Origin of the sequence: Massilia cellulosiltytica (assembly GCF_047325105.1) — a bacterium.
Classification (GTDB): domain Bacteria; phylum Pseudomonadota; class Gammaproteobacteria; order Burkholderiales; family Burkholderiaceae_D; genus Telluria; species Telluria orientalis.
The window spans coordinates 5,377,180-5,434,850 of record NZ_CP168562.1 but is presented as its reverse complement, the minus strand read 5'-3'; the positions used below and the strand labels follow the sequence as shown (position 1 = coordinate 5,434,850).

The following is a 57,671-nucleotide window of genomic DNA, read 5'->3' as shown; positions in this document are numbered from 1 at the left end:
CTGTGCCTTCCAGAACCTTTCGAAAAGAGCCTCCATATGTTGTCAAGAAAACTGATCCAGGCCCTGGTCGGCATCGCGCTGATCGCCCCGACCGTGCATGCCGCCGACATCACTCTCCTGAACGTGTCGTACGATCCGACGCGGGAGCTGTACCAGGACGTCGGCAAAGCCTTCGCCGCCAGGTACAAGGCCCAGACCGGCGACAACGTCACCTTCAAGGCGTCGCACGGCGGTTCGGGCAAGCAGGCCCGCTCCGTGATCGACGGCCTGCAGGCGGACGTCGTCACGCTGGCCCTTGCCTGGGACATCGACGAGATCGCCGAGCGCGGCCTGATCGCCAGGGATTGGCAGAAGCGCCTGCAGCACAACAGCTCGCCGTACAACTCGACCATCGTGTTCCTGGTCCGCAAGGGCAACCCGAAAGGCATCCACGACTGGAACGACCTGATCAAGCCCGGCGTGCAAGTCATCACCCCGAACCCGAAGACGTCCGGCGGCGCGCGCTGGAATTACCTGGCGGCCTGGGGCAACGCCCTGAAACAGCCGGGCGGCAATGAAGCGAAGGCGCGCGACTACGTGGCCAAGCTGTTCAAGAACGTGCCGGTGCTGGATTCCGGCGCCCGCGGCGCGACGACGACCTTCGTCGAACGCGGCATCGGCGACGTATTGATCGCCTGGGAAAACGAGGCGATCCTGGCCATCAAGGAACTGGGTCCGGATAAATTCGAGATCGTCGCGCCGAAGGCGAGCATCCTGGCCGAGCCGCCGGTGGCCGTCGTCGACAAGGTCGTCGACAAGCGCGGCACCCGCAAGGTGGCGGACGCCTACCTGCAATTCCTGTACACGGATGAAGGCCAGGACATCATCGCGAAGAACTACTACCGCCCGATCAATGCCAAGGTCGCCGAGAGGTACGCGGCGCAGTTCCCGAAAGTGAACCTGTTCACCATCAACGACGTGTTCGGCGGCTGGACCAAGGCGCAGAAGACCCACTTCGCGGATGGCGGCACGTTCGACCAGCTGTATCAGCCGGGCAAGTAAGCATCGGCGTAAGATAGCCTGACGTCGACGCCGGCGCTTCCCGCGCCGGCATTCTCTTTTTACGGACCCATCATGGACTGGCTCGATCGGGTGACATGGTTCCTGGTCATCGTGCTCGTGATCGCCGCGCTGTGCTTCCCCTTCAACCGCGGCGACTAGCGGGAGCCGCTGCAGCGCCGTCCGTGAACTGGATGGCGTACTCGTAGCGGTGGACGGGGCGCGTGGCCTGCCGCCACCACCGTCAGGCTACATACGGGCAAGCTGAGGCGGATGCGCGTGATACCGATCTTTTCGTCGAGTTCGAATCCCATGTCGCCTGCTCTCTTCACGATGTGGAAAAGTGCAGGCGCCGGGGGCGGCCCGGGTAGGCATGCGGGAAGCCGCACCGTGGTGCATGCGGCGCTCCAGTGCCGGTCGAACCCCTCAAAAAGCGTGACGGATGCCGAGCGCGTTCGTTGCCGCATAGCCCGCGCCGGTTTTCTTGTCGCCCGTGTGGATGAGATACACGTCCGTTCGTTTGGACAGCCGGTAGTCATAGCCGAGCGACGTCGTGCGGCGTTGCGTGTTCGCGCCGCGCGCCGGCGTCAATCTCGTGCGGGCGCTCTCCAGCAGGATCGCGCCCCGCGCGCCCACCGGGACCGACAACCCGGCATCGAGCAGCCGCGACGTGTTCCCGCCGTCGATGCCGGCGTGGCCGGCATTGCCGTAGACCTTGACCGGACCGAAGTCGTAGGCGACGCCCGCCATCCACGCCTTCTGTTCCACCGGCAGCGGCGTGAGGATGTTGACGCGCAGCCGCTGTGCGCTGACGGCCGCGCTCCACGGACCGTCGTTGTAGTCGGCGTGCACGCCCAGGTTCGCCACGCCCGCCCGGCCGGCCTGTTCGCCCGGGCCGTAGTCGATGCTGGCGCGCACGCCGCCGACGCGCGGCGTCGTGTACCGGATCACGTTGTTCCACACCGTGTCCCCGAGCACGTTGCTGCCGTACGCCGCGACGAAGCTCTGTGTCGCGAGCGGCGAGAACACCACCGAGGTGCCGAACGGGCTCAGTTGCAGCATCTGCTGGTACATCGGATTCGTCTGCCGGCCCAGTGTCAGCCTGCCGAAGCTGCCTTCCACGCCGACCCAGGCATTGCGGGACCAGAACGGGTCTGTCGCGTTGCGGCCCTGCTCACCAGTATCCGGGCGGTAGAAGCTTTCCAGCGACCAGACGATGCGGTTGCCCGATCCGAGATCCTCGCTGCCGCGCAAGCCAAGGAAGGACGTCGTCAGGCCACCGCCGTTCAGCTGCGTGACCGCCTGCGGCTCGCCGCTGCGCTTCACGCTGCCCAGGTAGGTGCCGATCAAACCATAGAGTTCGATGGACGATTGTGCGGCCGCATTTGCGCACAGCAGGCATGCGAGGGCCCCTGCCGCGGCCAGCGCGGCTTTGTTGTTTTCGATTGTCATGGTGTCTTCGGGTGCGGGCTATCGCCTCAGGGCGAGATTTCTTCGAGCGAGCGGTTGGTGGTTTCGATCATGCCGAGGGCCGCGACGAGGCCGACGACGGTCATCCCCGCGAACATGAGGAACACGGTGTTGATGCCGTCCTTCGCCAGCACGACGCCGACCAGTGCAGGCGCCGTCGCCGATGCGGCGCGCAGCCACGACGTGGCGAGGCCGGTGCCGATCGCGCGGATCCGCGTCGGATAGATCTCCGGCGTGTACAGGTACAGCATCACCGTCGTCGTGCCCATCACGGCGTAGGCGGCCGAACCGAGGATCATCACGTGGGTGGCGCTGTCGGTACCGAGCGTGACCAGGCCGACGAGCAGCAGTCCGGCCAGGATGAAGCTGCCGATGGCCCAGCGGCGGCGCCCCGTACGGTCGATCAGCAGCGCGCAGCAGACGACGGCGCAGGTACTCAGCACGTTCGACAGCGATGCCATGTGCAGCGCTTCCTGCAGCGGCAGGTGGTACACGGTCTTGTAGAGACTGGGCAGCCAGTTGTTGATGCCGTTGGCGACGAAGTATGCGCTCGCCCACAGCGCCCATACGACGAACGTGCGGCGCTTGTAGACGGGCGAGAACAGTTCCTTCCACGACCCCTTGCGCTTGTTCTGCAGCGTGCGTGCCAGTTCCGCGGTGCGTGCCGCGCAGGCGTCCGGCTGCGTGGCCGGATCGAGGTGGCGTCCACGGCTGGAAGCCTCGACGGACGCGATGATGCGCTCCGCTTCCGCGTAGCGTCCGCGGCCGATCAGCCAGCGCGGCGATTCCGGCAGGCGGAATACGAGGAGGCAGATCAGCAGGCCGGGAAGGCCGCCGATCAGGAACATGTACTCCCAGCCGAAGCGGGGCACGACGAACGCGCCCGCTTGTGCCGCGCCCAGCAGTCCGATCGGAAAGATCAGTTCGTACAGCAGGAAGAAGCGCCCGCGGCCCTTCGCCTGCGACAGTTCGTTGATGTAGGTGGCGGCCACCGGCACCTCGCCGCCGACGCCGATCCCCTGGATGAACCGGGCCAGGAACAGCATGTTGAAGTTGCCGGCCAGCGCGCAGCCGATGCTCATGATGGACATGAGGCCGATCGTGATGCCGGCGCTGCGCACGCGCCCGATGCGCTCGGCGAGCCAGCCGAAGAACAGGGCACCGACGACCTGGCCCAGGTAGCCGGACGCGATCAGCAGGCCGACCTGCCCGGGCGTGATCTTCCACAGCCCGATCAGGACCGGGAGGACGAAAGCGAGCGACAGGGCGTCGAACGCGTCGAAGAACGTGGCGCTGCCCATGATGACCCTGGCCTTCGTGTGCCAGCGCGACATGTGGACGTTCTCGAGCCGGAAGAGCAGCGGGGCGGCCTGCGCGACGTTCTGTTCGCGCTTGGGCGATGGCTCGAACTGGTGTTCGGGTGTGACTGTCTGGTTTGCGATGCTCATGTTGTCTCCGTGATTATTGATTGTGGTGCCGTCTGGGCGGCCTACGGGAGCTTCTGCGTATGTGACCGGTTCATGTCTCCTTGTGGGCAAACACGGCCAGCGTCGCTTCGATGTCGTCCTGGTCGATGCCGCGCGTGATGAACACGAGACGCGTGCGGCGGTCCGTGCCTGGCCAGGCGTCCAGCTTGCGGGGCGGATGGAAGATGTGCTGGACGCCGTGGATGACGATGGGCGCTTCCGGATGCTCGCGCACGTGCACGATGCCTTTTACCCGCAACAGGTCCGGACCGCGCATGGCCGTCATCATGTCGAGCCAGGCCTGGAAGCCGCGCCACGACACCGGCTCGTCGAGCACGACGGCATGCGAGCGGATGTCCCCGGCGTGGTCGTGGTGGTGATGATGATCGTGATCGTGATGGTCATGCCCGGTCGCACGGGCGATCCACGCGTCGCTGTCGGCCGCGGCGTGCGCGACCGCGCCGCCGAACAGGATCTCCGGTTCGATCCTGCCCTGGGTCGCGGGGCACACGGGCGCACCCGGGTTGAGTGCTGCCAGCCGGCGTTCGAGTGCCGCGCGTCCCTGCGGCGTGGACAGGTCGGTCTTCGTCAGCACGAGGCGGTCGGCCAGTGCGACCTGGTGCCGTGCCGCGTCGTGACGTGCCAGCGTGTCCGCGCCGTTCACCGCATCCACCGTGGTGATCAGCCGGTCGAAGCGGAAGTGCTCGCGCAGCGACGGTTCGGCCATCAGGGTGTGCAGGATCGGCGCCGGGTCGGCCAGGCCCGTCGTCTCGAGCACGACGCGGTCGATGCCGAGCGCCGCACCGTCGCGCGCCAGCCGGGCCAGCGTGGCCTGCAGGTCGCCGCGCACGGTGCAGCACACGCAGCCGTTCGCCAGCAGGACGAGTTCCTCACGCGTCTGTTCGAGCAGGTCGTGATCGAGGCCGACTTCGCCGAACTCGTTGATGATGACCGCGGTGCGGGCGAAGGCCGGATCGCGCAGGATGTGCGACAGCAGCGTGGTCTTGCCGCTGCCCAGGAAGCCGGTCAATACGGTGACGGGCAGCGGCAGCGTGGGTTTGTCGTTGGGGCTCATGTGTGTTCCTCAACCATGGAGTTTAGCGAAAGAACGCAGGGTCTTGCCGAGCCGGGCGACGAGGAAGGCACAGGTGTCGTCCCCTGGCGCCCCGGCCAGCGCCCCGAGCAGGGCGCCGATGCTCCAGGTGCCGTCATCCGCGCGGCCCCGTTCGCGCAGCAGTGCCGCGACGTCCGCGCGGCCGTTGCGCTCCGCCTGGCCCAGCAGGTAGTCGGCGATGTCCTGCTCGAAGTCCTGCAGCTGCAGCGTGACGCCACCCGCGCTGCAGGCGCAGCTTCCCGCCAGCGCCACGTGCTGGCGTGCCAGGCGGTCCCAGATGTCGAGCAGTTCGCGTGCTTCGACCGATACGGCGTGGGCGGCGGCTTCCATCGTGGCCTCAGGCGGTGACGGACGCGGTGCCGCGCAGCCGTGCCGTGGCCGCGGCATCCAGCTTGCCGTCGGCGCCGACGATCACCTTGTAGGCGCTCGCGGCCTGCTCGCGGCTGACGTAGCCCTCGCGCACGTCGTCCGCCACCAGCGCGGGATCGCGCTCGGCCGGATCGCCGAATCCGCCGCCGCCGCCCGACAGCATCTTGTACGCATCGCCGCGCGCCAGGCGGACGTTGAACACCTTGGCGTTCGCATGGCTTTCGTCCCAGACGCCGTCCTTGCGGATGCCGATGCCGTTGCCCGCCGCTTCATGGCCGCCATCGAGGCCCCACGGCTTGCAGTGGACGCGGTCGATACGCGTCGTGACCGAGAACGGCGACAGCGCCTGCACCACCATTTCGGCGCCCAGGCCGCCGCGCTGGCGTCCCGCGCCTGCACTGTCCTGGCGCAGCCGGTAGCTTTCCACCAGCACGGGGTATTTCGCCTCCAGCTGCTCGGTGGGGCTGTTGTGGGTGTCGCCGTCGTTGATGCAGACCGTGGCCGACACGCCGTCCTCGCGCGACTTGGCGCCCCAGCCGCCGCCCAGCGGGCCGATGCCGACGATGAACAGGCGCCCGTCTTCCGGCGAGATGCCGTGGATGTTCGGGAACACGAGGTCGGCGTGGTGGCCCGCGATCGCGCGGTCGGGAATCGCGGGGGCGAGCGCCTTGAAGATCGTGTCGATCACCGTCATCGGGAACGTCATCCACACGCGCATCGGGAACGGCCGCTCCGCGCTGATCACGGTCCCCATCGGCATGATGACTTTCAAGGGACGGAAGCTGCCGTCGTTGACGGGGTAGTCCGTCGGCGTCGTCAGGCACTTGTACGCGACCTGGGCGCAGGCGATACCCGTCGTGAAACCGGAGTTGTAGAAGCCGCGCACCTGCTTGGCGACGTCGGTGAAGTCGACCGTCATCTCGTCGCCCTGCACGACCACCTTGACGCGGATCGGGATGCGCTTGCCGACTTCGAGGCCGTCGTCGTCCATGTACGATTCGGCTTCGTACACGCCGTCCGGGATGCTCAGGGTGTTGGCGCGGGCCAGCGCTTCCGAATGGTCCATGATCTGCACGACAGACGCGCGCACGGCCTGCCAGCCGTAGCGGCGCACGAGTTCCAGGTAGCGCCGTTCGCCCGTCGTGATTGCCGTGATCTGCGCGCGCAGGTCGCCCATCGCGCGCTCCGACAGGCGCACGTTCATCGCGATGATGTCGACCAGATCCTGGTTGACGACGCCTTCCTTGCGATACTTGACGATCGGGATCTGGATGCCTTCCGAATAGATGTCGGTCGTGATCTGGCCCAGCGTGCCGCCCACGTCCAGCCAGTGCGCCATGCAGCAGGTGAAGCCGATCAGCTCATCCTCGTGGAACACCGGCATCGTGAACGTGAAGTGGTTCAGGTGGCTGCCCGTCGTGTACGCGTCGTTGGTGACGAGGATGTCGCCCGGCTTGATGTTCTCGAGCCCGAAGTGGCGGATCTTCGCTTTCACGGTTTCGCTCATGCCGCGGATGAACATCGGCAGGCCGAGGCCGATGGAGATCGAGTCGCCTTCCACGGTGAACAGACCCACGGTGAAATCCAGCGCCTCGTAGATGATCAGGTTGTAGGCCGTTCGCGTGAGGTTGGATTTCATTTCTTCCGTCACCGCGATCAGGCCGTTGCGGATGATCTCGACGGTGACGGCATCGACCGCTTCTGCGGCGTGTGCTTGCGTGTTCATTACAGTTCGCTCCCGATGGAAATTTGCAGGTTGCCGAAGGCGTCGACGAGCACCTCGTCGCCCGGTTGCACGACGGTGGTCGATGCATGTTCCTCGACGAGCGCCGGTCCGGTGATGCGGTTCCCGCTGCGCAGCAGGTGCCGCTTGTAGACGGGCGTGGCGACGAAGCCGGCGGCCGAGCGGAAGTACACGTCCTTGCGGGCACGCAGCGCTTCGTCCGGCGGCACGGCGCTGCCTTCCTCGACGGCGTGGCGGGGCGGCTTGCGCATCACGCCCAGCACCGTGACGCGCAGGCTCACGAGGTCGGCCGGCTCGCCCGGTGCCGACGTACCGTAGCGGACGTTGTGCACGGCGTCGAAACGCTGCTTGATCGCGCCGCGGTCCTGGCGCGCGAAGAATTCGGTCGGCAGGTCCACGGCGACGGCGTGCTCCTGGCCGACGTAGCGCATGTCGGCCGCGCGCTCGATCACGATGGATTCCGGCGCCACCGCGGACTGCGCCAGCGCGGCGCGGCCCTCGGCCTCCATGCCGGCGTAGATCGCCTCGATCTCTTCGAACGACACGTCGTCCAGCTTGCGGAACACCGAACGCACGTAGTCGTAGCGCAGGTCCGAGAACAGCATGCCGTAGGCGGAGAAGTAGCCGGGCGCGAACGGAATCAGCACCTTGCGGATGCCGAGTTCGCGGGCGATGGCGGAGGCGTGCAGCGGCCCCGCGCCGCCGTAGACGACCATCGTGAAGCTGCCGGCGTCCAGGCCGCGCTCCGTCGTCACGGCCTTCACCGCGTGGGACATCGACGTCACGGCGATGCGCAGGATGCCGTCGGCGGCGCGCACCGGATCGATATCGAGCGGATCGCCGATCTTCGTCTGCATCGCGCGGTAGGCACGGTCCTTGTCGAGCAGCATTTCGCCGCCGAGGAAGTTGTGTTCGTCCAGGCGGCCCAGCAGCAGGTTCGCGTCCGTCACGGTCGGCTCGGTGCCGCCGCGCTGGTAGCACACGGGTCCCGGGATCGAGCCGGCGCTTTGCGGGCCGACGCGCAGCGCGTTGCCCACTTCCAGGCGCGCGATGCTGCCGCCGCCGGTGCCGACCTCGAAGATGTCGATCATCGGGATCTGGATCGGCAGCGCCTTCTCGTAGCCGCCGATCAGGGCGCTGCTGCTCGTCAGCGGCTTGCCGTCGTTGATGACGCCGGCCTTCGCCGTCGTGCCGCCCATGTCGAACGCGATCGCATCGCCGAGGCCCAGCTGGGCGCAGATCGCCTGCGCGCCGATCACGCCCGCGGCCGGGCCGGATTCCAGCATGCGCACGCATTCGCGCCGTGCGTGGTCGAGGGGGAACAGTCCGCCGGTCGATTGCACGGCATAGAAATCGCCCGGGAAGCCCTGCTGGTCCAGGTGCTCTTCCAGTTCGCCCAGATAGGCGGACACGCGCGGGCCGACGTAGGCATTGGCCGCCACCGTCGAGACACGCTCGAACTCGCGGTATTCCTGCGACAGTTCGTGCGACGCGGTGACGAACACGCCGGGGATCTCCTCGCGGACGATGTCGCGCACCCGGATCTCGTGCGCGGGATTGCGGTACGAGTGCAGCAGCAGGACCGCGACCGCGTCCACGCCTTCGTCCTTGAGCTGGCGTGCCAGCGCGCGCACCGCATCCTCGTCGAGCGGCCGGTAGACCGTGCCGTCGGCCAGCAGGCGCTCCGGCACTTCGAAGCGCAGCGAACGGCGGATCAGGGGCTCGTGCTTGGAAAAGAACAGGTTGTATGCGTCCGGACGGTTGACGCGGCCGATCTCGTAGATGTCGCGGAAGCCCTGGGTGATGAGCAGGGCCGTCTTCGCGCCGTTCCGCTCCAGCAGCGTGTTGATCGCGATCGTCGAGCCGTGCAGGAACAGGCCGCCGTCCTCGACGTGCGCGCCGGCGCTGTCGAGCGTGTTCTGGATGCCGTTCACGAGCTGGCCGTGCGTGGACAACGCCTTGCCGAACGACAGCTCGCCCGTCTTTTCGTTGAGGATCGCCAGGTCCGTGAACGTGCCGCCGATGTCGACGGCGATGCGCAGGTGGCCCGCGGTGTTTTCCGTGGTCATGCTGTTGTCTCCTTGTTTGCTTCGATGGGCTCAGAGAGCCTTGACGGTGTTCTTCAGCAGTCCGATGCCGCTGATCTCGACCTCGACCGTGTCGCCCGGCTTCATGTACAGCGGCGGCTCGCGGCGGTCGCCGACGCCGCCCGGGGTGCCCGTCGCGATCACGTCGCCGGGGGAGAGTCGGGTGAACGTCGACAGATACGAAATGATGACGGGCAGCGTGAAGATCAGGTCCGACAGCGGCGCCTGTTGCATGACGGTGCCGTTCAGCCGGGTCGTCAGCACGGATTGCGTGATGTCGGCGATCTCGTCCGCCGTGACCAGCGCCGGGCCGAAGGCGCCTGTGCCGGGAAAGTTTTTACCGGGGGTCCACTGGTGCGTGTGGCGCTGCCAGTCGCGCACGGTGGCGTCGTTGAAGCAGGCATAGCCGGCGACATGGGCCATTGCATCCGCCTCGGCGATGTCGCTGCCGCCCTTGCCGATGACGACGGCGAGTTCGCCCTCGAAGTCGAATTTTTCCGATTTGCCGCTCGGGTAGCGCAGCGGCGCGCCGTCGGCGATGAGCGAGTCCGCGAAGCGCACGAAGATCGCCGGGTGTTCGGCATCCGGACGCTTCGTCTCGGCGACGTGCGATTTGTAGTTCAGGCCGACGCAGAAGATCTTGCGCGGATTGGCGAGCGGCGGCAGCAGTTCAACGTCCGCCAGGGCGAGCGTGGCCGGTGCACTGGTCACGACTTCCTGCAGTTCGGGCAGCGCGCCGCCGTCCAGGACGGAACGGATGTCCGGATAGCGTTCCAGGAAATCCTTGCCCGGGGCGGCGATCCGGTCGCCGGACAGCACGCCGTAGCCGGCCTTGCCTTCGTATTGGTAAGCCACGAGTTTCATCCCGTATCTCCTCCGTTGTGTTGTTAGTCGATTCAGATTGGCAAATCGAGTCTAGGCCGTGCTAGGCTATGCCGGAAGCCATCGGTCAGACATTTCAGACATGCCTAAAAACGCATACCAAGAAGACGCCATCCATTACGGGGCCTGGAAGCTGTTCATCGTCGTGAGCGAGCTGGGAAGCCTGACGAAGGCGGCGACGGCCTACGGGACGACGCAGCCGCACATCAGCCGGCAGATCACCGAGTTGGAGCGCGAGTGCGGGGGGCGGTTGTTCGTTCGTACGGGACGTGGCGTCGTGCTGACGGAGCTCGGGCGCCGGATCGCACCGCGCATCCGCAGGTGGATTGCCGACACCGACCAGCTGACCAACGATATCCGCGCGACGGCGGACACGCCCGTCGGCGCGGTCCGGCTCGGGATCCTGCCGTCGACGGCCCACCCGTTCGTCACGACGCTGTATTACCGGCTGAAGGAGCGGTTTCCGCTGATCCAGTTGACGATCCGGGAAGGGCAGGGGGCGCAGCTGGAAACCTGGCTCGAGAATGGCGACGTCGACCTGGCACTGCTGTACCGGCACAGCGCGACACCCAACCATGGCGACGTCTACCTGTCCGAAGTGGAGACGTACCTCGTCGGACCGCCCGGCGACGCGTTGACGGGTGCACCGACCGTCTCTTTCCGGTCGTTGAACCGGCTGCCTCTCGTGATGTTCTGCCGGCCGAACTCATGGAGGGACCGGCTCGACCATGTCGCGGCCGAGCATGGGATCGCGCTGAATGTCGTGGCCGAGGTCGACTCGCTCGCGTTACAGACGCGGATCGTGAGCAATGGCGGCATGTATGCACTGCTGGGGCCGTATGCTATTTCCGGGGCAACCCGGTCCCTCCAGCTCCAGTCCAGCGCGATCGTCGAGCCGCAGCTGCTGCGTCATATCGCGTTGGCGGTGTCCCAGCAGGGACCGTTGACGCTCGCGGGCAAGACGGTCATGCAGCTCGTCAGGGAAATCGCGAACGAGGCACAGGTTGGCGGCGTGCCGGTCAGTGTCGGGTGAAGACAGGTTCGAGGGGCGTCGTATATACTGACCGGTTTCGGTGCCGAGCCTGGATAGTATGAAATACCGCAAGAGAACGTTAAGTGTCGCCCCTATGATGGACTGGACCGACCGCCATTGCCGCGTCTTCCACCGCCAGATCACGCAGCACACCTGGATGTATACAGAGATGGTGACGACGGGCGCCCTGATCCATGGCGATGTCGAACGCCACCTGCGCTACGACGACGTCGAGCATCCCATCGCGCTGCAGCTGGGCGGCAGCGATCCCGCCGACCTCGCCAAGAGCGCGAAGCTGGGGGAGCAGTGGGGCTATGACGAGATCAACCTGAATTGCGGCTGCCCGTCCGAGCGCGTGCAGAAGGGGGCGTTCGGCGCCTGCCTGATGCAGGAACCGCAACTCGTCGCCGATTGCGTGAAGGCGATGCGCGACGCCGTCAGCATCGACGTCACCGTCAAGCACCGTATCGGCATCGATTACAACGAGGAATACGGCTTCGTGCGCGATTTCATCGGCACCATCGCCGACGCCGGCTGCCGCACCTTTATCGTGCACGCGCGTAATGCCGTGCTGAAAGGGCTGTCGCCCAAGGAAAACCGCGAGATCCCGCCGCTGCGCTATGAAGTGGCGTACCAGCTGAAGCGCGAATTCCCCGACCTCGAGATCATCATCAACGGCGGCATCAAGACCGACGACGAGATCGCCACGCACCTGCAGCACGTGGACGGCGTCATGATCGGCCGCGAGGCGTACCACAATCCCTACGTGATGGCCGGCTGGGACGCCCGCTTCTATGGCGACGCGACCCTGCCGAAAACGCGCGAACAGGTGCTGGAAGCCATGATTCCATACATCCGCGCCGAGCTGGAGCGCTACGGTCCGCTGGGCCTGCGCCTGAACAGCATCACGCGCCACATGCTGGGCCTGATGGCCGGCCTGCCGGGCGCGCGCGGCTATCGCCAGTTGCTGTCCGATTCCCGCCGCCTCGCCGCAGGCAACCCCGACCTCCTCCTTGAAGCCGCCGGCAAACTGCGCCTCGCCGCGTAAGCGCCGCGTAAGGTTGACTTTTAGTTATTTTGCTACCCAGGCTGCATGAAAATGGCCGGGATGTTCAAAATCCGCTACAAAAAATGTTGCAAACTTTTAATCGTTTGCAACGTTATCCTTGCCCTATAGCAAGAATAGACCCATAATCTGGGCTCTTCTCCTTGCATGACATCTAATCCTGTTGTTGTTGTGAAACATAATTACAGCGGTGCATGTTTTCTGTCTGCAAATCGTCGTTTTGATTTATCCTGACGGAAATACGTAAGTCCACCGGGAAGATGGACTTTCCGTAACAAAAGACAAAGACTCCGGAGCGGGTCTGATCACTTGAAACAGGGAAGATAAGGAATGAACTTAGCAAACATGAAGGTCGGCGTGCGTCTGGGCCTGGGTTTTGCCCTCGTGCTCGTGCTGCTGGTTATCGTTACCGTTGTCGGCATCCTGCGCATGGCGCAGATCCAGAACCGGCTGGACCACGTCGTGAATGTCAACAATGTCGTGACACGCCTGGTCGTCGACATGCGTAACAACGTGAGCGAACGCGTCACCTCGCTGCGTACCCTCACCCTGATGACGGACCCGGCCGACATGGAGCCGGAACTGAACCGTTTCAAGGAACAGACCGCCAAATACGATGCTCTGCAACAAAAACTGGCAGCCAAGTTCTCTGAAGAAGCGTTGCCTGAAGAAAAATCCCTGCTGAACCAAGTGAAAGAAGCCGAAAGCGCCGCCATGCCGGCCATCGCCAAGGCATCGGCACTCTACCTGGCCAATAACGCGATGGACGCCACCCGCGTGATGGTCAAGGAAATCCGTCCGGCCCAGAAGAAATGGCTGGAAGGGCTGGATCAACTGGGCAAGCTGGAAGACAAGCTGAACGCGCAGACCCAGGTCGACGCGGAAGCCGCCTTCGCCAGCGCCCGTAATTTCATGCTGGTGCTGCTGGCCCTGGCCGTCACACTCGGCATCCTGGCTGCCACCGTCATCACCCGCGGCCTGCTGAAGCAGCTGGGCGGCGAGCCGGGCTACACCGCCAAGATCGCCGGCAGCATCGCCGAAGGCGACCTGTCGATCGCCATCGACACCAAGTCGTCGGATCGCGGCAGCCTGCTGATCGAAATGAAACAGATGCGCAACAGCCTGGTCGATATCGTCAGCCAGGTCCGTCGCGGCACGCATACCATCACCACCGCATCGCGTGAAATTGCAGCCGGCAATACCGACCTGTCGTCGCGTACCGAACTGCAAGCCAGCTCGCTGGAGAAGACTGCGTCGGCGATGGAAGAACTGACGTCGACCGTGAAACAGAACGCGGACAATGCCCGCGAAGCGAATCACCTGGCCGCCACCGCATCGGACGTGGCACGCAAGGGCGGTGAAGTGGTGTCGCAGGTTGTCGGCACGATGGGTGAGATCAATAGCTCGGCAAGCAAGATCGCCGACATCATCGGCGTCATCGACGGCATCGCCTTCCAGACGAACATCCTGGCACTGAACGCCGCCGTCGAGGCAGCCCGTGCCGGTGAACAAGGCCGCGGCTTCGCCGTCGTCGCCTCGGAAGTGCGTAACCTGGCCCAGCGTTCCGCAGCGGCCGCGAAAGAAATCAAGCAGCTGATCGGCGACTCCGTCGAGAAGATCGGCCGCGGCAGCAAGCTCGTCGGCCAGGCCGGCGTGACGATGGAAGAAGTCGTCGACAGCGTCAAGCGCGTGACCGACATCATGAGCGACATCGCCGCCGCCAGCGCCGAGCAGAGCGCCGGCATTGAACAGGTCAACCTGTCGATCATCGAGATGGACGGCATGACGCAGCAGAACGCCGCACTGGTCGAAGAAGCCGCCGCCGCCTTCCAGAGCCTGCAGGACCAGGCTGCGGAACTGCAGCGCGTCGTCAGCATCTTCAAGCTGGCCGAAGGCGAAGAGCAGGCCATCGTGGACGCACCGGCGCCGGCCGCCGCCACCGCCAGCCGCGCCGTCGTCGTCCGCCCGGCCGCCAAGCCGCAGCTGAAGAAACCGGCCGCCGCGAAGGCCAAGAAGCCGGCCCAGCAGGAACGTCCGACGGATGCGCCGGCATCGACCGCGAAAAAAGTCGCAGCGGCAGCCGCCAGCGACGATTGGGAAGAATTCTGAGCCAGGACGGCTCGTCCAGCGCCGGTGGAGAGCACCGGCATCAAAAAAAACTTTGTTTTTCGGGGGTAATAAAAATGTCCAATAAGAAATTTTCTGTGTGCCTCGTCGCTCTGCTGGTCTCGGGTATCGCTGGTTCGGCTTTTGCAGGCGAAACGCCGGCGACGTTCGATCCGTCCAAATGCAAGGTCGAATATCCGAAAGCGTCGCTGATGAACGAAGAGCAGGGCATCACGTCGATGTCCTTCCTCGTCGCCGCCGACGGTTCGGTGGCCGATTCGAAGCTGGAGAAATCGAGCGGCTTCAAAGGCCTGGACAAGGCTGCAATGAAGGGCCTGTCGGCTTGCAAGTTCAAGCCGGGTACCAAGGACGGCGCACCGGCCCAGACCTGGACCAAGGTCGACTACGCCTGGAAGCTGGACTGATCGTCTGGCGGGTGCCGGCCGGCCTGGCTCGGCGCCCCAGGTGAGGCTCTGCGTCCCCGGCATCTTGGCCGGGTGCGCGCGAGACCTGGGCCTGGCGGCATCCAACAGTTCGAAAAGGGCGTCCCCGTGGGGCGCCCTTTTTGCATCCTGCCTCGTGAAACTCCGAAAATCTGAAAATCTGTTACCGGCCTGTTGCGGCATGTATCGGTTGTAAGCGCCCGCTTCAATCCGGCAAATGCGGGCGGCGAATCGCTATAGTGGTCTCACAGCGCAACTTTACCGCGCAACCAAAGGAGAACCACCATGAAACGCATTCTCGCTGCTGCCGCCCTTGCCATCGTCAGTTCTGCCGCCGTCTTGCCGGCGCAGGCGTTCGCCCGGGATGTCGTCGTCGTGCGCACCGCACCGCCGCCGCCGCGTCACGAAGTCGTGCCGGCCGCGCGCCACGGTTACGAATGGGCGCCGGGCTACTGGAACTGGAACGGCCACCGCTACACCTGGGTGCGCGGCCATTGGGAACGGGTGCGTCCGGGCTATGTCTGGCATCGGCCGGAATGGCGCCAGGGCGACCGCGGCTGGCAACTGGAGCGCGGCGGCTGGCGCCACGGCGATCGTGACGGCGACGGCGTGCCGAACCGCGTCGACAACCGTCCCAACAATCCGCACCGCTCATGACGAGCAATTAGTCCAGCGGCGCGCCGTCCTCGAACATCTCGCTCGCCATCCGCGCGAGATCGTTCATGCCGCCGCCGGACGCGAGATGGGCGCGCAGCCAGCGCGCCTGTCCGCCGTCGTTCATCAGATGTTCGATCACCTTGCACGCCTTGCCGAAACCGGGGTCGGTCGAGCGTTTTGCTAGTCGTTCGAGGTCGGCGCGGATCGCTTCCCCGATGGGCATCGATGCACCCGATTCCGGATCGATCCACGTCGCCTCGACGCCGTCGCGCGCCGCATTGAAGCGGTTCCAGATGTACAGTTCGCGGCTGCTGCTGGTCGGCCAGCGTCCCGGCTGGTCCGCCCATTCCAGGCACAGCTCGCGCGCATAGCACGCGAGCGCCGCCGCGTACACGGGTTTCAACGGCGTATCCAGCACGCGCAGTTCGATCGTCCCGTATTCCGGCTTCGGGCGCACGTCCCAATAAAAATCCTTGATGCTGTTGACGATGCCGTGGCCGGCCAACTGGTCGAAGTGGGCGCGGAAATCGTCCCACGTGCGGATGTCGTACGGCAGGATGCCGCTCATCGGGAACGCGCCCACGACGTTGCTGCGCGAGCTGCAGAAGCCCGACACTTCGCCCTGCCAGCACGGCGAATTGGCCGACAGTGCGATGAACAGGGGCGCGCGCTGCGTGAGCCAGGAGCACAGGCGCATCGCCTCGTCCGGCGTCCCCGCGCCGATGTGCACGTGCATGCCAAACACGGTAAACAGTTTAGCCAGATAGCCGAACTTGCGCTCCGATGCGAAATAGCGTTCCTTCGGGTAGATGCGCTGTTCGTTCCACTTCTGGAAGGGATGCGCGCCGCCGCCCGAGATCGACGCGCCGACATCGAACGCGGCCCGTTGCACCGTCGTGCGGATGTGTTCCAGCTGCTCGGCCGCCTCGTCGAACGAGGTGAGGATGGCAGTCGCCACTTCCAGCATCGACGTCGTGATTTCCGGCGTGTGCACCCACGGCTTGTCGTGCTTGTCCAGCAGGCGCAGGATGTCCGGTGCGGCGGGGAACAGGTCGAACGTCAGGCGGTCGAGCACCATCAGTTCCAGTTCGATGCCCATCGTGCCGATCGTGGACGCCTTGAAATCGGGCAGGTAGGCCGGGCCATTGCCCGATACCGCTTGTGCCTGGGCGTCGGCTTTCAGCTTGCCCAGCGCTTCGTCATTCAGTAGTTCGCTCATTGCGCGCCTCCTCGATAGGTTTCGCCGGCCAGGTGCAAGCCGAGCCACGTGAGGCCGGGCGCCAGCAGGACGTTCAGGGCCAGCAGCGCGCCCATGACGGCGGTGGACGTCGCATCGAGCCCGGTGTAGGCATTCAGGGTGTTGTCCACGACGAGGCCGCCGTAGCTCACCAGGGAACACATCGACAGGGCCATCGCATGCTGCTTGCGCATGTCCCACGCCGTGCCCGGCCACAGGGCCAGGCGCGTGGCCGCGATGCGGACCGCGAACACCGTCAGCGCGGCCACGATGGTCCAGCCGTGCAGCAGCGCCTGCAGGTCGACGAGCGCCGCCGACATCAGGAACAGCAGCACGTAGCCGATGTCCTGCGCCGTCTTCAACTGCGCCTGGAACACGTTGTCGCGCTTCTCCGCATTGCGCAGCAGGACGCCCATCAGCAGCAGCGAGAGCAGGGCGCTCGCGGACATCACGGAACACAGGCCCAGGTCGATCAACAGCGCGGCCAGCAGCATGCCGGGACGCAGCGTCGCCGGCACCTTGCACAGTCGCGTGGCCAGCGCATACACGCCGTACGACAGCACGGCGATCAGGGCGCCGATCACGAGCTTGCCGCCCTGGCGCATCAACTCCGTCCAGAAACCGCTGTCGGCGTCCTGGCCGTGGCTGCGCGTCCATGCGAGCGTGATGCCGAGCGCCAGCAGCGCGACGAAGTTGGAGAGGCCGACCATGTTCGACGTCGCGAACGTGCTCGTGCCGCTCGCGTTTTCGTCCGCCACCATCGAACTGTGGATGACGGGATTGACGGCGATGAGGATCGATCCGATGAAGATCGCGGCGCCCCACGGCAGGCCGAAGAGGCCCAGCGTGACGGCCGCCGCGACGCCGCGCGCCACGGTCGCGAGCAGCAGACTGGCGCCCTGGCGGCCGCTGCGCAGCAGCCACGCGAGGTCCATCTTGCGGCCGACCTCGAACAGCACGAGCGCGGCGGCGCCGTTGAGCAGCTCCTGGAACTGCGTCAGCAGCGCGCGGTCGATGAAGCCGGCACCGTTCGCGCCGAGCAGCAGGCCCGCGATCACGGCGCCATACAGTTTCGGGATGCGGAAACGCTGCAGGGTCAGTCCGATCACGAGCGCGACCATCAGGCCGGCACCCAGCACGGCCAGCGGCGACAGCAGCCAGAAGGGCGAGTACAGTTCGTCATTCATGGCGCACCTCCCAGGCGTGGGCCAGCGCGGTCAGCTCGTGCCCGATCACGTCGGCCCGCTGCTTCGCCAGTTCCTTTTGACGCTCCGGCGATGCCGGCGCGAGATCGCTGACGATGCGCGCGCGGACGATGCCCGCGTCGTCGCGCAGCGGAATCCACAACTGCCCCTTGACGCTGGCGCCTTCGCGCCATACGGCGATGAACTTCGCACCGGTGCGGTCACCGGGACGGCCCGGCTCCAGCAAGGTAAAGGGCTGCAGCCACTCGGCATTCGGGAAGCGGCGCGCCAGCAGCACCTGCATGCCGCTGCGCTGCTCGAGCCGCGCATCGTCGCGCGAATAGGGCAGGTGGATGCGCGTCTGGCTGATGCCCGACGTCTCGAGTCGCAAGCAGGTCTTGTCGGACACCCAGCGCCACGTGTCGCCATCGAGCACGCGCGGCTTGCCCGCCGACGCATCGCGCCACGCGACGAACAACGGCGCCGCCGCCGGCAGCGGACTGCCCGCATCGATCGCGTGCGCAGCCTGCTTCACATCGGCCCAGTGGCCGGCCTGCCAGGTGCGCGTGTCCGGTTTCTCGGACGGCTGCCAGCGCCACAGCGCCGCCGACCATTGGCCATCGTCGCCGCGCCATATGGCGGCCAGTTGCTGGGATTCGGGCGTGTTCGTGGTCACGGTGCGGCCGGACCAGGCGTTGTTCCAGGGCGGCGCGTCCGCGTGGATCGCCTGCGTGAGGCGGTGCCATGCGATTGCGGCCGGCGGCAGGCAGGTGGCGGCCGGCGTCGGGATGCTGCGCCAGTACACCATTTCCACACGCTGGCTCCAGGCGCACTGGCGCGTCGTCGGTTCGCCCAGGCCGGAAAGTGCCGGGGCGACGGCTTGTTCGCACGTGCCGGGATACGAGCCGCTCAATTCCCGGAAGTCGGCGATGGCAGGTGTCTTTGGCGCCGCCGGCTTGCGTTTGGCCGCATGCGCTTGCGGTGTCAGGATGACGCACAGCGCGCACGCGGTCGCGAGCAGGCGGTAGCAGCGCGATGGTCGTGTTGGGGTCATGAAGATCGGCCCTCATTGAAAGGCCTCGGTGCGGGCCGGCTGGAAGCTTGGATCCGTCCGGCGCGCGGAGGCGGGCGGTCGCAGCGCGGCTCGTTCGGCCGGCGTCTGGACCCGTTGAAAGAGTGGATGCTTTACGCATCCGCGATGCGGCGGGGCCGCATGGCGGTCAGGTCAACGTGATGCCTGCCGCTCGTTGTTATGGGGGTGTATCGGGGCCAAGTATAGGGCAAATGATTCATTTGCTCAAATATGATTGACGTCAGTACATTTCTGACGTGCATTTTAGACGATGTGCAAGATGCTCGGCGTACGGTTGATGAGGAGAATCGAGTTCGCGATCCATGCCTACGTCAGCGGTGTCGGTCAAACGCCGAATGTGAAGGAAGCTCGGCGCATTCCACCCCAGGCAGGCAGCGTTCGAATTCCTGTGCAGCCTGAGCAGGGCGAGCAATGAAAAAAGCCGCGAAGCTTGCGCTTGCGGCTTTTTCGAATTCTTGGGGTGGCTGATGGGACTCGAACCCACGACAACAGGAATCACAATCCTGGACTCTACCAACTGAGCTACAGCCACCACTGTCTTGCTTGTTGTCTCGTTGTTGCCGAGACAGAACGAGATTATATAGGGTCATTCGCATTCTGGCAAATTGAGTTTTGCCCAGCAGTGCGAACGGCCGTCACGCCTCGCCGAACGTCGCCTCGTGCACGGGCGGATCGATGCCGATCAGGCTATTGAACGCGGCCGACAGTGCGGTGGCGCTGGCGCTGGTCCAGGCCTCCAGTGTGCCCGGCGCATCGCCAGAAGGGGAGCGCAGCAAGCGCCCCGCATCCAGCAAGCGCACCAGTTGGCGCGTCACGGCATCGCCGGTGTCCACCAGCGTAACGGCACGCGCGCCGGCCGATGCGATCACGTCCTCGATCGCGGCGCGCACGAGCGGGTAGTGCGTGCAGCCCAGGACGAGCGTGTCGGCGCCCTGGTCGAGCAGCGGCGTCACGTAGCGCTGCAGCAGCGCGCGCGTGCCTTCCGTATCGCCCAGTTCGATGCGGTCGACGAGGCCGCGGCACGGCTGCAGCAGGAACTGCGCGTGCGTCGCTGCCGTGATCTGGTCGCGCAGTTGCAGGAACTTGGCGCCGGCCAGCGTGCGTTCCGTGGCCAGTACGCCGACCTTGCCGCTGCGCGTGGCCGCCGCCGCGGGCTTCAGGCCCGGTTCCACGCCGACGATGGGCAGGTCGGGGAAGGTGTCGCGCATCAGGCGAACCGCGGAAATGGTCGCCGTGTTGCAGGCGACGACGATGGCCTTGACGCCCCGTTCGACGAGGAAGCGGGCCACCGCCAGCGAACGCTGGGCGACGACCTGTTCGGGCTTGTCGCCGTACGGTGCGAAGCCGGTGTCGGCCACGTAGATCAGGTGTTCGTGCGGGAGTTGGGCGCGGATGTGGCGCAGGATCGACAGGCCGCCGAGGCCGGAGTCGAAGACGCCGACGGGGGCGTCTTCGGGGTGTGCTTGGGTGTTCATGGGGGAGATGGTAACCCGGCAGGAAGCGTTGCGGTATTGCGAGTGAAATTGGGTCCCCGCCTCCGCGGGGACGACGTGCGATGCGTCGCCCCTGCGCAGGCAGGGGGCCCAATTTCGTGCGCTTAAGCCGTCGCGACCGGAATACCCTTCAGCGACTCGATCTTCGCAGCCCACTCCTTCGGACCGGTCTGGTGCACCGACGTACCCGTCGCATCGACGGCCACCGTCACCGGCATGTCCTTGACCTCGAATTCGTAGATCGCTTCCATGCCCAGGTCTTCGAAGCCGACGACCTTCGCCGACTTGATCGCCTTCGACACGAGGTACGCGGAACCGCCGACGGCCATCAGGTAGGCCGACTTGTGGTTCTTGATCGACTCGATGGCGGCCGGGCCGCGTTCCGCTTTGCCGATCATCGCGATCAGGCCCGTCTTCTCGAGCATCATGTCGGTGAACTTGTCCATGCGGGTCGCCGTCGTCGGGCCGGCCGGGCCCACGACTTCGTCGCGTACCGGATCGACCGGGCCGACGTAGTAGATCACGCGGTTCGTGAAGTCGACCGGCAGCTGTTCGCCCTTCGCCAGCATGTCCTGGATGCGCTTGTGCGCGGCGTCGCGGCCCGTCAGCATCTTGCCGTTCAGGAGCAGGGTCTGGCCCGGCTGCCACGATGCGACTTCTTCCTTCGTCAGCGTGTCGAGGTTGACGCTCTTCGATTTCTGCGTGTCCGGCGTCCAGTTCACGTTCGGCCAGGTCGACAGCGCCGGCGGTTCGATGTACGACGGGCCCGAGCCGTCCAGCACGAAGTGCGCGTGACGCGTGGCGGCGCAGTTCGGGATCATCGCGACCGGCTTCGAAGCCGCGTGCGTCGGGTACATGTTGATCTTCACGTCCAGCACGGTCGTCAGGCCGCCCAGGCCCTGCGCGCCGATGCCCAGTGCGTTGATCTTGTCGCACAGTTCGATACGCAGCTCTTCCAGTTTATTTTGCGGGCCGCGCGCCTTCAGTTCGTACATGTCGATGTCTTCCATCAGCGACTCCTTGGCCATCAGCATGGCCTTCTCGGCGGAGCCGCCGATGCCGATGCCCAGCATGCCCGGCGGGCACCAGCCGGCGCCCATCAGCGGGACGGTCTTGAGGACCCAGTCGACCAGCGAGTCGGACGGGTTCAGCATGACGAACTTGGTCTTGTTCTCCGAGCCGCCGCCTTTTGCGGCGACCATCACGTCGACGGTGTCGCCCGGGACCAGTTCCATGTGCACGACGGCCGGGGTGTTGTCCTTCGTGTTCTTGCGCTCGAAGTGCGGGTCGGCGACGATCGAGGCGCGCAGCTTGTTGTCGGCGAAGTTGTACGCGCGGCGCACGCCTTCGTTGACGGCGTCCGTGATCGAGCCGCTGCCGAAGCCTTCGAAGCGCACGTTCATGCCGATCTTCAGGAACACATTGACGATGCCGGTGTCCTGGCAGATCGGGCGCTTGCCTTCCGCGCACATGCGCGAGTTGGTCAGGATCTGCGCGATGGCGTCCTTGGCGGCCGGGCTCTGCTCGGCCTCGTAGGCGCGCGCGAGGTGCTGGATGTAGTCGGCGGGGTGGTAGTAGCTGATGTACTGGAGTGCGGCGGCGACCGATTCGATCAGGTCGTCCTGTTTAATGACAGTCATGTGGGTCTCGCTGTGGGGTCTTGGATTACGGAGGAATCAGTGGTGCTTGTTGTCACTCTGGGTATTCATCATGATCCGGTCGGTGTAGGCGATCGCCATCGCCGACAGCAGGAACACGGCGTGAATGCAGGTCTGCGCGATGATCGTCTGCGCATCGTAGGACTTGGCGTTGATGAACGTCTTGAGCAGATGGATCGACGAGATGCCGATGATCGCCATCGCCAGCTTGGTCTTCAGCACGGACGCGTTCACGTGCGACAGCCATTCCGGCTGGTCGGGATGGTCTTCCAGATACATGCGCGACACGAACGTTTCGTAGCCGCCCACGATCACCATGATCAGCAAATTCGAAATCATGACGACGTCGATCAGGCCCAGCACGACGAGCATGATCGTCGTTTCGTTCAACTTGTCCGGCAGCGGCGCGCCCGGCACGGCGACGGCCTGGAAGATGTGCTGCAGCGCGGCTTCGTTGCCCATCGCGGCCAGCACGAGGTCCTTCAGTTCGACCCAGAAATGGAACACGTAAACGCACTGCGCGAGGATCAGGCCGAGATACAGAGGCAGTTGCAGCCAGCGGCTGGCGAACATGAAACTGGCGAGTGCGCTGCGTTTGCGTGCGCTGGAGGAGGGTTGCGAATCGAACATCTATGCGGGCTTTCCAATGCGGCGGCGGTCAGGACAGCTCAACATTCTACACCCGCCGCGCCTTGCCGGCACGGCGTCGTGGTATGCCGAAGGTTGATAGAATGGCCAGCGGGGATGCCGCCTTGGGCCGTGTAAGGGCTCAGTAAGCGTGAGTGCTTAAGGTGTTAGGCAAAATTACTACATCATCTAATAGGAGACTAGTATGGCCGAGAACGAGACCCAACAGCAGGGACTGCAGGAAAACCGCGTCTTCCAGCCGCCCGCACAATTCACCGCCAATGCCGCGATTTCCGGCATGGATGCGTACAACAAGCTGTGCGACGAAGCCGCCAGCGACTACGAAGGTTTCTGGGCCCGCCTGGCGCGCGAAAACGTCGCCTGGCACAAACCCTTCACGCAAACCCTCGACGAATCGAATGCGCCGTTCTACAAATGGTTCGCGGATGGCCAGCTGAACGCCTCGTACAACTGCCTGGATCGCCAGATCGAGAACGGCAACGGCGACAAGACGGCGATCATCTTCGAAGCGGACGACGGCACCGTCACCCGCGCCACGTACCGCGAACTGCACGAGCGTGTGTGCAAATTCGCCAACGGCCTCAAATCGCGCGGCATCAAAAAGGGTGACCGCGTCATCATCTACATGTCGATGTCGATCGAGGGCGTGGCCGCGATGCAGGCGTGCGCGCGCATCGGTGCGACGCACTCCGTCGTGTTCGGCGGCTTCTCCGCGAAGTCGCTGCAGGAGCGCATCATCGACGCGGGCGCCGTCGCCGTCATCACGGCCGACGAGCAGCTGCGCGGCGGTAAATCGCTGCCGCTGAAAGCCATCGTCGACGAGGCGCTGGCGATGGGCGGCTGCGAGACGATCCGCGACGTCATCGTCTACAAGCGCACCGGCGGCAACATCGCCTTCCAGGAAGGCCGCGACCTGTGGCTGCACGACCTCGTCGACGGCCAGAGCGGCGAGTGCGAGCCGGAGTGGGTGGATGCGGAACATCCGCTGTTCATCCTCTACACCTCGGGTTCGACGGGCACGCCGAAGGGCGTCCAGCACTCGACCGGCGGCTACCTGCTGTGGGCCGCGCTGACGATGAAGTGGACCTTCGACCTCAAGCCGGACGACGTCTACTGGTGCACCGCCGACATCGGCTGGGTGACGGGCCACACGTACATCTGCTACGGCCCGACCGCGGTCGGCGCCACGCAAATCGTGTTCGAAGGCGTGCCGACGTTCCCGAACGCCGGCCGTTTCTGGGAGACGATCGCCAAGCACAAGGTCAGCATCTTCTACACGGCGCCCACGGCGATCCGTTCGCTGATCAAGGCGTCCAACACGGACGAGAAGGTGCATCCGAAGAACTACGACCTGTCCAGCCTGCGCCTGCTGGGCACCGTCGGCGAACCGATCAACCCGGAAGCGTGGATGTGGTACTACACCCAGATCGGCGGCCAGCGCTGCCCGATCGTGGACACCTTCTGGCAGACGGAAACCGGCGGCCACATGATCACCCCGCTGCCGGGCGCGACCCCGATGGTGCCGGGTTCCTGCACGTTGCCGCTGCCGGGCATCATGGCCGCCATCGTCGACGAAGCCGGCCACGACGTGCCGAACGGGCAGGGCGGCATCCTCGTGGTGAAACGTCCGTGGCCGTCGATGATCCGCACGATCTGGAACAACCCGGACCGCTTCCGCAGCGCCTACTACCCGGATGAACTGGGCGGCAAGTACTACCTGGCCGGCGACGGCGCGATCCGCAACAAGGACACGGGCTACTTCACCATCACGGGCCGCATCGACGACGTGCTGAACGTCTCGGGCCACCGCATGGGCACGATGGAGATCGAGTCCGCGCTCGTGGCGCACCCGATCGTGGCGGAAGCGGCGGTCGTCGGCAAGCCGGACGAGACGACCGGCGAGGCGATCTGCGCGTTCGTCGTGCTGAAACAGGCGCGTCCGACCGGTGAAGAGGCGAAGAAGCTGGCCGCCGAGCTGCGCAACTGGGTGGGCAAGGAGATCGGTCCGATCGCCAAGCCGAAAGAGATCCGCTTCGGCGACAACCTGCCGAAGACCCGTTCCGGCAAGATCATGCGCCGCCTGCTGCGCGTGCTGGCCAAGGGAGAGACCATCACCCAGGACATCTCGACGCTGGAAAATCCCGCCATCCTGGAACAACTGAAAGAATCTGCCTGACCATTCGGGCGCGTGATCGGTTACACTGGTCACAGCAGAGTTGACGCCGCGCCGGGAGACCGGGGCGGCGTTTTTTTATGTGCGCCGCCATGGCGCCCGTTCTCGCGTGCCCGTGGACGTGGGAAAATACGGGCTCGTCCGTCTTCCATGCTTTCATGAACCCGCGCCAGCGCATTGCCCTTGCCATCGCCCTGTTCAACGAGCGCCGCTTCGACCAGGCCCTGGCCGGGATCGGCGACTTGCTGCAGGGCGACGAGGCGAACGTGGATGCCCTGAACCTGGCGGCGGCCTGCGCCCGTGCGCTCGGGCGGCCGGACGATGCCGAGGCGTTCTGGCGCAAGGCGCTGGCGCGCGATCCCGCGCACGCGGCCAGCTGGAACAACCTCGGCATCCTGTTGCAGCAGAGGGGACGCGGCGCCGAGGCCGGGGAGGCGTTCCGGCGCGCGCTGCAGCTGCAGCCCGATTACGCCGAAGCCCATTACAACCTGGCCCTGTTGTATCAACAGGCGGGCGGACTCGAACAGGCCGTCGGCGCGCACGAGGCCGCGCTGGCCCTGCGGCCCCGGTATCCGGAAGCCAGCGCCAACCTCGGACTGGTGCTGGAGCGGCTCGGGCGCTTCGAGGAGGCGCAACGCCGCTTCGGCGAGGCCGTCGCGCACGACCCGGCCGACGCCGCATCCCTGCAGCACCGCGCCGACCTGCTGCAGCGGCTGGGACGGCGTGCCGAGGCGGCCGAGTGCTACCGGGCGGCACTGCTGCTGCGTCCGGACAATGCCGAACTCCACAACAACTTCGCGGTGCTGTTGGCCAGGTCGGGCCAGCCGGAAGCGGCCGAACGGGAATACCTGCAGGCGGTCGCCTGCCGCCCCGGGTATGCCGACGCCTGGCATAACCTGGGCCTGTCGTACACGCAGTCCGGCCGCTACGCCGAGGCGGAGGCCGCGCTGCGCACCTGCCTGCGGTGGCGCGCGCATGACCCGGAAGTCTGGAATTCGCTGGGCAACGTCTACCAGTACATGCAGCGTGACGATGACGCCGAGGCTGCGTATCGGCGCGCGCTCGCGGCCCGGCCCGGCCTCGCCAAGACGTTGAACAACCTGGGCACCCTGCGCCAGCGCCAGGGGCGTGCCGGCGAGGCCGAGGATGCGTACCGGCAAGCGATCGCCGCCGACCCCGGCTATCCGGAAGCGCGTTGGAACCTCGGTTTCCTGCTGCTTGCGCAGGGGCGGCTGGCCGAAGGCTGGCCGTGGATGGAGGCGCGGCACGATCCGGCACTGGCGCGTCCGATCGCCGTCAGGCCGGCGCCCGGTTTCCCGCAGTGGAACGGGGAGGCGCTGGACGGCAAGGCCATCGCCGTGTGGCCGGAGCAGGGCTTCGGCGACCAGATCCAGTTCGTGCGCTACCTGCCGTTGCTGAAAGCAGCCGGCGCGCGGACGGTCACGCTGATCTGCCACGATGCGCTGCTGCCCTTGCTGCGCGGTGCTGCCGGCGCCGACCGCGTCGTCCCCATGAGCGAGGCGGGGCGCCTGGCGCCGCACGATTTCTGGGTTTTCATGTTGAGCCTGCCGATGCATGCCGGGACCACGCTCGCGACGATCCCGGCCACGCTCCCTTACCTCGCCGCGGACCCCGCGCGCCGCGCGTACTGGCGTGCCCGGCTGGATACGCTGCCCGCCGGGATGCGTGTCGGCCTCGTCTGGCGCGGCTTTGGCGGGCACGTCAATGACGCGAACCGCTCCCTGCCGGATCTGTCGGTCCTGGCCCCGCTGTGGTCGGTGCCGGGCGTCGCGTTCGTCAGTCTGCAGCGCGGCATGGACGGCGAGCCGCGGCGGGCCGGCCCGGACGGCCTTGACCTTCTCGAACTCGGCGCCGGCATCGCGGACTTCGGCGATACGGCGGCCATCGTGGCGGAGCTCGACCTGGTCATCTGCGTCGATACGGCCGTGGCCCATGTCGCCGGCGCACTGGGCAAGCGCTGCTGGGTGCTGCTGCCGGCCATCCATCCCGACTGGCGCTGGATGGAAGAACGCGCCGATTCGCCCTGGTATCCGGGCGTGCTCCGGTTGTACCGCCAGCGCCAGGCCGGTACCTGGGACGACGTCGTTGCGCGGGTGACGCACGACCTTGCCGCCATCGCGTATTGACGCGCTGCCTCGTCCAGTTAGCAGACGGTCTACTTTTCGTTGTTTCGACACACTAACTCTCATTTTCGTTTCGTTTTTTCGGGAACTAATATTCCCTAGCGGCATTTTTGTCGCCGATAATCAATGTTTGTTGCCGTCCTCTCGTCCGGTCTTTCTGCTTTTACGGAATACATCACGCTGCCATGAATCACATCTATCGTCTCGTCTGGAACAAGAAACGTCGTATGCTCATGGCGGTCGCCGAAATCGGTTGCGCCAACGGCAAGGACACCGCGGGAACGACCCGCGGCCAAGATGCCGTGCCGGACGGGGGCGGCGCTTATTCCGGCGCCCGGACACTCCTGGCGACTGCGTTGCTCGCGCTGTTTCCGCTCGTGTCGTTCGCGCAGCAGGGCATGTTCGACTACATTCCCGCTGGCACATCGTTGTCGGTATCCGACGGCGACGGCTCGAATGCCTTGCTGACCGGCACCAACCTGACGAACGATGGCACGCTCGATATCACCGCCACGAATGCCGGCTCGCACCTCGCCAGCCTGTCGGGTTCCGGGACCGTGCTGATGGACGCCAGGACGCTGACCTTGACCGCCGCGAACGGCTTTTATCTCGGCACGCTGCAGGGTTCCGGTAGCCTGGTGGTCGCCGGCGGCTACGAGACGCTGGGCGGCGTGAACGTCCATGGGGGCGCCACCCAGGTCGACCAATACGCGGGCCTGTCCCTGACGGGTTCCGGCAGCATTGCCCTGTCGAGCGGCTTGCTCAATAACGGCATGTTCAATATCGCCGCTACGGACAACGGCGCCAAGGTGAACTCGCTGTCCGGTTCGGGGACGGTGTGGCTGGGCGGACAGACGCTGACGCTGACCGATGCTGGCGACACCTTTGCAGGCACGATCGCCGGTTTCGGCGACGTGAACGTCGCGGGCGGCACGCAGGTGCTCAGCGGTACCAATACCTATTTCGGCACCACGTCGATCGACCAGGGCGGCGCACTGGCGCTGTCCGGTTCGGGCAACATCGCGCTGTCCAGCGGTGTGGCCAACAACGGCGTGTTCGATATTGCCGCCACGGACAATGGCGCCCAGGTGAGATCGCTGTCCGGTTCGGGAACGGTGTGGCTGGGCGGACAGACGCTGACGCTGACCAATGCTGGCGACAGCTTTGCAGGCGTGATCGACGGTTTCGGCGGCGTGAACGTCGCGGGCGGCACGCAGGTGCTCAGCGGTACCAATACCTATTTCGGCACCACGTCGATCGACCAGGGTGGCGCGCTGGCGCTGTCCGGTTCGGGCAGTATCGCGCTGTCCAGCGGTGTGGCGAACAACGGCGTGTTCGATATTGCCGCCACGGACAACGGCGCTCAGGTGAACTCGCTGTCCGGTTCGGGGACGGTGTGGCTCGGCGGACAGACGCTCACGCTGACCAATGCCGGCGAGACCTTTGCCGGCGTAATCGACGGTGTCGGCGGCGTCAACGTCGCAGGTGGCACGCAAGTGCTCAGCGGTGCCAATACCTATATCGGCGCCACGTCGATCGAACAGGGTGGTGCACTGGCGCTGTCCGGTTCGGGCAGCATCGCGCTGTCCAGTGGCGTCGCTAACAACGGTATGTTCGATATCGCCGCCACGGATAACGGCGCCGAAGTGCGCACGCTGTCCGGCTCGGGTACCGTGCTGCTCGGCGGCCAGACGCTGACGTTGACCGATGCGCAGGACGTATTCGCCGGCAGCATCCACGGCTCGGGCGGTCTGACGATCGCGGGCGGCATCGAAACCCTGAGCGGTACCAATACCTATTCAGGCGCCACATCGATCGATCAGGGCGGCGCACTGGCGCTGTCCGGCTCGGGCAGCATCGCGCTGTCCAGCGGCGTCGCCAATAACGGTGTGTTCGACATTGCCGCGACAAACAACGGCGCCGAAGTGCGCACGCTGTCTGGATCCGGCGCCGTGCTGCTCGGTGGCCAAACCCTGACGTTGACCGATGCGCAGGACGTATTCGCCGGCGGTATCCACGGCTCGGGCGGCCTGACGATCGCGGGCGGTATCGAAACCCTGAGCGGTACGAATACCTATTCAGGCGCCACATCGATCGATCAGGGCGGCGCACTGGCGCTGGCCGGTTCGGGCAGCATCGCGCTGTCCAGCGGCGTCGCCAATAATGGTGTGTTCGACATCGCGGCCACGAACAACGGTGCCGAAGTGCGCACGCTGTCCGGCTCCGGTGCCGTGCTGCTCGGTGGCCAAACTCTGACGTTGACCGATGCGCAGGACGTATTCGCCGGCGGTATCCACGGCTCGGGCGGCCTGACGATCGCGGGCGGCATCGAAACCCTGAGCGGTACCAATACCTATTCAGGCGCCACATCGATCGATCAGGGCGGCGGACTGGCGCTGGCCGGTTCGGGCAGCATCGCGCTGTCCAGCGGCGTCGCCAATAATGGTGTGTTCGACATCGCGGCCACGGACAATGGCGCGCAGGTGCGCACGCTGTCTGGATCCGGCGCCGTGCTGCTGGGCGGCCAGGCGTTGACGTTGACGGATGCGCAGGACGTATTCGCCGGCAGTATCCTCGGCTCGGGCGGCCTCGCGATCGCGGGCGGTATCGAAACCCTGAGCGGTACCAATACCTATTCAGGCGCCACATCGATCGATCAGGGCGGCGGACTGGCGCTGGCCGGTTCGGGCAGCATCGCGCTGTCCAGCGGCGTCGCCAATAACGGTGTGTTCGACATTGCGGCCACGGACAATGGCGCGCAGGTGCGTACGTTGTCCGGTTCGGGCGCCGTGTTGCTGGGCGGCCAAACGCTGACGTTGACCGATGCGCAGGACGTATTCGCCGGCAGCATCTACGGTTCGGGCGGTCTGACAATCGCGGGTGGCACGCAGGTGCTCAGCGGTACCAATACCTACAACGGCTCCACGTCGATCGACCAGGGCGGCGGCCTCGCGCTGTCCGGCTCGGGCAGTATCGCGCTGTCCAGCGGCGTCGCCAACAACGGTGTGTTCGACATTGCCGCGACAACTAACGGCGCCGAAGTGCGCTCGCTGTCCGGTTCCGGTGCCGTGCTGCTGGGCGGCCAGACGCTGACGCTGACGGATGCCGGCGATACGTTCGCCGGCAGCATCCACGGTTCGGGCGGCCTGACAATTGCAGGCGGCATCGAAACCCTGAGCGGTACCAATACCTATACCGGTGCCACGTCGATCGACCAAGGCGGTCTCGCGCTGTCTGGTTCGGGCAGTATCGCGCTGTCCAGCGGCGTGGCCAACAACGGCGTGTTCGACATCGCGGCCACGAACAACGGCGCCGAAGTGCGCTCGCTGTCCGGCTCCGGTGCCGTGCTGCTGGGAGGCCAGACGTTGACGTTGACCGATGCGCAGGACGTATTCGCCGGCAGTATCCTCGGCTCGGGCGGCCTCGCGATCGCGGGCGGCATCGAAACCCTGAGCGGTACCAATACCTATTCAGGCGCCACATCGATCGACCAGGGCGGCGGTCTCGCGCTGTCCGGCTCGGGCAGCGTCGCGCTGTCCAGCGGCGTGGCCAATAACGGCGTGCTCGACATCGCTGCCACGAACAACGGCGCCGAAGTGCGCTCGCTGTCCGGCTCCGGCGCTGTGTTGCTGGGCGGCCAGACGCTGACGTTGACCGATGCGCAGGACGTATTCGCCGGCAGCATCCACGGTTCAGGCGGGTTGACGATCGCGGGCGGTACCGAAACCCTGAGCGGTACCAATACCTATACCGGCGCCACCTCGATCGACCAGGGCGGCGCACTGGCGTTGTCCGGCTCGGGCAGCATCGCTCTGTCCAGCGGCGTGGCCAATAACGGCGTGCTCGACATCGCCGCCACGAACAACGGCGCCGAAGTGCGCTCGCTGTCCGGTTCCGGTGCCGTGCTGCTGGGCGGCCAGACGCTGACGCTGACCAATGCCGGAGATACGTTCGCCGGCAGTATCCAAGGCTCGGGCGGGCTGACGATCGCGGGCGGCGTCGAAACGCTGACCGGTACCAATACCTATATCGGCGCCACCTCGATCGACCAGGGCGGCGGCCTCGGGCTTTCCGGCTCGGGCAGCATCGCGCTGTCCAGCGGCGTAGCTAACAACGGCGTGTTCGACATCACGGCCACGAACAACGGCGCCGAAGTGCACTCGCTGTCCGGCTCCGGTGCCGTGCTCTTGGGTGGCCAGACGCTGACGCTGACGGATGCTGCCGATACGTTTGCGGGCAGTATCCACGGGTCGGGCGGTCTGACAATCGCGGGCGGTACCGAAACTCTTACTGGTACCAATACCTATACCGGCACCACCTCAATCGACCAGGGCGGCGGCCTCGCGATGGCGGGTTCGGGCAGTATCGCGCTGTCCAGCGGCGTAGCCAACAACGGCGTGTTCGACATCACGGCCACGAACAACGGCGCCGAAGTGCGCTCGCTGTCCGGTTCCGGTGCCGTGCTCTTGGGCGGCCAGACGCTGACGCTGACCAATGCCGGAGATACGTTCGCCGGCAGTATCCAAGGCTCGGGCGGGCTGACGATCGCGGGCGGCGTCGAAACGCTGACCGGTACCAATACCTATATCGGCGCCACCTCGATCGACCAGGGCGGCGGCCTCGGGCTTTCCGGCTCGGGCAGCATCGCGCTGTCCAGCGGTGTAGCCAACAACGGCGTGTTCGACATCACGGCCACGAACAACGGCGCCGAAGTGCGCACGCTGTCCGGCTCTGGTGCTGTGCTGCTGGGCGGCCAGACGCTGACGCTGACCAATGCTGGCGATACGTTTGCGGGCAGCATCTACGGTTCGGGCGGCCTGACAATTGCGGGCGGCATCGAAACGCTGACTGGTACCAATACCTATACCGGCGCCACCTCGATCGACCAGGGCGGCGGCCTCGGGCTTTCCGGCTCGGGCAGCGTCGCGCTGTCCAGCGGCGTGGCCAACAACGGCGTGTTCGACATCACGGCCACGAACAACGGCGCCGAAGTGCGCACGCTGTCCGGTTCCGGTGCCGTGCTCTTGGGCGGCCAGACGCTGACGCTGACCAATGCCGGAGATACGTTCGCCGGCAGTATCCAAGGCTCGGGCGGGCTGACGATCGCGGGCGGCATCGAAACGCTGACTGGTACGAATACCTATAACGGCGCCACGTCGATCGACCAGGGCGGCGGTCTCGCTCTGTCCGGCTCGGGCAGCGTTGCGCTGTCCAGCGGTGTAGCCAACAACGGCGTGTTCGACATCACGGCCACGAACAACGGCGCCGAAGTGCGCACGCTGTCTGGCTCCGGTGCCGTGCTGCTCGGCGGCCAAACCCTGACGCTGACGGATGCCGGCGATACGTTCGCCGGCAGTATCCACGGCTCGGGCGGCCTGACAATCGCGGGCGGCAGCGAAACGCTGACTGGTACCAATACCTATACCGGGGCCACCTCGATCGACCAGGGCGGCGCGCTGGCGCTGTCCGGTTCGGGCAGCATCGCGCTGTCCAGTGGCGTGGCCAACAACGGCATGTTCGACATCGCCGCCACGAACAACGGCGCCCAAGTGAGCTCTCTGTCTGGCTCGGGTGCCGTGCTGCTGGGCGGCCAGACTCTGACGCTGACCGATGCCGGCGATACGTTTGCGGGCAGCATCCACGGTTCGGGCGGCCTGGCGATCGCGGCCGGCACCGAAACCTTGACGGGCGTGAATACGCACACCGGCACCACGGCGGTATCGCAAGGCGCGACATTGGCCTTGGCCGGCAACGGCAGCATCGGCAACAGCCGCGTGCAGACCGATGGCACGCTGGACGTATCGGCCAGCACGGGCGGCGCGGCGGTCCAGAGCCTCGGCGGCTCCGGCGCCGTGCTGCTGGGCGGCCAAACGCTGACACTGACGGATGGTGGCGATACGTTTGCCGGCAGCATCCATGGTTCGGGCGGACTGACGATCGCGGGCGGTATCGAAACCCTGAGCGGTACCAATACCTATTCAGGCGCCACATCGATCGACCAGGGCAGCGCACTGGCGCTGTCCGGCTCGGGCAGCATCGCTCTGTCCAGCGGCGTGGCCAATAACGGCGTGCTCGACATCGTGGCCACGAACAACGGCGCCGAAGTGCGCTCGCTGTCCGGCTCCGGCGCTGTGTTGCTGGGCGGCCAGACTCTGACGCTGACGGATGCGCAGGACGTATTCGCCGGCAGCATCCACGGCTCGGGCGGCCTGACGATCGCGGCCGGCACCGAAACCCTGACGGGCGTGAACACGCACACCGGCACCACGGCGGTATCGCAAGGCGCGGCATTGGTCCTGGCCGGCAACGGCAGCATCGGCAACAGCCGCGTGCAGACCGATGGCACGCTGGACGTATCGGCCAGCACGGGCGGCGCGGTGGTCCAGAGCCTCGGCGGCTCCGGTGCCGTGCTCCTCGGCGGCCAGACTCTGACGCTGACCAATGCCGGCGATACGTTCGCTGGCAGTATCCACGGCTCGGGCGGCCTGACGATCGCGGCCGGCACCGAAACCCTGACGGGCGTGAATACGCACACCGGCACCACGGCGGTATCGCAAGGCGCGACATTGGCCCTGGCCGGCAACGGCAGCATCGGCAACAGCCGCGTGCAGACCGATGGCACGCTGGACGTATCGGCCAGCACGGGCGGCGCGGCGGTCCAGAGCCTCGGCGGCTCCGGTGCCGTGCTGCTGGGCGGCCAGACCCTAACGCTGACCAATGCCGGCGATACGTTCGCCGGCAGTATCCACGGCTCGGGCGGCCTGGCGATCGCGGCCGGCACCGAAACCCTGACGGGCGTGAATACGCACACCGGCACCACGGCGGTATCGCAAGGCGCGACATTGGCCCTGGCCGGCAACGGCAGCATCGGCAACAGCCGCGTGCAGACCGATGGCACGCTGGACGTATCGGCCAGCACGGGCGGCGCGGCGGTCCAGAGCCTCGGCGGCTCCGGCGCCGTGCTCCTCGGCGGCCAGACGCTGACGCTGACCCATGCCGGCGATACGTTCGCCGGCAGTATCCACGGCTCGGGCGGCCTGACGATCGCGTCCGGCACCGAAACCTTGACGGGCGTGAACACGCACACCGGCACCACATCGGTATCGCAAGGCGCGACATTGGCCCTGGCCGGCAATGGCAGCATCGGCAACAGCCGCGTGCAGACCGATGGCACGCTGGACGTATCGGCCAGCACGGGCGGCGCGGCGGTCCAGAGCCTCGGCGGCTCCGGTGCCGTGCTGCTGGGCGGCCAGACGCTGACGCTGACCCATGCCGGCGATACGTTCGCCGGCAGCATCCACGGCTCGGGCGGCCTGGCGATCGCATCCGGCACCGAAACCTTGACGGGCGTGAACACGCACACCGGCACCACGGCGGTATCGCAAGGCGCGACATTGGTCCTGGCCGGCAACGGCAGCATCGGCAACAGCCGCGTGCAGACCGATGGCACGCTGGACGTATCGGCCAGCACGGGCGGCGCGGCGGTCCAGAGCCTCGGCGGCTCCGGTGCCGTGTTGCTGGGCGGCCAGACCCTGACGCTGACCGATGCCGCCGGCGCCTTCAACGGCCGCATCAGCGGCTCGGGCGGTATCGCCATCGCCGGCGGCAGCCAGGCGCTGACGACCACCCAGGCCTACACCGGCGCGACCTCGATCGGGGCGGGCGCCACGCTGACGCTGGCGGGCAATGGCTTGATCGCCGCATCGAGCCGGGTCGTGACGGACGGCACGCTGAACGTCGCTGACGCCGGCGCGACCATCCAGTCGCTCGCCGGCGATGGCCTGGTCCAGCTCGGCAGCCAGACGCTCACGCTGACCGCCGCCCGCGACGTCTTCGCCGGCACGATCGCCGGCGACGGCGCCCTGAGCCTCACGGGCGGCACGGCGACCCTGGCCGGGAACAACACCTACCGCGGCGCCACCTACATCGGCGGCGGCGCCACATTGGCGCTGAGCGGGCAGGGCAGCATCGCCAGCTCGAGCGGCGTGAACGTGGACGGCAGGTTCGACATCAGCGGCACCGACCACGGGGCCACGGTCAGCACCGTCTCGGGTGCGGGCACCATTTATCTGGGCGCGCAGACGCTGGCGCTGAGCCGGGCGGCCGGCCTCTTTGCCGGCACCATCGTGGGCGCGGGCGGCCTGTCCGTCGACGGCGGCAGCATGTCGCTCGGCGGCGTCAACGAATACACCGGCACGACCTCGATCGCCGGCGGAGCAGCGTTGGCGCTGTCCGGCGCCGGCAGCATTGCCGGCAGCGCGGTGCGCGACGATGGCGTGTTCGACGTCTCGGGCGCCGCCCACGGCGTGGCGATCAAGGGCCTGAGCGGCTCGGGCAGCGTCCTGCTGGGCGCGAACGACCTGACCGTCACCGCCGCCGACAGCCGCTTCGGCGGCAATATTGCCGGCAGCGGCAGCCTGAAGGTCACGGGCGGTACGCTCACGCTCGACGGCGCCAACGACTATACCGGCAAGACCGTGGTCAGCGGCGGCACGCTGCGGACCTATGCCGACGCCAACCTCGGCAAGGGGAGCGCCGCACTCGAGCTCGACAACGGTACCTGGCAGACCGGCGCCGACCTGACGCACGAGCGCGGCCTGGCGCTGACGGGCCGGGGTACGGTCGATGTCGACGCCGGCACCGTGACCACCGAGAACGGTACGGTCGGCGGCACCGGCACGCTGGTCAAGCAGGGCACCGGTACGCTGATCCTGCGCGGCGTGCTCGCCAATGGCGGCCTGCAGGTGGAGCATGGAACGGTGGCGCTGAAGGCGGCCAACACCTATACCGGCGATACGGCCGTGTCGCGCGACGGCGTCCTGCGCATCGACAGCGATGCCAACCTGGGCGCCGCCGGCAACCGGCTGGTCCTCGACGGCGGCACGTTGCAGACCACCGGCAGCATGACGTCGAACCGCGCCTTCACGATCACGGCGCGCAACGGGGTGCTCGACGCCGAGGGCGCCGACAGCGTCGTCACGCTGAACGGCAACATCGGCGGCGACGGCCGGCTGGTCAAGGAAGGCCAGGGCACGCTGGTGCTCGGCGGCGACAACGGCGGCGGCCAGGGCAGCGCCAATGCGCCGGGCGACGGATGGACCGGCGGCCTGACCATCAACGACGGCCTGGTGAAGGTGACGAACGCCTACGGCCTCGGATGGGGCAGCGTGATGACGTTCAACGCCGGCACGATCTACGCGACCGTCGATATCGCGACCGGCCAGGACATCCGCATGGGCCGCTCGACCAACATCAACACCGAGGCCAATACCACGACTACGCTGGCGGGCGACCTGCTGTCGACCGGCGCGGGCGACGGCTGCTTCACCAAGACCGGCCAGGGCACGCTGAACGTCACCGGCAACGCCAATATCGACGCCACCTGCGTCCTGGAAGGCAAGCTGCTCGCGAACGGCCTCTTCAACAGTCGAGTGACGGTGGCGCACGGCGCCACGCTGGGCGGCAGCGGCACCGTCAAGGGCGACCTGCTGGTGCAGGGCACGCTCTCGCCGGGCAATTCGCCGGGCATGCTGACGGCCGATTCGAACATCACGATGGCCGCCGGCAGCACGTACAAGGAAGACATCGGCGGCACCGCGCAAGCCACGCCCACGTCGCCGGTCGGCGCGTCCGGGTATTACTCCTACCTGCACGTCGTCGGCGGCAAGCGCTTCACGATCGAACCGGGCGCCACGCTGGCGCCGACGCTGAAGAACCTGTATTCGGCCGACGAGGCGGGCTATGGTTCGGCGCCGCTCAAGCCCGCACTGGGCCAAAGCTTCCGCATCGTGACCGCCGACGGCGGCATCGCCGGGCGCTTCGACACGCTGGCGCAGCCGGACGGCATGGACGGTACCCGCATGGCCGCGTTCTACAACGTCGGCGGCAACAACAGCATCGAGTTGAAGGTGCTGCCGGCGTCGTACGCGGACTGGAGCCGTGGCGGCAACGCGAACAGCCGCGCGGTGGCGGGCGCGCTCGACCGGATCGTCGACCTCGACCAGTCGGGCCGCGCCGGCGAACGGCAGGACCTGCTGCTGTACCAGGTCGGTTCCGCGACCGCGGACCGGCTCGGCGGCCTGCTGCGCAGGCTGTCCGGCGAAGTGCACGGCAGCCTGGCCGCCGCGGCGCCGCAGGCCGGCTGGAACCTGCAGCGCAGCGTGCTCAAGCATACCGCCGACGATGGCGAGCGCGCGCTCTGGCTCGACCTCGCGGGCACCCGCGGCAAGTGGAGCGGCGACGCCGACGCCTCGGGTTTCAAGGCCGATCGCCTGCAGGTCACCGCGGGCCTGGACGTGCTGCGCGGCGCCGATTATCGCCTCGGTGTCGGCGCCAGCTACGCGCATACCGACGTGTCGGCCGGCGACGATACGGGCAAGTTGCGCCAGAACAAGGTATTCGTGTATGGCGAAACCACCGTCGACGGCCTGACGTTCGACGGCATCGGCAGCGTCGGCCGCGACAAGGCCGACAGCCGGCGCGCCGATCCGTTGGCCACGGCGTCCGGGCTGAGCGCGCATGCCGGCGGCAATGCGGCGCTGCTCGGCGTGGGCGTGCGCGCCGAGCGCGAACTCCTGGGTGCCAAGGTGGAGCCGTTCGCCCGGTTGACTCTGCAGCGGGTCGAACGGGACGGGCTGGCGGAAACGCCGGCATCGGCGGCGGCCCTGACGGTGGACGGCGACACCGCGACCGGCACCCGCCTGCAGGCGGGCCTGGCGGCGGCGTCCCGCAACGCCGATCCGTTGCGGGCCTCGACCTATCGCGTCAACCTGGGCGCGGGCGTCGATACCGGCGGCCTGCTGCGGCCGACCCGGTCGGCCTGGCTGGCGGGCGAGCGCATCGCCATCGGTGCGCCGGGCGTGGGCCGCGCCTTCGTGCAGGGCGGCGTGAGCGGCACGCTGCACGTCGGGAAGGGCGCTTACCTGTACTACGGCGTCACCGGCGAAGGCCGCGGCGGCTATTACCAGGTCGGCGGCAACGCCGGCGTGCGCGCGGTGTTCTGACTGCGGGCGGCGCATTTGGGATAGACTGCTGCGCATGCTCGAAGGACTACCGCATTTCTGGATCAACCGCGCTGCCGACGCGCAGCGGCGCGCGCTGGCGCAGGCGTTCCTGGACCGCGCCGGCGTCGTCCACGCGCGCATCGACGCCGTGACGCCCGACACGCTGCCGCCGGTGCGCGTGCGCGAACCCTTCGTCAATTCGTTGCCGGAGCTGGCGATCATGGCGTCGCACCTGCGCGCCGTCGGCACCGCGTACCGCGCGGGCGCCGCCGCTACGCTGGTGCTGGAGGACGACGTCCGCTCGCACCACCTGTTCGACGGCGCCGCCCTGCTGGCCAGCGCGCCGCCCGACTGGGAGATCCTGCAACTGCACGTGAGCCATGCGCCGGTCGTGCTGGCGCTGGGCGAGCTGTACCTGCGGCACGGCATCCTGTGGCACGAATGGGAGCCGGCATGTTATTCGGCGGGCGCCTACGTGGTGTCGCGCCGGGGCATGCAGTCCCTGCTGGCGCGCTACTGCCCGGACGGCGTCGCCCTCGACCTGACGGGCGTGCATGCCTGCGGCAAGCTGGTGGCCGACCACCTGCTGTACCGCCGCGCCATCTGCTATACGGCCACGCTGCCGCTGTTTTTCAACGACGTCGGGCTGGCCTCGACCCACGCCCCGCAGCGCGACGAGACCCATCACCGGCCGGGCGCGCAGGGCGCCGAGGACGTGCGCCTGCGCGTTGCCCGGCGCGCCGGCGCGGACGCCTATCCGTTCGCCCTGCGGCCGCTATGAACCCGAGCCGCCATGCCGTCGCCGTGGCGATCGTCACCACCTGCCGCGCCTCGCTGGCGCGCGCGGTGCGCTCGGTGTTCCGCCAACGTCTCGCGGACGGGCAGGGCGGCCGCATCCAGGTCTTGCTGGGCGTCGACTGCGACCCGGACGGGCGCCTGGCGGCGCTGCTGGACGAGCTGGCGCCCGAATGCCCGCCCCACGTGACGGTCACGCTGATCAACCTCGGCTACTCGACGTCGCAGCGCCACGGCGGACCGCACGCCTCGTACTACGGCGGCTCGCTGCGCTCCGCGCTGACGCTGCTCGCCGACAGCCGCGTGGTCGTCTACCTCGACGACGACGACTGGCTGAAGGAAGACCATTGCGCGCGCATCCTGCAAGCGATCGAGGGCAAGAAATGGGCGTACTCGTATTCGATCTACGCGGACGGCAATACCGGACAGGAACTCTGCGTGGACGGGCTCGAGAGCGTGGGCGTCGGGCGCGGCATCTACGCCGAGGCCTTCGGCGGCTTCGTGCGCCCGAGCGGGCTGGCGATCGACAAGCTGGAGCTGCTGCACGTGGTGCACCTGTGGTCGTGCGCGGCGTTCGCGAGCGGCGACGGTGAGGACCGGCTGGTGTTCGAACAGTTGCGTCGCGAGCCACACGGCTGCACCGGGGCGGCGACCGTGTGTTGCGCGCTCGACCCGAACGATGCGCTGCATGCGCGCCGCGTCGAATTCATGCGCGCGCACGGCGTCGAGGCCCACGTCGCGCCGAAGGCCGGCTCGAGCCGCAGCGCCTAGTCCGGCCGCTGCGCGGCCGCCGTCGCGTACGCGCGATACGGGCCCTGGGTCTCGAGGGCGGCCAGCGCGGCGTCGTAGCGCGCTGCCGTTTCCACCAGCGTTGCCGCTTCCCAGATTGCCTCGAAATGCCGGGCCGTCCATGTGTTCGCGCCGGTCTGCACGTAGGTGTACAGCCAGGGCGCGTCCACCAGCGCGATGCGGCCGCGCCGCAGCATGGCGTGCATCACTTCCGTGTCCTCGCCGCGCGCCAGCCCGGGATAGTCGGGGACAGCGGCGCGCCGCGCCAGCATCGACCCTTCCCATTCGCGCGCGCCGGACACGCCGAGGCGCCGCGCCCCCGGCGACCACAGCAGCCAGCGGCTGAGGAACATGGCATCGGCCTGCATCGACTGCAGCAGGAGCATGCCGAGTTCGAGCCGCTGCGGGTGGTAGAGGTCGTCGTCGTCCCACTGGCAGATCCAGTCGCCGCGCGCGGCCCTGAGCGAGAGGTTGCGCAGTTCGCCCAGGCTGCCGGCAGGCCGGTCCGGCGTCACCACGCGGATGCGCGGATCGTCGAGCGCGCGGCAATGCGCCTCGATCGGCGTGCCCGGCGCGTCGCAGACGAGCACCAGTTCGCGCTCCGGCCACGTCTGGCTGCGGAAGGCGTCGACGGCGAAGCGCGCCGGGAACAGGCGGCCGCGCGTGACCATCAGGCACGATACGAGCGGCCGCCGCGGGAACGTCACGAGGTCGAGCCGGCCTTGCTGGACCAGGACGCCGTCCTGGCCCAGCCTGAAATCGACGCCGCGGCCGGGTTGCGGCAGGAAGTCGGCCAGGGCGGCGCCGCTCATGGCAGGAACGGCCGCGCCAGCATGGCGTAGGTGGTGGCGCCGGCGCGCACGTAGTCCTCGGTCAGCAGGCCGGCGTGAAAGCGGGTGAAATCGGTGCGTTCCGCGCTCCACCACAGGTGGCTGCACAAGTGCAGGCTGAAGACGTCGCGCACGTCCGGGTCGAGCCGCTCGAACAGGTTGCACATGCCGTCCGGCGTCCAGGGGTGACGGTAGAAGTACTGGCGCGGCACCACGTGGAGCAGTTCCGGATGCCGTTCCCACAGGCGGCTCGCGAGCTGGCAGGAGTGGCTGGTCCATTTGCCGTCGAACGCGCCGTACGAGGCGTCGAGCCAGCGCGCGACGAACGGCGCCCCCGGCGCGGCGAGGATCAGCGCATTGCACAGCGACGGCCGCAGGATGCCGCGTTCGTCGGGCAGCGCGCCTTCGTCGCCGAGCACGCAGGCGTGGCCGTACAGGTGGTCGGGCATGGGCGCGACGAACAGCGTGTCGATGTCGGCATACACGCCGCCATGCTCGCGCAGGACCTGGAGGCGGATGAAGTCGGCCTCGTGCGCATAGCTCCAGCCGGCGGCGGCGATGCCGCGGCCTTCTTCCGAGGCGGCATAGGCGGCCAGCGGCAGCGCGGTGCGGGCCACCGGGCGCAGCGTCAGGTGCGGCTTGATCCGTTCCCACAGCGGTCCATGGGGTTCGTTGGCGTAATGAAACCAGATCGCGTCCGGACGATTGATCCGGCGGCACGATTCCAGGCACAGGTAATGCGCCAGGTGGAAGGGCTCGGTCTGTTCCTTCAGGCCGAATACGAAGTGAAACAGGCGCGGCACCATGCTCATGCTCCGATCGCGTGCCGGAAGCGCCGCATCACCGGCCCCTCGGCGTACAGGTTGGCGATCCGTTCGCCGAGCAGGCGGGCGTGCGGATCGGGTTGGCCGCGGTGCACGAAGCGGTAGCGCATCTTGCTGCGCGCGTCGGCGACGTCGGCGACGGCCCAGTGGTGGTCGGGGCCGTACGAGGTGCCGGGCCAGTCGATCGGCGCCAGCGTGCCGCCGATCAGGCCGGGGTGGTCGCGCCCGAGGAAGTCCAGGTGGCCGCTCCAGCCGGTCATGAGTACCGGACGCCCGAGCGCGGCGGCGTCGAACGCGCCCATGCCCCAGCCTTCGGCCCGCGTCAGCGAGACATAGGTGTCGCCGAGCCGGTGCAGGCGATCGATCCAGGCGCCGCTGATGCCGTCGCCGGCCAGCACCGCGACGGGCGGCAGGCGGGGCCGCCCGAGTCGCGCGCGCAGGGCCGCCAGCTGCGCCTCGACGAGTTGCAGCGACGTCCTGCCGGCTTCGTGCGGCAGCGGGAAATGGACGGGCCGGGTCGAGGTCTTGATGCAGAGCGCGGCCGGCTCGTCGGCGTCGAATTCCTCGACGAACGCCTCGATGAGGCGCGGCAAGTCCTTGCGCAGCATCCAGGCCCCGATCGTGTAGAACACGTGGTGCCCGGCGGGGATGCCGAGCTGGCGGCGCATGTCGTCGAGCTGGCCGGGCGCGACGTCGTCGTGCGCGTGGCGGCGGATATGCGGCACCACATGCAGCGGAACGGTCACGCCGCCGGCCCGGAACACCTCGGCATTGAACGTCGACGGTACCAGGACGCCGTCGAACCGGTTCAGGATGGCCGGCCAGTGCGCCGGTATGCGATCCGATTCCCAGGTGCAGTAGGCGAAGTTCGCCTTGCCGGGTTCCACGCACGCGGGCAGGTATTCCGGCACCAGGTGGGCGACGACGATGCGGTAGTCGCGCGGGGCGGCGGTGCGCTGCAGCAGCGGGCCGAGATCGCGCAGCGCGGGGTCGGCGCCGGCGGCGCGCACGACCTCGAGCAGTTGCGGGGACATGGCCGGCAGCCAGCGCTGCAGGCCGTCGGCGCCCCAGAACATCGGCTGCCAGTGGACGTCCAGCCCGAGGTTCACCAGGCCGCGCAGGTAGGCGAGTCCCGCCAGCCCATAGCCGGTCGTGTCGCCATAGGAAATATACTTGATCATGTCGGTATGTCTCCTTGCAACCGCTCGATGCGCAGCCCGGCCACCGCGACGCGAGCGCCGGGCGCGGCGAGGATGGCGACGACGATGTCCTTGCGGCTCGCTTCGACATCGAGGTCGAGCGTCACGCTGGCCGGGCCGGTCTCGTCGATGCGCCGGCGCGCGCAGGCCAGCGTCGCCCCGGAGCCGTGCGCCGTGGCGGCCAGGCCCACTTCGCCGGGCGTCGCCCAGGCCAGGTCGAGCAGCACGCGGTGGCGGCCGGCCGCGAACGGGAACGGCAGGCGACACCGGCCGGCGGCGGCGAGCACGCCGTCGCCCCCGTCGCGCGCGAGGAGCCAATGCGTGCCCTCGAGCCGGCCGCCGGGAGCGCCATGGGCGGCGAGGAAGTCCGCTTTGATGATGACCGGAAAGTCGCTGGCGTACACCAGGTGGGCGTTGTAGAAGTCGTTGTAGTTATTGACGCCCGCGTCCATGCCGAGGACGTCCAGGCCGGCTGCGGACTTGGCGCGGTACGCGACCAGCCTGCCGTTCGTCGCGTCGACGAACGCGAGCGTCTCGGTTGTCTCGCGCTGGGCGACGTTGATCACCTCGCCCAAGTGGATCTGCTCCGGCTCGCAGTGCAACGCGATGGCTTTGCCGAACAGGACGGGACCGGTCGGGCACAGCGACGACACGCCGCGGTAGCGCCGGCGGCAATGGGCGACGATCATGCGGATCGCGGCTTCGAACGCGGGCAGGCGGGCCGGCGCCGCGATGATCGTGTTGCTGACGATCCACGGGGCATCCACCGCGCGGTCGCGAAACACGACGAGCTTGCCGGACTCGAGCGGCAGCCCTTCATGGAAGAACACGGACAGGTCGGCATAGGCGCCGCCGAACTCGTGCAACAGGCACAGGCGCGCCAGGTCGGCCCGGTATGCATACGGAAGCAGTTCCTCGTAGGCCCTGCACACGTCCGCTTCCATGTGCGCGCGCAGGAAGGCGCGGATGGCCGGCTGGTCGTACAGGCGATGCGGCAGTCCCGGATGGTGTTCCTTGAACGAACCGATGTTGCGTGCGACCGCCGGCGGCAGGCGCGGCGGGGCATCGGGCGGCTGGTCGGCGATGAGTATGCTGAACAGGTTCATGGATGAGACCGAAGAGACCTATTGTAGCCCAGCATGCGTCCTGGCGCCGTCATTGCTCGCCGGCTTGCCTGAACAACGCTTCCAGCTCCGCCCGTTTGCTGTCCACGGCCGCGCGGCCGCGCTTGCCCGCAAACTCTTCCTCGATATTATCGCGATAGAAACTCCAGGCCGCGCCCGACGTCGAGAAGCGCCGCCACACTTCGCTGCCGACCCCCGAGTAATCGATCGTACTGCCGTCGTCGAATTCCACGCGCAGGATGCGCTCGCGCGCGTCGTAGCCGATCGCGCGCAGCTTGCCCGCGTTGATGCGTTTCATGTCCATGTGTGGTTTTCTCCCCTGACGATGCATGGATTATTGGGACATTCACCTGATTCGGCAAGCCAATCTGTCTTGTGCGGCCGTGCGCGCCTTGTTGCGTCCTCCGCTTGTACGTACTCTGGCTCAGCCGTACGACAATCATTAAAAAGGAGACCCACCGATGAAACGTTTCGCCCGCTGGCTCGCCGCACTCTTGTTCGCGCTGTCGGTCCTGCCGCTGTCCGCATCCGCCGCCGGTTATACCCAGACCCGCTACCCGATCGTGCTCGTGCACGGCCTGCTCGGCTGGGACAGCATCGGCCCCTTCGATTACTGGTTCGGCATCACGGACGCGCTGCGCCGCGACGGCGCCCAGGTCTACGTCGCCCAGGTGAGCGCCGCCAACAGCACGGAAGTGCGCGGCGAACAGCTGCTCAGCTACGTCAAGCAGGTGCTGGCCGCGACCGGCGCCCAGAAGGTCAACCTGATCGGCCACAGCCACGGCGGCCCGACCATCCGCTACGTCGCCTCGGTGGCGCCGAACCTCGTCGCCTCCGTGACGAGCGTCGGCGGCGTCAATAAAGGTTCGGCGGTAGCGGACGTCATCCGCGGCACGGTCGCGCCGGGGACGTTGTCGGAGGCCGTGCTGGGCTCCATCGTCGATGGACTGGCCGGCACCATCGCCTTCCTGTCCGGCGACAGCAGCGCGCAGGTGTCGACGGCGGCGCTGGATTCGCTGACGACTGCGGGTGCCGCAAAGTTCAATGCGGCGCATCCGGAAGGTCTGCCGGTGACCGCGTGCGGCGAAGGCGCCTGGCAGGCCCGCGGCGTGTATTACTTCTCGTGGAGCGGCGCGCAGCCGTTCACGAATTTGCTCGACCCGATCGACGCGCCGCTCAGCCTCGTGTCGCTGGCGTTCCGCGGCGAGAAGAACGATGGGCTCGTCGGCAGCTGCTCCAGCCACCTGGGCCGCGTGATCCGCGACGACTACGCGCTGAACCACCTGGACGAAGTGAACCAGGTCGCGGGCCTCGTGAACCTGTTCGAGACGAATCCCGTCACGCTGTACCGCCAGCACGCCAACCGCCTGCGCGAGATGGGCCTGTGAACCGCAGTCCGAACATCGTCCTGGCGCTCGGCGCGGCCGGCACGCTGTGGCTGGCCATGCTGGCCGGGCGGCCAGCACCGGCAATGCAGACCGTGACCGTCACCCCGCCAGCGAAGGCGTTCGCGCCATCGCTGCAAGGCACGCGGCCGGACGGCGCCGTGCACGTGGCGCCGGACGACAGCATCGTCGCGGACGCCCGGCTGGTCGAACTGTTCGACTACTACCTGAGCACCGTGGGCGAGAAATCGCCCGCCGCGGTACGGGCGGAAATCGAGCGTGAACTGGACCGCACCTTGCGCCCGGCCGCCGCCGCGGCAGCGAAGCGCGTGCTGACGCGCTACATCGCGTACCGGCAGGCGCTGGCGGGCGTCGGCGCCGACCGCAGCCTGGTCGGTCAGGACGCCGCGGCCCTGAAGCGCCGGCTCGACGCGCTGCGCGGCCTGCGCGCGCAGTATTTCAGCCGGCGCGAGATCGCCGCGATCTTCGGCCGCGAGGATGCCGCCAATGCGGAGGCCCTGGCACGCATGGAGATCCGCGACGACCGCACCTTGGACGCGCAGCAGAAGCGGGCGCGCCTGGCCGCGCTGGATGCCGGCCTGCCGGCCGATGTGCGTGCGGCGCGTGAGGCGCCTCTGAAAATCGTGCACGTGCAGGAGGAGGCGGAACGGCTGCGGGCCGGCGGCGCGGGCGAGGACGATGTCTTCCGCCTGCGCGCGGAGGCGTTTGGTGTGGATGCGGCGCAGCGGCTGGCGGATGTGGATCGTGACGAGGCGGCGTGGAGACGGCGGATCGATGCGTATCTGGTTCAGCGCCGCGGATTGAACGACGAGGCGGCCGTGACGGCGCTGCGCAATCGCATGTTCAGCGAGGATGAGCAGCGAAGGTTGGGGGCGTATGAGGGCGGCCCGCAACCTTAAAACCGTCGTCCCCGCGAAGGCGGGGACCCACGTTTAGCAGCGTGCCGGCCTAAATTGGATTCCCGCCTGCGCGGGAACGACGGTTCATTTATAGCTTCTCGATCTGCCCCTTCGCATATCCGACCCCCGACCCACTCGGCGCCAGCTCGAGATAGGTCTTGTACGCCGCCTTCGCCTTCTCGCCATCGCCCGCGCGCGCATACGCGTCGCCCAGGTTCATGTACGCGATCGCGCGCGACGGGTCCATCTTGATCGCGTTCTCGAACCAGCGCGCCGCCTCGGCAAACTTGTCCTGCTTGTAGAAGACGAAGCCGAGATTGTTCGCCGCGAGCGCGAAGTTCGGCCGCAGCTTCAGCGCTTCGGTGAACTGCGCCTCGGCCTGCGCGTACTGTTTTTCCTTGTACAGCTGCAGCCCGTGGTCGTTGGCGCGCTGCGCCTGCTGGCGGCTCGACACCGGCACCGCGGCCGGCGCCTTGATCGTCTGCTCGCCGCCCTGCAGGTCTTTCACGACGACGGGCGCGGTCGGCGCCGACGCCTTCGCGTCCAGCTTCGTGTTGAGCGCGATGGCATCGTTCGACAGCTGCGCCGTGTTCGTATTCAGGAATTCGCTTTCCTCGGGCAGTTCGAACACGAAGTCGCCGCCTTCGGAACCGGGCAGGCTGCCGAAGGCGGGCGTCTGCTGCGACACGCTGGCCACCGCCGGCGCCACGTACGCTGCCAGCTCCGTCGCGGTGATCAGGCCGTCGCCGTTCAGGTCGGCCTTGCCGCCGAGGCCCTGCAGCAGCGTCCACGTGAACACGGAATGGCCGTTCGGGCCGCCGTCGGACACCATCTGGTCCGTGCCGCCCGCCGTCAGCATCTGGCGGCCGAGGCGCTTCGCGTTATCGCGCAGGAAGGCCGCGTTGGCGCCGCCGCGCGTCAGTCCGAGGCCGCTGTAGCAGGCGTCCATCACGAACAGCACGTGCTTCGCGGGCAGGCTCTCGGCGATGTTCTGGATTTCCGTCATCGGGATGGCGTCGCTGGCCAGGTTTTCGGGATCGGCATCGTACGGCACGATGTAGCCCAGATCGCGGCCGGAACTCAGCTTGCGCGTGGCGCCGTGGCCGGCGAAGAACACGAACACACGGTCGTTCGGCTGCAGGCCGCTCGTGCCTCCATGGCCGACGAGATCGTGGAACGCGGCGAGGATCCCGCGCCGCGTGGCCTGCTCGTTCTTCAGCGTGACCACGTGATCGGGCGCGAAACCGAACTTCTGCACGAGCGCCTGCCCGACGCCTTCCGCATCGCGCACGGCGTACTGCAGGCGCGGCCATTTCGGATAACCGTCGACGCCGACGACGATCGCCCACGAGGACGCATACCCGGTCGCGGCCGCACGTGCGACGGGTGCCGGGGCCGCATGCGCGCCGCCGCTCACGCGGAACGTATTGCCATCCCAGCCGGCGAACTGGTAGCCCTCGGCGACGAGCCGGTCGAGGATCGCCGGCAGCGCCTTCACGGTGCGCTCGTGGATGTCGTGGAACAGGATGATGCCGCGGCCTTCCTTGTCGACCGCGCGCAGCACGCGATCGGCGATGGACGAGGGCACCGGATCGGCCCAGTCCAGCGAATCGATGTTCCACATGACGGACTTCAGGTGCGCGTCGGCCAGCAGGTGCATGCCCTCCTTGTTGCGCGCGCCGTAGGGAAAGCGGAACAGCGCGGAGCGTTGCGGATCGACGGCCTTCAGCAGCGTGTCCGTATCGAGGATCTCGGCCTTCAGGCTGGCGCCGCTCTCCTTCGACAACTGCGCGTGCGAGAAGCTGTGGTTCGCGAGCACATAGCCCGCGGCCTTGAGCTTGCGGCTGACTTCCGCGCCCGCATTGAGCCGCGCGGCGCCGTGCGCGTCGAGCGTACCGAGGTTGCGGCCGACGTTGAAGAACACGGCCGGCGCGTCGTACTGCTTGAGGATCGCGGCGATCTCCTCGCTGTAGCGGCGATGCGGACCGTCGTCGAAGGTCAGCACGATCGTCTTCTTGGGCAGGCCCTTGCCGAAGATCTCGTCCTCTTCCTTTTGCGCGGTCGGGCTGTTGTCCTGGTTCGGCGGTTCCGGCCTGGCGGGGTAGGGCAGCACGACGCCGTAATCCTTGAGGATGCGGTCGCGCTGGTAGAGCGTCTTCAGGTAGGCGACGTAGCTGTCCCACTTCTCGCGCTTGAGCGTGATGGAGCGCGTCTCGAAGCGCCCGAAGACGGCACGGATCTCGTTCTCGTAATTGCGCTCGATCTCGGTTAGCGCGTCGACGTCTTCCGAGATCCGCTTGTGCAGCTTGATGGCCGGGAGCGACGAATCCTTCGCCACGCTGGCCAGCAGCGACTGCATCAGTTCGCGGAACGCGAGACGGTCCGCGTCGTACAGGCCTTCGCCCGACTCGACGTAATCAAGCAGGCCGCCGACCGCCTCGAAGCGGCGTGGGTTCTGCGACCCGACGAGGCTTTCCAGCGCATCGTCGATCTTGTTGATGCGTTCCTGGTTTTCATGGAACAGCTGCTGGCCGACGCGGTTGACCTCTTCCCGGCCTGTCGAGGAGAGCCCGGCTTCGTCCTGGGTCAGCACGATCATCTTGCGGTAGGCCGCCAGCACCTGCTGCATGTCGGCGGCGATGGCGGTGGCTTCTTTAGTCGGCCCCGTGGCCTGCGCTGCCTGCGGTGGTGGAGCCGGCTTGCGGTTGGCGAGCCAGGTGCCGCTGGCGGCGCCGGCTGCGGCGATGGCGAAGATGACGAGGTAAAGGGCTTTGCGTTTCACGGCGGTGTTGAAAAAGTTATATCGCGGCAACAATATCACTAACGGCGTGACTTTTGCTAACGAAAACTTAATGTGGGGGAGTGAGCAGATTGTCACCCGAACTGCCCTATCAAATTCAATGAAAAGCCCAACTGGAACAATAACTTAGGGAAATTTCCAGCCGGGTACGATTTTGGCACCGCTCGCGTGTAAATGCGCTACTTCGGCTCGTTATTGCACTTTTTTTGGCATCGTGGCGAGCTGGTTTTGCGCGGCGCCGTCTATATGTGGACTCGTTCGCTGCTGAGATAGCGCCGACAGGGCGCGTGACCAGGTTCGCGTGCGCCCAATTACTGGGACAGGGCTGGTCCGCCTCGTGGAGGAGTTGCTTGAGTGTTTGAATGATACTAGTCATAACAAATCATTCAGTCTAGTTGTCTATAAGAAACTAATGTTCACACAATGTCACCCCACTGCTTGTAATAGGGTTTTAACGTCCTCCTCGCCCCCTCCTTTTATCAAATAGTCGTAGAGGACAGCAATCACAGACCCTTTACGTCCAGGCGATAGTGTCCTACCAGTCTCCTGGCACCACTCTTCCACAGCCTGAACCGCCATTGCGAGTAGTTCAGCGTCTGCCTTTGTGCCGCCAGCGATTGCAACTATCGGCATGCGTCCAAGTACCTCTGCACGCGTTACGGGCGACCTAAACCTCTCAGGCAGCTCGTACACGCGCCTAACGCCTCCTAGCCCCGTACGCTCCTCAGTACGCCACCCTTCACGTTTTGCCATCGCCGCGATCGCAACTTTGCTCTTGGGCATCCCTGGCAAATTTAGGGCGGCAATCTCGCTTGCTGACAGAAGGTCTTCCACTTTTCACTCTTTTCACTCTAAGTGCAAAGCGTGATCGCAAAGTTCTTTGCGCTTTCCGCTTATGCACAATCGCATAAAAATCAAACACTTAGCTTATGAACTGCACAGTGCTGACATCATTGGTAAGCGCAAAGTTACTTTGCACCTTTACTTTGCACTTCTTATCGCTTACTATGCACTTCGGGAATCAACCAATGGGAGCCACCAATGAGCGTAGTAAGCATGCCAAAAAAATCCGCACCGGCTGACTGGCACCGGGCGGACGTCGTAGCAGCCCTTCATAAGCGGGGCTGGTCCCTGCGTCAACTTTCCGTACAGAACGGCCTTAGTGAAGGCACGCTGAAATCTGCCCTGGATCGACCCTACAAGAAAGCGGAAGGAATTATTGCCGCCGCAATCGGTATGGCGCCCGAGGACATCTGGCCGGAGCGTTACGCAAAGCGCGATTTTACGCCGGTTTTGTCACTCTCTTAGCACTTGGATGCAGCTAACTGCTAAGTCGAGTGGTCATGAACGAATCTTAATTGTCGGAAACGCAAAGCGCTACACCGACGATTCTCGGCGATAGGAAACACACTATGCGAAACAAGCGATGGAAATCGGCTAGGAGTCCGCGCGGCAGAAGCTAAAAGACGTCGTTTCATGGGCGCGCTTGTTGATGTCGGCGACTGACGCGCAATCGGCGGTGCCTGATCGGTACGATAACGGCGGCGACCAGGCGGTTTCGAGGGTGTTTCCTGGCTCAGGTGGCTAGCAGGTTTCCCATACGGCGTAAATTCAAGGCGGCGCAGACGAGCTTCCACTCGGCTGCGGCCTTGCGCAACCCACGCATGCTGAAATTGCGAAAGCCCATCACGTGCTTGATCCAGGCATTGGGCGCTTCGACGATGGCTTTACGCCGCCGATAAGCGTCCCTGGCCTGTGGCGTGCGCATCTTGGCACGCATGGCTGTCGTGTAGGGATTGGTCCGGGTGTCCAGTTGAGCGCAGTCTTTACCCTCGCGTCCAAGCGCCACGTACAGGTCGGTCGGATGGGCTGCCAACTGGGCAAATGTCGACTCGGCCCGATATCCCGCGTCGGCCAGGGCAACGTTCGGCACCTGACCGGTCATGGCTTCGACGGCGGTCAGCATCGGCCCCAGGTTGCCGGCATCCGATCCGCAATTGGTCAGTTCAGCCGCGACGATGATCTGGGCGTGCGCATCGACAGCCGTCTGGCCGTTGTAGCACTGGTCGAAGCCACCGCCGGCGCGCTTCATGATGCGGCTGTCCGGGTCGGTGAAGTTCTCCTGCGCCGAGTCCTCCGGCACGCCGAAGTCGCGCTTGTAGCGGTTTCCGTTCTTGTTTTTTGGCTTGCCATCCTTGTCGCGCGGAATGCGGTCGTCATCCTCGCTACGCCCCTTGGCGCGGTCGGCCTCGCGCTGGCGCGCTTCGAGACGTTCCCGCGCCGCCTGGATCACTTTGAGCCGGTCTTCGCGCCGTTCAATCTCGGCCGGCAGGTCCAGTTCCGGTTCGTCCCGCTCAGCCACGTCGGTCTGCCGGGCGCGCTCCATCAACTGCGCGATCTGCTCCTTCAACTCGGCTTGGGCATCGACCATCCGCCGATAACTCATCGCCTTGTGCCGCGACGCCGAGGCTTTGACCTTGGTGCCGTCGATCGCCACCGTCCCAAGCTTGACCAGGCCGCATTCGCGCGCCAGTCTCACGACCTGGACGAACAGGGCCGACAGCTCATCCAGATGCAAGGCGCGGAAATCGCAAATCGTCCTGTGCCTGGGGAAGTTGCCGGCGCCGAGAACCCGGAACGCGACGTCCTCGTGCAGTTTGCGCGCGATCTTCCGGGACGAGAACACACCGCTCGCGTAGGCGTACAACAGCACCTTCACCATCATCGACGGATGAAACGGCTGATTGCGCGGGCCACCGCCCGCGTAGCGCGCATGAAACGCACTCAGGTCGAGCAGATCGACCGTGTCGTTGATGAAATACGCGAGATGCCCTTCGGGCAGCCACTCCTGCAATGCGGGCGGCAGCAAAAACTGCTGCTGCGGATCGTATGGAAGATAACTGGTCGTCATCCCCAGATTCTATCCGTAGCAGCCCGTCAGTTCCATCTTCTGCCGCGCAGACTCCTAGGCCTGCAAGCCTCAGCGAGGCAATGCAACTCTGTGTCGAGTTTGCAGCGGAAAACCGCAAACCCGTAAAGGTGCTCGCAGACCTGATGGGAGTGGAAGTAAAAACGCTTTACCGGTGGTTGGCGGATACGTCCATGCCGATCAATCGAGTTCGGCAGTTCGAAACGTTCTGCGGTATTTGCTTTGTCAGTGAATACCTCTGCTTAGCCCACGGTGACAAGGTCGTCGTAGCCATTCCCGCTGGCAAAAAAGCCAACATTCTTGAACTGTCGACACTGCAGGGTGTATTCGCCCAGGCAATGGCTTTTTTGGTCCAGTTTTACCAGGACGGCAGCGGTACAGACGAAACCGTCACCGCACTTACCGAAACGCTCACTCAGGTGGCTTTCCAGCGCAGCAATGTGCTCAAGTCGTCGTCCCCTGAGCTGGATCTCTTCTCCACCCAATGAATACCGTCGTCGTTAAACCGTATTACAGCGCGTCGGAGTTGGCGTCACTGTGCCTTCCCGGACTTCCTGGAACGAGCGTAGGCGTTCGCGGCAAGGCCGAGCGCGAAGGGTGGCCGTTCGCCGAAGAGAAAGGCATTGGCGGGACACGTCGCGTCTATGCCCCACCCGCGCCGGTCATGAGTGCGATTAAAGCGGCCGCCGCAGCAGCGCTCGTCGCCACGGCAGCGCCCGCAACCCCGCCCCGTAAGATTGGTCCGGCCGATCAGCTGCCGCTCATCGTGACCGAAAGCCAAGGTCTGCAGCTCGACGCGCGCAGGGGCGTACTCCTTGCCCTTGAGACCCTCATGAACCGCTCCGGTTACCCCATGAAGAAGGCGGCGCGCGTTCTGATCGAAATGGCGCGCAAGGGCGAAGCCGGGGAGCAACTGGTTGCCATGCTCAAGAAGGCTCGCGATGGTCGGGGCCGCCCCAGCCCGGACGGTTTGCCCTCCGAGCGTAGCGTCCTGCGGTTCGTCGAGTACGAGCGTGCCGGCATGCTGGCACCAAAAAAGCGCGAAGCCGACATGTCCGTGCCTCCTTGGGCGACAGCGTTCCTGGAGTACTACCAGCGCCCGGAAAAGCCCACGGTCGAGCACGCCTACCGCGAGTTCTGCAAGACGCTGGACGAGAAGGCCCAAGCGCCAAGCATCTGGCAGGTCCGCCGCTTCCTGGGCAAGATCGGGAACGTGACCCTGCAGCTGGGCCGCATGGGCGATCGCGAGATCAAGAGCCTCAAGGGCTTCGTGCGTCGCGACTTTGCCAACCTGCTGCCAGGTGACATTTATAGCGCTGACGGCCATACGTTCGACGCCGAGGTGCAGCACCCGATGCACGGCCGGCCCTTCCGCCCGGAGATTACGTCGGTGGTCGATATCGCCACCCGCAAAACCGTGGGTTGGTCGGTCGGCCTGGCCGAAAGCGCGTTCGCGGTTCTCGACGCGCTGCGTGCGGCAGTCCTCACTGGAGGCATCCCGGCCGTCTTCTACGTCGACAACGGCTCGGGCTACAAGAACGAGCTGATGACGGACGCCGGCACCGGCCTGCTCGCCCGCCTCGGCATCGAGATGATCAACAGCCTGCCCTACAACAGCCAGGCGCGCGGCGTCATCGAGAAGCTGCACCAGACCATCTGGGTCAACGCGGCAAAGGAGCTGCCCGGCTTCATCGGCCGCGACATGGATCGCCAGGCGAAGCAGGCGACGTTCAAGCTGTCGCGCCAGGCGCTCGCCAACGCGAGCGACGTGGCGAAGGCAATGCCCCTAATGGCCTGGGACCGCTTCGTGGCCTTCTGCGAAGAAAAGGTAGCCGAGTACAACAACCGGCCACACCGCTCCTTGCCGAAGATCGCCGATCCGGAGAGCGGCCGTCGACGCCACATGACGCCCAACGAGGCGTGGGCGCGCGCCGAGGCGGCAGGATTTGCGGCGCACATGGTCACGGACGACGAGGCCCGGCCGCTGTTTCGTCCGCAGGCGCTGCGCACCGTCCGCCGCTGCGAGATCGAACTGTTCGGCAATCGGTACTTCGCCCGTCAGCTGGAGGAGTTTCATACCGAGCAGCTGCGCGTCGGCTACGACATCCACGACCCGGCGCAGGTGTGGGTCTACGACCAGGACGGTCGCTTCATCTGCAATGCCGAACTCGACGGCAACAAGCGCGACTACATGCCGATGTCGGTCATCGAGCGTGCACGTGACAAGCGCGAGGCCGGCCGCGAGCGGCGCCTGGAAAACAAGCTGGTCGAGGTACGCCTGGAGCGCCGTGGCGCCCCGGCCCTTGAGATGCCGCAGCAGATCAGCATCCCCGGCCTGATGGGCAGCATCAACCTGACCCAGCTGGCCGAGCGTGCGCGCCAGGCCGAGCTGGTGGACGTGACGTCGCCCATCGTACAGAAGCCGACCGCAGTAATCACGCCGACACCGGAACAGAAAGGATGGACCGTCCCGACCACCGCCGCCGCGCGTTTCGCCGAGTGGCAACGAATTCAGAACCTGAGCGAGGAGGCGCTCGAAAACGAGAAGCAAAAAAAATGGCGGAACACCTATCAGGAGTCCGCCGAATTCAGAGCATTTCTGAAAAAGACCGCTTAACCAACGTCCGCCGCTGCAACGGCGAACACTAGAAAGAAAGCAAGTATGACGACAACGAATCAGCCGGTCAATCGTGTGGCCAACATCAGCAACCTCGACCTGGTCGCCGTCGCGGCCGAGAAACTCTCGTCCCGCGTCAACGGTCTGCCCGGAATCGGCGTGCTGTACGGCGAAGCCGGTCGGGGCAAGACCATTGCCTGCTCGGCGATCGCCAACAAAACGCGCGGCTACTACGTCCAGATGATGAGCGCCTGGAACCGCAAGACACTCCTGGAGAAGATCCTGTTCGAGATGGGCGTCAAGCCGGCCGGCACGATCCCGGCGATGCTCGACATGGTCTGCGAGCAGCTCGGCTCCTCGGGCCGGCCGCTGATCATCGACGAGTTCGACCACTGCCTCAAGAAGGACGGCATGGTCGAGCTGGTGCGCGACATCTACGAGGGCAGCCAGGGGACGCTGCTGCTGGTCGGCGAGGAACAGGTGCCGCAGAAGATGAAGCGCTGGGAGCGCCTGCACAGCCGCGTGCTGGCCTGGATTCCGGCCCTGCCCGCGTCGATGGACGACGCCCGCAAGCTCGCACCGATCTACTGCCCCGGCGTCGCGATCGCGGACGACCTGCTGCAGCGCGTGGTCGACATGGCCCACGGCTCGATCCGCCGCGTCTGCGTCAACCTGACACGCATCCACGAGGAAGCGATGCTGCAGGCCGAGTCCGAGATGACGCTGGCTACCTGGGGCGACCTCGATCTGTACACCGGCGACGCACCGAAGCGTAGGACGGTGTAACGATGAGCGTGGAACAACAAGTCGAGAAGCGCGGCCGTCGCAAGCCCGCGCACATGGAGCTGGTAGGTGGTAAGGGGTCACGCCAACGTGCATGGGAAGCGATGCGTAAGCACGCGGGACCGTTTACCTGCTTCCAGATCGCTCGCAAGGCCAAGGTCGACGATGAAACCCTGTTCACCTACCTGATCTCCCTGCAGCGCGGCGGATACGTCGAATGCGAGAAGGTCGACGGCAAGGCGATCCAGAAGCACGCGAAGTGGACGATTGTCCGCGACAACGGCGTCGAAGCACCGAGGGTGACGCGCGACGGGAAGCTGGTCACCCAGGGGCTCGGCACCGAAGCGATGTGGCGGTCGATGCGCATCGTCGGCGAGTTCAACACGACCGAGCTGGCGGCGCACGCCGAGGCGGCCGGCGTGAAGGTGAGCGAGGAGACGGCCAAAGCCTATATCGGCGCGCTCTACGGCGCCGGCTACCTGGTCCGTGTGGCCGAGGTGCGAAGCCTGGGGTTCGGCAAGGGCAACGTCCAGGCGCGCTATCGCTTGGGGCCGGGCAAGTACACCGGACCGCGCCCGCCGATGATCCAGCGCACGAAGCAGGTCTACGACCCGAACCTCAGCCAGGTCGTCTGGAAGGAAGAACTGAAGAATGACGACGACCTCTGAACCACGCTGGCTCAGCCTGATGCACGAGGAGGCGAAGCGCACGAACAAGCAGGCGCTCGCCGACCGGCTGGGGTATTCCCGGACCACTGTCAGCCTGGTGATGTCGGGCACCTATCCCGGCAACACGGACAAGATCGCGGCTAAGGCAATCGAAGTGCTGGAGCCGGTCCTGGTGCTGGACTGTCCGTACCTGGGCGTCCAGCTACCGAAAGAGCAATGCGTCGAGTACGCGACCCAGCGGGCGCCGACGCACCACCCAACGAAGATGGCCCACTGGCGCGCATGCCAGCAGTGCCAAAACAACTGCAAAGGAAAGCAGCTATGAACGTGCAAACAACCAGTGCTCAAGTCGTTGCCCTGCGGCCGGACCTCATGCCGATGATCGTCGACGTCGTCGCCAGGACGCACGAGCCCAAGACGTTCAACGCCGAGTTCCTGACTCGTCTGCGCGCGCTGAACGATATGTCGCGCTGGCTGCGCCAGGCCGGCCACCCGCCGATGACGATGCACCTGCAGGGCCGTCTGCCGACCATCCACGTCGACGGCGCCGCCGCGCGACTGCTGGTCGCCGAGGCGCAGGGCTTCACCGGCCGTCGCGTGAACGACACGCACCGTCACTGCAGCGTTGAGCTGCGCGGCTGCCTGATCACCTGGTTCGAACCGCTGTAACCCACCACCAATCCATCCACCAAGAGGAGATTCACCGATGAGCCAACAACACTGGTCGCAACGCCTGCACGACGTCCTGACCGCCAAGGAAAAGCCGAGCTATGAACTGCTGGAGGAATGCGTCGTCGGGCTCCTGCAGGAACGGCAGGGAATGACTGCCACGGTGACCGACATGGCGAAGAAATTTTCCCACATCGTCTTCGCACGGATGAATGACGACACCGATCAGGCTTTGAAACTGCTCGACGAGGTAATCGCCAAGCACGTCACCGTGACAACCAGCGCCGAGAGCGATAACGAGCAAGCCTTCGCCGTCTTCGGCGACGTGATCGCAAACAACGTCACCGTCACGGCCAGCCCGGCCGAGACCACGACGCATTGAGGTGCCGCGTGGGTGCATTCGATCCCCTGACTCCGTGGCCGGCGCCGAAGCGCGAGGAAAAACCCAAGCCTGGCGATCCCCCGCCGCCGTCGTCGCCTGACAAGCGCATCCCGATCGGCCCGACCGACATTTGATCCAATCTGAAAGGAAGTACAACTCATGCAACAAAACGAAACCAACGTGATTCCCGACGGCTACCGCAAGAACGCCCAGGGCCACCTCATCCCCGAGGCGCTGATCAAGCCGATCGACCTAGAGCGCGACCGCCTCGTCGCCGAGCTGGTCAACGGCGCGAAAACAGTAAGCGCCCAAATGCAGGCATTCAAGAACAAGGTGTTCGGTGACTTCAACGCCTTCGTCCAGCTCTCGGCCGAAGAATACAAGGTCTCGATCGGCGGCAAGAAAGGCAACGTCACCCTGTTCAGCTTCGACGGCCGCTACAAGGTGCAGATCGCCACCGCAGACCGCGTCGCGTTCGACGAGCGCCTGCAGGCGGCTAAAGCCCTGATCGACGAATGCATCGCCGCCTGGAGCGCCGGGAGCAGCCCGGAACTGATCGCGCTCGTGCAGCAGGCGTTCAATGCCGACAGGGAAGGCAACCTCAACACGGGGCGCATCCTGGCACTGCGCCGCATGGAGATCAAGGACGAGCGCTGGCAACGCGCCATGACGGCGATCGGCGAGTCTGTCCAGGTGGTCGGCAGTAAGCAGTACGTCCGCTTTTACGAACGCGTCGGCGAGACCGAGCAGTACGCCCCGATCTCTCTGGACATGGCCACGGTATGAAATTGCAGATCAACGATGCCGGCAGCTGGCGGCACATCAGTAACTTCGACCGGATCGACGAGC

The 57,671-nt window shown here is 66.3% G+C and carries 44 protein-coding genes and 1 tRNA gene (1 of these 45 running past the window's edge); 23 read left to right on the top strand and 22 right to left on the bottom strand.

The window, feature by feature from the left end; all coding sequences use genetic code 11:
• Positions 1 to 39: 39 nt before the first annotated feature.
• On the top strand, positions 40 to 1,041 hold the full coding sequence (locus tag ACEN9H_RS23710; RefSeq protein ID WP_413675625.1) for a sulfate ABC transporter substrate-binding protein: 1,002 nt from the start codon (positions 40 to 42) through the stop codon (positions 1,039 to 1,041).
• Between the two features lie 423 nt (positions 1,042 to 1,464).
• On the opposite strand, the gene ACEN9H_RS23705 is transcribed toward ACEN9H_RS23710, so the two are convergent.
• From ACEN9H_RS23705 to ACEN9H_RS23675, 7 genes are all read right to left on the bottom strand, one after another.
• Positions 1,465 to 2,490 carry a porin gene (locus tag ACEN9H_RS23705; protein ID WP_413672316.1) on the bottom strand — a complete coding sequence of 342 codons (1,026 nt, stop codon included), beginning with the start codon at positions 2,488 to 2,490 and terminating at the stop codon, positions 1,465 to 1,467.
• Positions 2,491 to 2,516: 26 nt separating this feature from the next.
• On the bottom strand, positions 2,517 to 3,956 hold the full coding sequence (locus ACEN9H_RS23700) for an MFS transporter (RefSeq protein ID WP_413672315.1): 1,440 nt from the start codon (positions 3,954 to 3,956) through the stop codon (positions 2,517 to 2,519).
• Positions 3,957 to 4,026: 70 nt separating this feature from the next.
• The gene (locus ACEN9H_RS23695) at positions 4,027 to 5,049 is read right to left on the bottom strand and encodes a CobW family GTP-binding protein (protein WP_413672314.1); all 1,023 of its coding nucleotides are present in this window, start codon (positions 5,047 to 5,049) and stop codon (positions 4,027 to 4,029) included.
• A gap of 9 nt (positions 5,050 to 5,058) precedes the next feature.
• Entirely contained in the window at positions 5,059 to 5,418 is a 360-nt protein-coding gene (locus ACEN9H_RS23690) for a hypothetical protein (RefSeq protein ID WP_160409554.1), read from the bottom strand.
• 7 nt (positions 5,419 to 5,425) lie between these two features.
• Positions 5,426 to 7,183 (bottom strand): hydantoinase B/oxoprolinase family protein, encoded by a 1,758-nt coding sequence (locus ACEN9H_RS23685; RefSeq protein WP_413672313.1) that lies wholly within the window; start codon positions 7,181 to 7,183, stop codon positions 5,426 to 5,428.
• A complete protein-coding gene (locus ACEN9H_RS23680) occupies positions 7,183 to 9,270 on the bottom strand; it encodes a hydantoinase/oxoprolinase family protein (protein ID WP_413672312.1) in 2,088 nt (695 codons plus the stop codon). The genes ACEN9H_RS23685 and ACEN9H_RS23680 overlap by 1 nt, the downstream gene beginning before the upstream one ends.
• Positions 9,271 to 9,300: 30 nt before the next feature.
• Positions 9,301 to 10,152 carry a fumarylacetoacetate hydrolase family protein gene (locus ACEN9H_RS23675; protein ID WP_413672311.1) on the bottom strand — a complete coding sequence of 284 codons (852 nt, stop codon included), beginning with the start codon at positions 10,150 to 10,152 and terminating at the stop codon, positions 9,301 to 9,303.
• A gap of 100 nt (positions 10,153 to 10,252) precedes the next feature.
• Here ACEN9H_RS23675 and ACEN9H_RS23670 point away from each other — a divergent pair, with 100 nt between their 5' ends.
• From ACEN9H_RS23670 to ACEN9H_RS23650, 5 genes are all read left to right on the top strand, one after another.
• Positions 10,253 to 11,203 carry a LysR family transcriptional regulator gene (locus ACEN9H_RS23670; protein ID WP_413672310.1) on the top strand — a complete coding sequence of 317 codons (951 nt, stop codon included), beginning with the start codon at positions 10,253 to 10,255 and terminating at the stop codon, positions 11,201 to 11,203.
• 58 nt (positions 11,204 to 11,261) lie between these two features.
• Positions 11,262 to 12,251, top strand: coding sequence for a tRNA dihydrouridine(20/20a) synthase DusA (dusA, locus tag ACEN9H_RS23665; RefSeq protein WP_413672309.1), 990 nt, complete (start codon positions 11,262 to 11,264; stop codon positions 12,249 to 12,251).
• Between the two features lie 348 nt (positions 12,252 to 12,599).
• Positions 12,600 to 14,378 carry a methyl-accepting chemotaxis protein gene (locus tag ACEN9H_RS23660; protein WP_413672308.1) on the top strand — a complete coding sequence of 593 codons (1,779 nt, stop codon included), beginning with the start codon at positions 12,600 to 12,602 and terminating at the stop codon, positions 14,376 to 14,378.
• 74 nt (positions 14,379 to 14,452) lie between these two features.
• Positions 14,453 to 14,800, top strand: a complete 348-nt coding sequence (locus ACEN9H_RS23655) for an energy transducer TonB (RefSeq protein WP_413672307.1) — start codon at positions 14,453 to 14,455, stop codon at positions 14,798 to 14,800.
• 303 nt (positions 14,801 to 15,103) lie between these two features.
• Positions 15,104 to 15,475 carry a YXWGXW repeat-containing protein gene (locus ACEN9H_RS23650; protein ID WP_056131028.1) on the top strand — a complete coding sequence of 124 codons (372 nt, stop codon included), beginning with the start codon at positions 15,104 to 15,106 and terminating at the stop codon, positions 15,473 to 15,475.
• 7 nt (positions 15,476 to 15,482) lie between these two features.
• On the opposite strand, the gene ACEN9H_RS23645 is transcribed toward ACEN9H_RS23650, so the two are convergent.
• The 7 genes from ACEN9H_RS23645 to ACEN9H_RS23615 all read right to left on the bottom strand — a co-directional run bounded on the left by ACEN9H_RS23645 (position 15,483) and on the right by ACEN9H_RS23615 (position 22,770).
• Positions 15,483 to 16,694, bottom strand: coding sequence for a YbdK family carboxylate-amine ligase (locus tag ACEN9H_RS23645; protein ID WP_056131032.1), 1,212 nt, complete (start codon positions 16,692 to 16,694; stop codon positions 15,483 to 15,485).
• Positions 16,691 to 17,899, bottom strand: coding sequence for a cation:proton antiporter (locus ACEN9H_RS23640; protein WP_413672306.1), 1,209 nt, complete (start codon positions 17,897 to 17,899; stop codon positions 16,691 to 16,693). The genes ACEN9H_RS23645 and ACEN9H_RS23640 overlap by 4 nt, the downstream gene beginning before the upstream one ends.
• Positions 17,892 to 18,950 carry a hypothetical protein gene (locus tag ACEN9H_RS23635; protein ID WP_413672305.1) on the bottom strand — a complete coding sequence of 353 codons (1,059 nt, stop codon included), beginning with the start codon at positions 18,948 to 18,950 and terminating at the stop codon, positions 17,892 to 17,894. Before ACEN9H_RS23635 ends, ACEN9H_RS23640 begins: the two co-directional genes overlap by 8 nt.
• Before the next feature lie 495 nt (positions 18,951 to 19,445).
• Positions 19,446 to 19,521 (bottom strand) — tRNA-His (locus ACEN9H_RS23630).
• A 103-nt stretch (positions 19,522 to 19,624) separates the two neighbouring features.
• Positions 19,625 to 20,464: a glutamate racemase gene (gene murI, locus ACEN9H_RS23625; RefSeq protein WP_413672304.1), complete on the bottom strand. Its 840-nt coding sequence runs from the start codon at positions 20,462 to 20,464 to the stop codon at positions 19,625 to 19,627.
• A 122-nt stretch (positions 20,465 to 20,586) separates the two neighbouring features.
• On the bottom strand, positions 20,587 to 22,122 hold the full coding sequence (locus ACEN9H_RS23620) for a fumarate hydratase (protein ID WP_056131041.1): 1,536 nt from the start codon (positions 22,120 to 22,122) through the stop codon (positions 20,587 to 20,589).
• A 36-nt stretch (positions 22,123 to 22,158) separates the two neighbouring features.
• Entirely contained in the window at positions 22,159 to 22,770 is a 612-nt protein-coding gene (locus ACEN9H_RS23615) for a TIGR00645 family protein (protein WP_371763736.1), read from the bottom strand.
• Positions 22,771 to 22,972: 202 nt separating this feature from the next.
• Here ACEN9H_RS23615 and acs point away from each other — a divergent pair, with 202 nt between their 5' ends.
• From acs to ACEN9H_RS23590, 5 genes are all read left to right on the top strand, one after another.
• Positions 22,973 to 24,964, top strand: a complete 1,992-nt coding sequence (gene acs, locus ACEN9H_RS23610) for an acetate--CoA ligase (RefSeq protein ID WP_413672303.1) — start codon at positions 22,973 to 22,975, stop codon at positions 24,962 to 24,964.
• A gap of 89 nt (positions 24,965 to 25,053) precedes the next feature.
• Entirely contained in the window at positions 25,054 to 27,108 is a 2,055-nt protein-coding gene (locus ACEN9H_RS23605; protein ID WP_413672302.1) for a tetratricopeptide repeat protein, read from the top strand.
• A gap of 182 nt (positions 27,109 to 27,290) precedes the next feature.
• A complete protein-coding gene (locus ACEN9H_RS23600; RefSeq protein WP_413672301.1) occupies positions 27,291 to 38,108 on the top strand; it encodes an ESPR-type extended signal peptide-containing protein in 10,818 nt (3,605 codons plus the stop codon).
• Between the two features lie 34 nt (positions 38,109 to 38,142).
• Entirely contained in the window at positions 38,143 to 38,889 is a 747-nt protein-coding gene (locus tag ACEN9H_RS23595; RefSeq protein WP_160410621.1) for a hypothetical protein, read from the top strand.
• A complete protein-coding gene (locus ACEN9H_RS23590; RefSeq protein ID WP_056126220.1) occupies positions 38,886 to 39,674 on the top strand; it encodes a hypothetical protein in 789 nt (262 codons plus the stop codon). Before ACEN9H_RS23595 ends, ACEN9H_RS23590 begins: the two co-directional genes overlap by 4 nt.
• Here ACEN9H_RS23590 and ACEN9H_RS23585 read toward each other — a convergent pair.
• From ACEN9H_RS23585 to ACEN9H_RS23565, 5 genes are read right to left on the bottom strand one after another with little or no spacing between them, the layout of a single operon-like run.
• On the bottom strand, positions 39,671 to 40,504 hold the full coding sequence (locus tag ACEN9H_RS23585) for a glycosyltransferase family 2 protein (RefSeq protein WP_413672300.1): 834 nt from the start codon (positions 40,502 to 40,504) through the stop codon (positions 39,671 to 39,673). The two genes, ACEN9H_RS23590 and ACEN9H_RS23585, sit on opposite strands and share 4 nt — an antisense overlap.
• Entirely contained in the window at positions 40,501 to 41,328 is an 828-nt protein-coding gene (locus tag ACEN9H_RS23580; RefSeq protein WP_056126224.1) for a glycosyltransferase, read from the bottom strand. Before ACEN9H_RS23580 ends, ACEN9H_RS23585 begins: the two co-directional genes overlap by 4 nt.
• A 2-nt stretch (positions 41,329 to 41,330) precedes the next feature.
• The gene (locus ACEN9H_RS23575; protein ID WP_056126226.1) at positions 41,331 to 42,527 is read right to left on the bottom strand and encodes a glycosyltransferase family 1 protein; all 1,197 of its coding nucleotides are present in this window, start codon (positions 42,525 to 42,527) and stop codon (positions 41,331 to 41,333) included.
• Entirely contained in the window at positions 42,524 to 43,651 is a 1,128-nt protein-coding gene (locus ACEN9H_RS23570) for a glycosyltransferase family 32 protein (RefSeq protein ID WP_160410619.1), read from the bottom strand. The genes ACEN9H_RS23575 and ACEN9H_RS23570 overlap by 4 nt, the downstream gene beginning before the upstream one ends.
• A 49-nt stretch (positions 43,652 to 43,700) precedes the next feature.
• On the bottom strand, positions 43,701 to 43,973 hold the full coding sequence (locus ACEN9H_RS23565; RefSeq protein WP_056126229.1) for a KTSC domain-containing protein: 273 nt from the start codon (positions 43,971 to 43,973) through the stop codon (positions 43,701 to 43,703).
• A gap of 157 nt (positions 43,974 to 44,130) precedes the next feature.
• Between ACEN9H_RS23565 and ACEN9H_RS23560 the strand changes: the two genes are divergently transcribed.
• A complete protein-coding gene (locus ACEN9H_RS23560; protein ID WP_413672299.1) occupies positions 44,131 to 45,057 on the top strand; it encodes a lipase family alpha/beta hydrolase in 927 nt (308 codons plus the stop codon).
• Complete coding sequence (locus tag ACEN9H_RS23555) at positions 45,054 to 45,974, top strand: lipase secretion chaperone (RefSeq protein WP_413672298.1); 921 nt, start codon at positions 45,054 to 45,056, stop codon at positions 45,972 to 45,974. The genes ACEN9H_RS23560 and ACEN9H_RS23555 overlap by 4 nt, the downstream gene beginning before the upstream one ends.
• An 88-nt stretch (positions 45,975 to 46,062) precedes the next feature.
• Here the strand turns inward: ACEN9H_RS23555 and ACEN9H_RS23550 are convergent, their stop codons facing one another.
• A complete protein-coding gene (locus ACEN9H_RS23550) occupies positions 46,063 to 48,756 on the bottom strand; it encodes a polysaccharide deacetylase family protein (RefSeq protein ID WP_413672297.1) in 2,694 nt (897 codons plus the stop codon).
• A gap of 444 nt (positions 48,757 to 49,200) precedes the next feature.
• Entirely contained in the window at positions 49,201 to 49,608 is a 408-nt protein-coding gene (locus tag ACEN9H_RS23545; RefSeq protein ID WP_413672296.1) for a DNA-binding protein, read from the bottom strand.
• 207 nt (positions 49,609 to 49,815) lie between these two features.
• Between ACEN9H_RS23545 and ACEN9H_RS23540 the strand changes: the two genes are divergently transcribed.
• Positions 49,816 to 50,082: a helix-turn-helix domain-containing protein gene (locus ACEN9H_RS23540; protein ID WP_413672295.1), complete on the top strand. Its 267-nt coding sequence runs from the start codon at positions 49,816 to 49,818 to the stop codon at positions 50,080 to 50,082.
• A gap of 268 nt (positions 50,083 to 50,350) precedes the next feature.
• On the opposite strand, the gene ACEN9H_RS23535 is transcribed toward ACEN9H_RS23540, so the two are convergent.
• The gene (locus ACEN9H_RS23535; protein ID WP_413672294.1) at positions 50,351 to 51,685 is read right to left on the bottom strand and encodes an IS1182 family transposase; all 1,335 of its coding nucleotides are present in this window, start codon (positions 51,683 to 51,685) and stop codon (positions 50,351 to 50,353) included.
• An 80-nt stretch (positions 51,686 to 51,765) separates the two neighbouring features.
• On the opposite strand from ACEN9H_RS23535, the gene ACEN9H_RS23530 reads away from it, so the two are divergent.
• The 9 genes from ACEN9H_RS23530 to ACEN9H_RS23490 all read left to right on the top strand — a co-directional run.
• The gene (locus ACEN9H_RS23530) at positions 51,766 to 52,191 is read left to right on the top strand and encodes a hypothetical protein (RefSeq protein ID WP_413672293.1); all 426 of its coding nucleotides are present in this window, start codon (positions 51,766 to 51,768) and stop codon (positions 52,189 to 52,191) included.
• A complete protein-coding gene (locus ACEN9H_RS23525; RefSeq protein ID WP_413672292.1) occupies positions 52,188 to 54,320 on the top strand; it encodes a Mu transposase C-terminal domain-containing protein in 2,133 nt (710 codons plus the stop codon). The genes ACEN9H_RS23530 and ACEN9H_RS23525 overlap by 4 nt, the downstream gene beginning before the upstream one ends.
• Positions 54,321 to 54,365: 45 nt before the next feature.
• Complete coding sequence (locus ACEN9H_RS23520; RefSeq protein ID WP_413672291.1) at positions 54,366 to 55,106, top strand: AAA family ATPase; 741 nt, start codon at positions 54,366 to 54,368, stop codon at positions 55,104 to 55,106.
• A gap of 2 nt (positions 55,107 to 55,108) precedes the next feature.
• Positions 55,109 to 55,771 (top strand): hypothetical protein, encoded by a 663-nt coding sequence (locus ACEN9H_RS23515; RefSeq protein ID WP_413672290.1) that lies wholly within the window; start codon positions 55,109 to 55,111, stop codon positions 55,769 to 55,771.
• Complete coding sequence (locus ACEN9H_RS23510; RefSeq protein ID WP_413672289.1) at positions 55,755 to 56,096, top strand: hypothetical protein; 342 nt, start codon at positions 55,755 to 55,757, stop codon at positions 56,094 to 56,096. The genes ACEN9H_RS23515 and ACEN9H_RS23510 overlap by 17 nt, the downstream gene beginning before the upstream one ends.
• Positions 56,093 to 56,440: a hypothetical protein gene (locus ACEN9H_RS23505; protein WP_413672288.1), complete on the top strand. Its 348-nt coding sequence runs from the start codon at positions 56,093 to 56,095 to the stop codon at positions 56,438 to 56,440. Before ACEN9H_RS23510 ends, ACEN9H_RS23505 begins: the two co-directional genes overlap by 4 nt.
• Positions 56,441 to 56,477: 37 nt before the next feature.
• On the top strand, positions 56,478 to 56,822 hold the full coding sequence (locus tag ACEN9H_RS23500) for a hypothetical protein (protein ID WP_413672287.1): 345 nt from the start codon (positions 56,478 to 56,480) through the stop codon (positions 56,820 to 56,822).
• Positions 56,823 to 56,981: 159 nt separating this feature from the next.
• On the top strand, positions 56,982 to 57,608 hold the full coding sequence (locus ACEN9H_RS23495) for a DUF3164 family protein (RefSeq protein ID WP_413672286.1): 627 nt from the start codon (positions 56,982 to 56,984) through the stop codon (positions 57,606 to 57,608).
• A protein-coding gene (locus tag ACEN9H_RS23490; RefSeq protein WP_413672285.1) for a hypothetical protein crosses the window boundary here: on the top strand, positions 57,605 to 57,671 show its start. The gene runs 137 nt beyond the window's last position; the window shows 67 of its 204 coding nt (coding positions 1–67); its start codon is at positions 57,605 to 57,607; its stop codon lies beyond the right edge, outside the window. The genes ACEN9H_RS23495 and ACEN9H_RS23490 overlap by 4 nt, the downstream gene beginning before the upstream one ends.

Coding starts and splice junctions, on each gene's coding strand:
- ACEN9H_RS23705 (WP_413672316.1), bottom strand. CDS start 2,490: ATGACAATCGAAAACAACAAAGCCGCGCTGGCCGCGGCAGGGGCCCTC.
- ACEN9H_RS23700 (WP_413672315.1), bottom strand. CDS start 3,956: ATGAGCATCGCAAACCAGACAGTCACACCCGAACACCAGTTCGAGCCA.
- ACEN9H_RS23695 (WP_413672314.1), bottom strand. CDS start 5,049: ATGAGCCCCAACGACAAACCCACGCTGCCGCTGCCCGTCACCGTATTG.
- ACEN9H_RS23690 (WP_160409554.1), bottom strand. CDS start 5,418: ATGGAAGCCGCCGCCCACGCCGTATCGGTCGAAGCACGCGAACTGCTC.
- ACEN9H_RS23685 (WP_413672313.1), bottom strand. CDS start 7,183: ATGAACACGCAAGCACACGCCGCAGAAGCGGTCGATGCCGTCACCGTC.
- ACEN9H_RS23680 (WP_413672312.1), bottom strand. CDS start 9,270: ATGACCACGGAAAACACCGCGGGCCACCTGCGCATCGCCGTCGACATC.
- ACEN9H_RS23675 (WP_413672311.1), bottom strand. CDS start 10,152: ATGAAACTCGTGGCTTACCAATACGAAGGCAAGGCCGGCTACGGCGTG.
- ACEN9H_RS23670 (WP_413672310.1), top strand. CDS start 10,253: ATGCCTAAAAACGCATACCAAGAAGACGCCATCCATTACGGGGCCTGG.
- dusA (WP_413672309.1), top strand. CDS start 11,262: ATGAAATACCGCAAGAGAACGTTAAGTGTCGCCCCTATGATGGACTGG.
- ACEN9H_RS23660 (WP_413672308.1), top strand. CDS start 12,600: ATGAACTTAGCAAACATGAAGGTCGGCGTGCGTCTGGGCCTGGGTTTT.
- ACEN9H_RS23655 (WP_413672307.1), top strand. CDS start 14,453: ATGTCCAATAAGAAATTTTCTGTGTGCCTCGTCGCTCTGCTGGTCTCG.
- ACEN9H_RS23650 (WP_056131028.1), top strand. CDS start 15,104: ATGAAACGCATTCTCGCTGCTGCCGCCCTTGCCATCGTCAGTTCTGCC.
- ACEN9H_RS23645 (WP_056131032.1), bottom strand. CDS start 16,694: ATGAGCGAACTACTGAATGACGAAGCGCTGGGCAAGCTGAAAGCCGAC.
- ACEN9H_RS23640 (WP_413672306.1), bottom strand. CDS start 17,899: ATGAATGACGAACTGTACTCGCCCTTCTGGCTGCTGTCGCCGCTGGCC.
- ACEN9H_RS23635 (WP_413672305.1), bottom strand. CDS start 18,950: ATGACCCCAACACGACCATCGCGCTGCTACCGCCTGCTCGCGACCGCG.
- murI (WP_413672304.1), bottom strand. CDS start 20,464: ATGAACACCCAAGCACACCCCGAAGACGCCCCCGTCGGCGTCTTCGAC.
- ACEN9H_RS23620 (WP_056131041.1), bottom strand. CDS start 22,122: ATGACTGTCATTAAACAGGACGACCTGATCGAATCGGTCGCCGCCGCA.
- ACEN9H_RS23615 (WP_371763736.1), bottom strand. CDS start 22,770: ATGTTCGATTCGCAACCCTCCTCCAGCGCACGCAAACGCAGCGCACTC.
- acs (WP_413672303.1), top strand. CDS start 22,973: ATGGCCGAGAACGAGACCCAACAGCAGGGACTGCAGGAAAACCGCGTC.
- ACEN9H_RS23605 (WP_413672302.1), top strand. CDS start 25,054: ATGGCGCCCGTTCTCGCGTGCCCGTGGACGTGGGAAAATACGGGCTCG.
- ACEN9H_RS23600 (WP_413672301.1), top strand. CDS start 27,291: ATGAATCACATCTATCGTCTCGTCTGGAACAAGAAACGTCGTATGCTC.
- ACEN9H_RS23595 (WP_160410621.1), top strand. CDS start 38,143: ATGCTCGAAGGACTACCGCATTTCTGGATCAACCGCGCTGCCGACGCG.
- ACEN9H_RS23590 (WP_056126220.1), top strand. CDS start 38,886: ATGAACCCGAGCCGCCATGCCGTCGCCGTGGCGATCGTCACCACCTGC.
- ACEN9H_RS23585 (WP_413672300.1), bottom strand. CDS start 40,504: ATGAGCGGCGCCGCCCTGGCCGACTTCCTGCCGCAACCCGGCCGCGGC.
- ACEN9H_RS23580 (WP_056126224.1), bottom strand. CDS start 41,328: ATGGTGCCGCGCCTGTTTCACTTCGTATTCGGCCTGAAGGAACAGACC.
- ACEN9H_RS23575 (WP_056126226.1), bottom strand. CDS start 42,527: ATGATCAAGTATATTTCCTATGGCGACACGACCGGCTATGGGCTGGCG.
- ACEN9H_RS23570 (WP_160410619.1), bottom strand. CDS start 43,651: ATGAACCTGTTCAGCATACTCATCGCCGACCAGCCGCCCGATGCCCCG.
- ACEN9H_RS23565 (WP_056126229.1), bottom strand. CDS start 43,973: ATGGACATGAAACGCATCAACGCGGGCAAGCTGCGCGCGATCGGCTAC.
- ACEN9H_RS23560 (WP_413672299.1), top strand. CDS start 44,131: ATGAAACGTTTCGCCCGCTGGCTCGCCGCACTCTTGTTCGCGCTGTCG.
- ACEN9H_RS23540 (WP_413672295.1), top strand. CDS start 49,816: ATGAGCGTAGTAAGCATGCCAAAAAAATCCGCACCGGCTGACTGGCAC.
- ACEN9H_RS23535 (WP_413672294.1), bottom strand. CDS start 51,685: ATGACGACCAGTTATCTTCCATACGATCCGCAGCAGCAGTTTTTGCTG.
- ACEN9H_RS23530 (WP_413672293.1), top strand. CDS start 51,766: ATGCAACTCTGTGTCGAGTTTGCAGCGGAAAACCGCAAACCCGTAAAG.
- ACEN9H_RS23525 (WP_413672292.1), top strand. CDS start 52,188: ATGAATACCGTCGTCGTTAAACCGTATTACAGCGCGTCGGAGTTGGCG.
- ACEN9H_RS23520 (WP_413672291.1), top strand. CDS start 54,366: ATGACGACAACGAATCAGCCGGTCAATCGTGTGGCCAACATCAGCAAC.
- ACEN9H_RS23515 (WP_413672290.1), top strand. CDS start 55,109: ATGAGCGTGGAACAACAAGTCGAGAAGCGCGGCCGTCGCAAGCCCGCG.
- ACEN9H_RS23510 (WP_413672289.1), top strand. CDS start 55,755: ATGACGACGACCTCTGAACCACGCTGGCTCAGCCTGATGCACGAGGAG.
- ACEN9H_RS23505 (WP_413672288.1), top strand. CDS start 56,093: ATGAACGTGCAAACAACCAGTGCTCAAGTCGTTGCCCTGCGGCCGGAC.
- ACEN9H_RS23500 (WP_413672287.1), top strand. CDS start 56,478: ATGAGCCAACAACACTGGTCGCAACGCCTGCACGACGTCCTGACCGCC.
- ACEN9H_RS23495 (WP_413672286.1), top strand. CDS start 56,982: ATGCAACAAAACGAAACCAACGTGATTCCCGACGGCTACCGCAAGAAC.